56 protein-coding genes (2 of these 56 cut by a window edge) are annotated in these 55431 nt (G+C 64.0%); 35 read left to right on the top strand and 21 right to left on the bottom strand.

Going from position 1 to position 55431, the window contains the following annotated elements; translation table 11 throughout:
* Positions 1-1388: the 5' portion of a chaperonin GroEL gene (groL, locus tag ACFFP0_RS16455; RefSeq protein WP_377262803.1), read on the bottom strand. Its footprint begins 247 nt before the window's first position; only the first 1388 of its 1635 coding nucleotides appear in the window; its start codon is at positions 1386-1388; its stop codon lies beyond the left edge, outside the window.
* Positions 1389-1446: 58 nt separating this feature from the next.
* Positions 1447-1743 carry a co-chaperone GroES gene (gene groES, locus ACFFP0_RS16450; RefSeq protein ID WP_004109735.1) on the bottom strand — a complete coding sequence of 99 codons (297 nt, stop codon included), beginning with the start codon at positions 1741-1743 and terminating at the stop codon, positions 1447-1449.
* A gap of 413 nt (positions 1744-2156) precedes the next feature.
* On the opposite strand from groES, the gene ACFFP0_RS16445 reads away from it, so the two are divergent.
* Both ACFFP0_RS16445 and ACFFP0_RS16440 read left to right on the top strand, forming a co-directional pair.
* Entirely contained in the window at positions 2157-3005 is an 849-nt protein-coding gene (locus ACFFP0_RS16445; RefSeq protein WP_377262797.1) for a TIGR01459 family HAD-type hydrolase, read from the top strand.
* A gap of 16 nt (positions 3006-3021) precedes the next feature.
* Positions 3022-4002 carry a bifunctional riboflavin kinase/FAD synthetase gene (locus ACFFP0_RS16440; protein ID WP_377262794.1) on the top strand — a complete coding sequence of 327 codons (981 nt, stop codon included), beginning with the start codon at positions 3022-3024 and terminating at the stop codon, positions 4000-4002.
* A 4-nt stretch (positions 4003-4006) separates the two neighbouring features.
* Here ACFFP0_RS16440 and ACFFP0_RS16435 read toward each other — a convergent pair whose 3' ends face one another.
* Positions 4007-4465, bottom strand: coding sequence for a type II toxin-antitoxin system VapC family toxin (locus ACFFP0_RS16435; RefSeq protein ID WP_377262791.1), 459 nt, complete (start codon positions 4463-4465; stop codon positions 4007-4009).
* The gene (locus ACFFP0_RS16430; RefSeq protein WP_377262787.1) at positions 4462-4734 is read right to left on the bottom strand and encodes a type II toxin-antitoxin system Phd/YefM family antitoxin; all 273 of its coding nucleotides are present in this window, start codon (positions 4732-4734) and stop codon (positions 4462-4464) included. The genes ACFFP0_RS16435 and ACFFP0_RS16430 overlap by 4 nt, the downstream gene beginning before the upstream one ends.
* 289 nt (positions 4735-5023) lie before the next feature.
* Here ACFFP0_RS16430 and ileS point away from each other — a divergent pair, with 289 nt between their 5' ends.
* Both ileS and ACFFP0_RS16420 read left to right on the top strand, forming a co-directional pair.
* Positions 5024-8071, top strand: a complete 3048-nt coding sequence (gene ileS, locus ACFFP0_RS16425) for an isoleucine--tRNA ligase (protein ID WP_377262784.1) — start codon at positions 5024-5026, stop codon at positions 8069-8071.
* A 134-nt stretch (positions 8072-8205) separates the two neighbouring features.
* Positions 8206-8838, top strand: coding sequence for a hypothetical protein (locus ACFFP0_RS16420; protein ID WP_377262781.1), 633 nt, complete (start codon positions 8206-8208; stop codon positions 8836-8838).
* A gap of 23 nt (positions 8839-8861) precedes the next feature.
* Here ACFFP0_RS16420 and ACFFP0_RS16415 read toward each other — a convergent pair whose 3' ends face one another.
* Positions 8862-9317, bottom strand: a complete 456-nt coding sequence (locus ACFFP0_RS16415) for a nucleoside deaminase (RefSeq protein ID WP_377262778.1) — start codon at positions 9315-9317, stop codon at positions 8862-8864.
* A gap of 150 nt (positions 9318-9467) precedes the next feature.
* On the opposite strand from ACFFP0_RS16415, the gene ACFFP0_RS16410 reads away from it, so the two are divergent.
* From ACFFP0_RS16410 to ACFFP0_RS16400, 3 genes are read left to right on the top strand one after another with little or no spacing between them, the layout of a single operon-like run.
* The gene (locus ACFFP0_RS16410) at positions 9468-11294 is read left to right on the top strand and encodes a pseudouridine synthase (RefSeq protein WP_446692711.1); all 1827 of its coding nucleotides are present in this window, start codon (positions 9468-9470) and stop codon (positions 11292-11294) included.
* Positions 11295-11300: 6 nt separating this feature from the next.
* Positions 11301-11861, top strand: a complete 561-nt coding sequence (rsmD, locus tag ACFFP0_RS16405) for a 16S rRNA (guanine(966)-N(2))-methyltransferase RsmD (RefSeq protein ID WP_377262775.1) — start codon at positions 11301-11303, stop codon at positions 11859-11861.
* A 10-nt stretch (positions 11862-11871) separates the two neighbouring features.
* Positions 11872-12750: a patatin-like phospholipase family protein gene (locus ACFFP0_RS16400; RefSeq protein WP_377262772.1), complete on the top strand. Its 879-nt coding sequence runs from the start codon at positions 11872-11874 to the stop codon at positions 12748-12750.
* Here ACFFP0_RS16400 and ACFFP0_RS16395 read toward each other — a convergent pair whose 3' ends face one another.
* A complete protein-coding gene (locus tag ACFFP0_RS16395) occupies positions 12751-14562 on the bottom strand; it encodes a monovalent cation:proton antiporter-2 (CPA2) family protein (protein WP_377262769.1) in 1812 nt (603 codons plus the stop codon).
* Between the two features lie 112 nt (positions 14563-14674).
* Here ACFFP0_RS16395 and ACFFP0_RS16390 point away from each other — a divergent pair, with 112 nt between their 5' ends.
* From ACFFP0_RS16390 to lpxK, 6 genes are all read left to right on the top strand, one after another.
* Complete coding sequence (locus ACFFP0_RS16390) at positions 14675-16021, top strand: TldD/PmbA family protein (protein WP_377262766.1); 1347 nt, start codon at positions 14675-14677, stop codon at positions 16019-16021.
* Positions 16022-16026: 5 nt separating this feature from the next.
* Positions 16027-16815 carry a 3'(2'),5'-bisphosphate nucleotidase CysQ gene (locus tag ACFFP0_RS16385; protein WP_377262763.1) on the top strand — a complete coding sequence of 263 codons (789 nt, stop codon included), beginning with the start codon at positions 16027-16029 and terminating at the stop codon, positions 16813-16815.
* 73 nt (positions 16816-16888) lie between these two features.
* Complete coding sequence (locus ACFFP0_RS16380) at positions 16889-17131, top strand: DUF4170 domain-containing protein (RefSeq protein ID WP_377262760.1); 243 nt, start codon at positions 16889-16891, stop codon at positions 17129-17131.
* Between the two features lie 168 nt (positions 17132-17299).
* Positions 17300-18637 (top strand): lipid IV(A) 3-deoxy-D-manno-octulosonic acid transferase, encoded by a 1338-nt coding sequence (gene waaA, locus ACFFP0_RS16375; RefSeq protein WP_377262757.1) that lies wholly within the window; start codon positions 17300-17302, stop codon positions 18635-18637.
* On the top strand, positions 18634-19362 hold the full coding sequence (locus ACFFP0_RS16370; protein WP_377262753.1) for an HAD family hydrolase: 729 nt from the start codon (positions 18634-18636) through the stop codon (positions 19360-19362). The genes waaA and ACFFP0_RS16370 overlap by 4 nt, the downstream gene beginning before the upstream one ends.
* 72 nt (positions 19363-19434) lie before the next feature.
* Complete coding sequence (lpxK, locus tag ACFFP0_RS16365) at positions 19435-20502, top strand: tetraacyldisaccharide 4'-kinase (protein ID WP_377262750.1); 1068 nt, start codon at positions 19435-19437, stop codon at positions 20500-20502.
* A gap of 6 nt (positions 20503-20508) precedes the next feature.
* Here the strand turns inward: lpxK and ACFFP0_RS16360 are convergent, their stop codons facing one another.
* Positions 20509-20742 (bottom strand): DUF2093 domain-containing protein, encoded by a 234-nt coding sequence (locus tag ACFFP0_RS16360; protein WP_377262747.1) that lies wholly within the window; start codon positions 20740-20742, stop codon positions 20509-20511.
* Between the two features lie 65 nt (positions 20743-20807).
* Positions 20808-22634 carry a DNA mismatch repair endonuclease MutL gene (mutL, locus tag ACFFP0_RS16355; RefSeq protein WP_377262744.1) on the bottom strand — a complete coding sequence of 609 codons (1827 nt, stop codon included), beginning with the start codon at positions 22632-22634 and terminating at the stop codon, positions 20808-20810.
* 365 nt (positions 22635-22999) lie between these two features.
* On the opposite strand from mutL, the gene ACFFP0_RS16350 reads away from it, so the two are divergent.
* The 3 genes from ACFFP0_RS16350 (at position 23000) to ACFFP0_RS16340 (ending at position 28287) form a co-directional block, all read left to right on the top strand.
* A complete protein-coding gene (locus ACFFP0_RS16350; protein ID WP_377262741.1) occupies positions 23000-24676 on the top strand; it encodes a response regulator in 1677 nt (558 codons plus the stop codon).
* Positions 24677-24776: 100 nt separating this feature from the next.
* Positions 24777-26132, top strand: coding sequence for a putative bifunctional diguanylate cyclase/phosphodiesterase (locus ACFFP0_RS16345; RefSeq protein ID WP_377262738.1), 1356 nt, complete (start codon positions 24777-24779; stop codon positions 26130-26132).
* Positions 26133-26241: 109 nt separating this feature from the next.
* A complete protein-coding gene (locus tag ACFFP0_RS16340) occupies positions 26242-28287 on the top strand; it encodes an oxidoreductase (RefSeq protein WP_377262735.1) in 2046 nt (681 codons plus the stop codon).
* An 83-nt stretch (positions 28288-28370) separates the two neighbouring features.
* Here the strand turns inward: ACFFP0_RS16340 and ACFFP0_RS16335 are convergent, their stop codons facing one another.
* Together ACFFP0_RS16335 and ACFFP0_RS16330 are read right to left on the bottom strand one after the other, a co-directional pair.
* The gene (locus ACFFP0_RS16335) at positions 28371-28961 is read right to left on the bottom strand and encodes a PRC-barrel domain-containing protein (protein ID WP_377262732.1); all 591 of its coding nucleotides are present in this window, start codon (positions 28959-28961) and stop codon (positions 28371-28373) included.
* A 218-nt stretch (positions 28962-29179) separates the two neighbouring features.
* Positions 29180-30076, bottom strand: a complete 897-nt coding sequence (locus ACFFP0_RS16330) for an SMP-30/gluconolactonase/LRE family protein (protein WP_377262729.1) — start codon at positions 30074-30076, stop codon at positions 29180-29182.
* Positions 30077-30460: 384 nt separating this feature from the next.
* On the opposite strand from ACFFP0_RS16330, the gene ACFFP0_RS16325 reads away from it, so the two are divergent.
* Positions 30461-31192, top strand: coding sequence for a LuxR family transcriptional regulator (locus ACFFP0_RS16325; protein WP_377262726.1), 732 nt, complete (start codon positions 30461-30463; stop codon positions 31190-31192).
* Here the strand turns inward: ACFFP0_RS16325 and ACFFP0_RS16320 are convergent.
* Positions 31185-31481 carry a hypothetical protein gene (locus ACFFP0_RS16320; protein ID WP_377262722.1) on the bottom strand — a complete coding sequence of 99 codons (297 nt, stop codon included), beginning with the start codon at positions 31479-31481 and terminating at the stop codon, positions 31185-31187. The genes ACFFP0_RS16325 and ACFFP0_RS16320 overlap by 8 nt on opposite strands.
* A gap of 118 nt (positions 31482-31599) precedes the next feature.
* Between ACFFP0_RS16320 and ACFFP0_RS16315 the strand changes: the two genes are divergently transcribed.
* From ACFFP0_RS16315 to ACFFP0_RS16275, 9 genes are all read left to right on the top strand, one after another.
* Positions 31600-32754 (top strand): Mrp/NBP35 family ATP-binding protein, encoded by a 1155-nt coding sequence (locus tag ACFFP0_RS16315; RefSeq protein ID WP_377262719.1) that lies wholly within the window; start codon positions 31600-31602, stop codon positions 32752-32754.
* A gap of 303 nt (positions 32755-33057) precedes the next feature.
* Positions 33058-34029, top strand: coding sequence for a magnesium transporter CorA family protein (locus tag ACFFP0_RS16310; RefSeq protein WP_377262716.1), 972 nt, complete (start codon positions 33058-33060; stop codon positions 34027-34029).
* A 13-nt stretch (positions 34030-34042) separates the two neighbouring features.
* Entirely contained in the window at positions 34043-35944 is a 1902-nt protein-coding gene (locus tag ACFFP0_RS16305; RefSeq protein ID WP_377262713.1) for a potassium transporter Kup, read from the top strand.
* 155 nt (positions 35945-36099) lie between these two features.
* Positions 36100-37257 carry a cell wall hydrolase gene (locus ACFFP0_RS16300; RefSeq protein ID WP_377262710.1) on the top strand — a complete coding sequence of 386 codons (1158 nt, stop codon included), beginning with the start codon at positions 36100-36102 and terminating at the stop codon, positions 37255-37257.
* 273 nt (positions 37258-37530) lie between these two features.
* Positions 37531-37881, top strand: coding sequence for an AtpZ/AtpI family protein (locus ACFFP0_RS16295; RefSeq protein ID WP_377262707.1), 351 nt, complete (start codon positions 37531-37533; stop codon positions 37879-37881).
* Positions 37882-37946: 65 nt separating this feature from the next.
* Entirely contained in the window at positions 37947-38699 is a 753-nt protein-coding gene (locus ACFFP0_RS16290) for a F0F1 ATP synthase subunit A (RefSeq protein ID WP_377262704.1), read from the top strand.
* Between the two features lie 66 nt (positions 38700-38765).
* Positions 38766-38993 carry a F0F1 ATP synthase subunit C gene (locus tag ACFFP0_RS16285; RefSeq protein ID WP_037158317.1) on the top strand — a complete coding sequence of 76 codons (228 nt, stop codon included), beginning with the start codon at positions 38766-38768 and terminating at the stop codon, positions 38991-38993.
* Between the two features lie 82 nt (positions 38994-39075).
* Positions 39076-39723, top strand: coding sequence for a F0F1 ATP synthase subunit B (locus tag ACFFP0_RS16280; RefSeq protein WP_377262699.1), 648 nt, complete (start codon positions 39076-39078; stop codon positions 39721-39723).
* Positions 39724-39728: 5 nt separating this feature from the next.
* A complete protein-coding gene (locus tag ACFFP0_RS16275; RefSeq protein WP_377262696.1) occupies positions 39729-40214 on the top strand; it encodes a F0F1 ATP synthase subunit B in 486 nt (161 codons plus the stop codon).
* Between the two features lie 161 nt (positions 40215-40375).
* On the opposite strand, the gene ACFFP0_RS16270 is transcribed toward ACFFP0_RS16275, so the two are convergent.
* The 3 genes from ACFFP0_RS16270 to ACFFP0_RS16260 all read right to left on the bottom strand — a co-directional run bounded on the left by ACFFP0_RS16270 (position 40376) and on the right by ACFFP0_RS16260 (position 42845).
* Entirely contained in the window at positions 40376-40816 is a 441-nt protein-coding gene (locus ACFFP0_RS16270) for a GNAT family N-acetyltransferase (protein WP_377262693.1), read from the bottom strand.
* A 3-nt stretch (positions 40817-40819) separates the two neighbouring features.
* Positions 40820-41488: a ribonuclease HII gene (gene rnhB / locus ACFFP0_RS16265; RefSeq protein ID WP_377262690.1), complete on the bottom strand. Its 669-nt coding sequence runs from the start codon at positions 41486-41488 to the stop codon at positions 40820-40822.
* 199 nt (positions 41489-41687) lie between these two features.
* Complete coding sequence (locus ACFFP0_RS16260) at positions 41688-42845, bottom strand: PA0069 family radical SAM protein (RefSeq protein ID WP_377262687.1); 1158 nt, start codon at positions 42843-42845, stop codon at positions 41688-41690.
* 131 nt (positions 42846-42976) lie between these two features.
* On the opposite strand from ACFFP0_RS16260, the gene ACFFP0_RS16255 reads away from it, so the two are divergent.
* Positions 42977-43495, top strand: a complete 519-nt coding sequence (locus ACFFP0_RS16255; protein WP_377262684.1) for a glycosyltransferase family 2 protein — start codon at positions 42977-42979, stop codon at positions 43493-43495.
* 63 nt (positions 43496-43558) lie between these two features.
* Here ACFFP0_RS16255 and moaB read toward each other — a convergent pair whose 3' ends face one another.
* The 3 genes from moaB to ACFFP0_RS16240 are packed head-to-tail and all read right to left on the bottom strand — an operon-like array spanning position 43559 to position 46869.
* Complete coding sequence (gene moaB, locus ACFFP0_RS16250) at positions 43559-44110, bottom strand: molybdenum cofactor biosynthesis protein B (RefSeq protein ID WP_377262681.1); 552 nt, start codon at positions 44108-44110, stop codon at positions 43559-43561.
* A complete protein-coding gene (locus ACFFP0_RS16245) occupies positions 44107-45012 on the bottom strand; it encodes a 4-(cytidine 5'-diphospho)-2-C-methyl-D-erythritol kinase (protein WP_377262936.1) in 906 nt (301 codons plus the stop codon). Before ACFFP0_RS16245 ends, moaB begins: the two co-directional genes overlap by 4 nt.
* Positions 45013-45033: 21 nt before the next feature.
* Positions 45034-46869, bottom strand: a complete 1836-nt coding sequence (locus ACFFP0_RS16240; protein ID WP_377262678.1) for a tetratricopeptide repeat protein — start codon at positions 46867-46869, stop codon at positions 45034-45036.
* Between ACFFP0_RS16240 and ACFFP0_RS16235 the strand changes: the two genes are divergently transcribed.
* Positions 46868-47041 (top strand): hypothetical protein, encoded by a 174-nt coding sequence (locus ACFFP0_RS16235; protein WP_377262675.1) that lies wholly within the window; start codon positions 46868-46870, stop codon positions 47039-47041. The genes ACFFP0_RS16240 and ACFFP0_RS16235 overlap by 2 nt on opposite strands.
* On the opposite strand, the gene ACFFP0_RS16230 is transcribed toward ACFFP0_RS16235, so the two are convergent.
* Positions 47034-48050 carry a polyprenyl synthetase family protein gene (locus tag ACFFP0_RS16230; protein WP_377262672.1) on the bottom strand — a complete coding sequence of 339 codons (1017 nt, stop codon included), beginning with the start codon at positions 48048-48050 and terminating at the stop codon, positions 47034-47036. The two genes, ACFFP0_RS16235 and ACFFP0_RS16230, sit on opposite strands and share 8 nt — an antisense overlap.
* A 109-nt stretch (positions 48051-48159) precedes the next feature.
* Between ACFFP0_RS16230 and ACFFP0_RS16225 the strand changes: the two genes are divergently transcribed.
* Together ACFFP0_RS16225 and ACFFP0_RS16220 are read left to right on the top strand one after the other, a co-directional pair.
* A complete protein-coding gene (locus tag ACFFP0_RS16225) occupies positions 48160-48381 on the top strand; it encodes a putative signal transducing protein (protein WP_377262669.1) in 222 nt (73 codons plus the stop codon).
* 142 nt (positions 48382-48523) lie between these two features.
* On the top strand, positions 48524-49312 hold the full coding sequence (locus tag ACFFP0_RS16220) for a tRNA1(Val) (adenine(37)-N6)-methyltransferase (RefSeq protein ID WP_377262666.1): 789 nt from the start codon (positions 48524-48526) through the stop codon (positions 49310-49312).
* Here the strand turns inward: ACFFP0_RS16220 and ACFFP0_RS16215 are convergent.
* A complete protein-coding gene (locus ACFFP0_RS16215; protein WP_377262663.1) occupies positions 49290-50648 on the bottom strand; it encodes an Nramp family divalent metal transporter in 1359 nt (452 codons plus the stop codon). The two genes, ACFFP0_RS16220 and ACFFP0_RS16215, sit on opposite strands and share 23 nt — an antisense overlap.
* 376 nt (positions 50649-51024) lie before the next feature.
* On the opposite strand from ACFFP0_RS16215, the gene ACFFP0_RS16210 reads away from it, so the two are divergent.
* Positions 51025-51888, top strand: coding sequence for a S49 family peptidase (locus ACFFP0_RS16210; protein WP_377262660.1), 864 nt, complete (start codon positions 51025-51027; stop codon positions 51886-51888).
* A gap of 30 nt (positions 51889-51918) precedes the next feature.
* Complete coding sequence (locus ACFFP0_RS16205; protein ID WP_377262657.1) at positions 51919-52110, top strand: hypothetical protein; 192 nt, start codon at positions 51919-51921, stop codon at positions 52108-52110.
* 4 nt (positions 52111-52114) lie between these two features.
* Here ACFFP0_RS16205 and ACFFP0_RS16200 read toward each other — a convergent pair whose 3' ends face one another.
* Positions 52115-52432 carry a type II toxin-antitoxin system RelE/ParE family toxin gene (locus tag ACFFP0_RS16200; protein ID WP_377262654.1) on the bottom strand — a complete coding sequence of 106 codons (318 nt, stop codon included), beginning with the start codon at positions 52430-52432 and terminating at the stop codon, positions 52115-52117.
* Positions 52432-52719: a hypothetical protein gene (locus ACFFP0_RS16195; protein ID WP_377262651.1), complete on the bottom strand. Its 288-nt coding sequence runs from the start codon at positions 52717-52719 to the stop codon at positions 52432-52434. The genes ACFFP0_RS16200 and ACFFP0_RS16195 overlap by 1 nt, the downstream gene beginning before the upstream one ends.
* A gap of 143 nt (positions 52720-52862) precedes the next feature.
* Here ACFFP0_RS16195 and ACFFP0_RS16190 point away from each other — a divergent pair, with 143 nt between their 5' ends.
* From ACFFP0_RS16190 to ACFFP0_RS16180, 3 genes are all read left to right on the top strand, one after another.
* Positions 52863-53816, top strand: a complete 954-nt coding sequence (locus tag ACFFP0_RS16190) for a glycine--tRNA ligase subunit alpha (RefSeq protein ID WP_377262648.1) — start codon at positions 52863-52865, stop codon at positions 53814-53816.
* 206 nt (positions 53817-54022) lie between these two features.
* Positions 54023-54574, top strand: a complete 552-nt coding sequence (locus ACFFP0_RS16185) for a LemA family protein (protein ID WP_377262645.1) — start codon at positions 54023-54025, stop codon at positions 54572-54574.
* Between the two features lie 121 nt (positions 54575-54695).
* On the top strand, positions 54696-55431 hold the 5' portion of the coding sequence (locus ACFFP0_RS16180; protein WP_377262642.1) for a 3-phosphoshikimate 1-carboxyvinyltransferase. Its footprint extends 536 nt past the window's final position; the window shows 736 of its 1272 coding nt (coding positions 1-736); it begins with the start codon at positions 54696-54698; its stop codon lies beyond the right edge, outside the window.

Raw genomic sequence — 55431 nt, 5'->3', positions numbered from 1 at the left:
ATCGAAGCTTCGTCACCGGCGTTTTCGGCGATCTGGCGAACCAGGGCCTGCAGCGCCTTGCGGACGATGTTGATGCCGGCTTCCTGGTCGTCGTTTGCACCCTTGGAGGCGATCTTGGATGCCGAACGGAGCAGGGCTACGCCGCCGCCCGGTACGATGCCTTCCTGAACGGCCGCGCGGGTCGCGTTGAGGGCGTCGTCGATGCGGTCCTTCTTTTCCTTGACTTCGACTTCCGTCGCACCGCCGACGCGGATGACGGCAACGCCGCCGGCGAGCTTGGCGAGACGCTCCTGGAGCTTCTCGCGGTCGTAGTCGGAGGTGGTTTCCTCGATCTGGGCCTTGATCTGGTTGACGCGGCCTTCGATGTCCGACTTGGCGCCGGCGCCGTCGACGATCGTGGTGTTTTCCTTGGAGATTGAGACCTTCTTGGAGCGGCCGAGCATGTCGAGGGTGACGTTCTCGAGCTTGATGCCGAGGTCCTCGGAGATGACGGTGCCGCCGGTCAGGATGGCGATGTCTTCCAGCATGGCCTTGCGGCGGTCGCCGAAGCCCGGAGCCTTGACGGCAGCGATCTTGAGGCCGCCGCGCAGCTTGTTGACGACGAGGGTCGCGAGGGCTTCGCCTTCGACGTCTTCAGCGATGATCAGGAGCGGCTTGCCGGTCTGGACGACGGCTTCGAGAACCGGGAGCATCGCCTGGAGGTTGGAGAGCTTCTTCTCGTGCAGGAGAATGAAGGCGTCTTCCAGGTCGGCGACCATCTTTTCCGGGTTGGTGACGAAGTAGGGCGAAAGATAGCCGCGGTCGAACTGCATGCCTTCGACGACTTCGAGTTCGGTCTCGGCGGTCTTGGCTTCCTCGACGGTGATCACGCCTTCATTGCCGACCTTCTGCATGGCTTCGGCAATGTCGAGGCCGATCTGGCGCTCGCCGTTTGCGGAGATCGTGCCGACCTGGGCGACTTCTTCCGACGTGTTGATCTTCTTGGCCTTGGCCTGGAGATCCTTGACGACTTCAGCGACGGCGAGGTCGATGCCGCGCTTCAGGTCCATCGGGTTCATGCCGGCGGCAACGGCCTTGGCGCCTTCCCTGACGATGGCCTGGGCGAGAACGGTTGCAGTCGTCGTGCCGTCGCCGGCGATGTCGTTGGTCTTCGAAGCGACTTCGCGGACCATCTGGGCGCCCATGTTCTCGAACTTGTCTTCCAGTTCGATTTCCTTGGCGACCGATACGCCGTCCTTGGTGATGCGCGGAGCGCCGAAGGACTTGTCGATGACGACGTTACGACCCTTCGGGCCGAGCGTTACCTTGACTGCGTCAGCGAGAACATCGACGCCACGCAGCATCTTTTCGCGCGCGGTGCGGCCGAATTTTACTTCCTTAGCTGCCATTTTGAGAACTCCTGAAAAGAGGTGTCAGCGGATTTCGTGATGGAATGACCGGCCTGGATCAGCCGATGATGCCCATGATGTCGGCTTCCTTCATGATCAGAAGGTCTTCGCCGTTGAGCTTGACTTCGGTACCGGACCACTTGCCGAAGAGGACGCGGTCGCCGACCTTGACGTCGAGCGCGACGACCTTGCCGGATTCATCGCGGGCGCCGGAACCGACGGCGACGATTTCGCCTTCCTGCGGCTTTTCCTTGGCGGTGTCGGGAATGATGATGCCGCCCTTGGTCTTTTCTTCAGACTCGACGCGACGAACGACGACGCGATCGTGCAGGGGGCGGAAATTGGTGCTTGCCATTGTCTAATCCCTCGATCAAATGACATTGACGGATCAGCGGACCCGTATCGCTTGGCTTGTTGGCACTCGCCTCCGCAGAGTGCTAACGGAGGCGGAGATAAGGGTGACGGCCGGTTGAGTCAAGAACGGCCTCGAAATTTTCAAGACAGCCCCGCCGATGATGCAAAACAAGCTTAACGGGACGGATGCCGGCCGGCGCCTGCCGGGCGGGTGGCTGGCGGCGCCCTCGAGGCCACCGCGCGGGTCGGGATCATGCACCGGACTTTGGTGGAAGAAAGGCATGCCCCCGCGCCGATGTGGTGCGGCGCAAAAATGACACCCGGGCGGCGCGGCGCAGTTCGGGGAGCTTTTTGCTTGTAATCTCCCGGGCGGTTTGCCATGTCACCGGGAACTTGAAGGCACAGGACGGACATATGGCAAAGCGTATCGGCAGTTTGAGCGAAGTGATCGGCGGATACGACGTCGTCCTGTCGGACGTCTGGGGCGTCGTGCACAACGGCGTCGAGGCCTTCCAGCATTCCTGCAGGGCGCTGGCCGCCGCCCGCAATGCCGGCGCCACGGTCGTGCTGATCACCAATTCGCCGCGTCCGGCGCCGGGTGTCATCCAGCAGATGCGCGCGCTCGGCGTTCCGGACGAAACCTATGACCGCATCGTCACCTCCGGCGATGTGACCCGGCACCTCATCGCCGACGGTCCGAAGAAGGTTTTCCTGATCGGGCCCGAGCGTGACCTCAACCTGTTCGACGGCCTCGGCGTGGACGTGGTCCCGGCCGGCGAGGCGGATTGCATCGTCTGCACCGGCTTCTTCGACGACGAGAAGGAAGTGCCGGAAGACTATACGGACATGCTGACCGGTTTCGCAAAGCGCGACGTGCCGCTGATCTGCGCCAATCCGGATCTCGTGGTCGAGCGAGGCCATCGCATCATTCCCTGCGCCGGCGCGGTTGCCGCCTATTACGAACAGCTCGGCGGCAAGACCCGGGTGGCGGGCAAGCCGCACCGGCCGATCTACGAGGCGACGATCGATGCCGCCCGCGAAGTGCGCGGCGACTTCTCGATGGACCGCGTTCTGGCGATCGGCGACGGCATGCCGACCGACGTGCGCGGCGCACTCGCATACGGCCTCGACCTGCTCTATATCAGCGGGGGCATCCATGTCGCGGAATATACCGTCAACGGCCAGACCGACGAGGCGATCCTGAACGCCTGGCTGAAAGCGGAAAACGCCGCGCCGAAATACTGGATGCCTCGCCTGGCCTGAACCGGAAGTCGCTCCGATGACCGTATTCCACCGCAATGAGAAGAAGGAACCGCTGCCCGAGGCGCTGAAGGGCGGCGTGATCGCGATCGGCAATTTCGACGGCGTGCACCGGGGGCACCGCAGCGTCCTGGAGCGGGCGCTGTCGCTGGCCGCCGAGCGTGGCGTGCCGGCGCTGGTGCTGACCTTCGAGCCCCATCCGAGGACCGTTTTCCGCCCGGAGGAGCCGGTCTTCCGCCTGACGCCGGCGCCGCTCAAGGCGCGGCTCCTGGAAGCGATGGGCTTCCGCTCGGTGATCGAATACCCTTTCACGAGGGAGTTCGCGACCCGCTCGGCCGAGGAATTCATCCAGACGATCCTGGTCGACTGGCTCTCCGCCAGCGCCGTCGTCACCGGTTTCGATTTCCATTTCGGCAAGGGCAGGGAAGGCGGCCCCGCTTTCCTGATGGAATCCGGCGTCAGGCACGGGTTCGAGGTGTCGCTGGTCGATGCCTTCCGCGACGAGAATGCCGAGGTGATTTCGTCGAGCCGCATCCGCACCCTGCTGGCCGGGGGGGATGTCGCGGCCTGCGCCGGCCTGCTCGGCTACCGCTATACGGTGGAGGCGGAGGTGATCGGCGGCGAGAAGCTTGGCCGGCAGCTCGGTTTCCCCACGGCCAACATGCGGCTTCCGCCCGAAGCCGAGTTGAAGGCCGGTATCTATGCGGTGCGTTTCCGCCGCCCGGACGGCACGCTCCACGACGGCGTCGCAAGCTACGGCCGCCGCCCGACGGTCACGGAAAACGGCGCCCCGCTGCTCGAAACCTATGTCTTCGACTTTTCCGGCAGCCTCTACGGCGAAACCTGTTCCGTCTCCTTCTTCGGGCATCTCCGCGACGAGTTGAAATTCGACGGCCTCGATCCGCTCGTCGCCCAGATCAGGCGCGACGAGGAAGAGGCGCGGGCGCTGCTTTCCGGCGTGACGTCGCTCGGAGAACTGGACACGAAGATCGCGTTCTGACGGGTCAGCGCCGGCTGAGCGGAAAACGTGACGGATCGTCCTGCCAGGGATCGAAGACCACTGCCCCGGATGCACGGGTGTCTTTGACGTTGCGCGTGACGAGATAAAGATTGTGCTCGATTGCGGTGGCGGCCAGCAATGTATCGATGACCGGGGGCGCCTGGCTGGTCGCCAGTTTCGTCTTTCCCGATATGTCGCCCCACCGACGGACAATCGGATCGGTGACGGAGAGGATGCGGCCGCCAAAACGATCTTCGAGCGCATCGCGGGCTGCAGCATACCGATAGGGGTTCACATCGTCCGGCGGGAGGTTCTCGATACCCTTGTCGTATTCGGCCAAGACCAGGATGCTGATGAAGAAATGGTCTTCGTCTTGCCCTGCTGCCCAACGCTTCACGGAGGGCGCGCCGTTCGGATTGATCAGGGCTGAGATGACGTTGGTGTTGAGAAGCCAGCCGATCACAGCGCGATGTCCCGGCCGCGATCCTCTTCCCTTTCGATGTCCAGCCCGTTCAGGCCGAGCTCTTCCATGAATTCGAGGAAGGGCTTTTGGGGTCTGGGCTTGGTTAGTTTTTCCAGTTCTTCCGTGCTGATCACGATCACGCTTTCGCGGCCTCGCACAGTCACGCGCTGCGGCCCTTCGCTGCGGGCGCGCCGCACCAGTTCACTGAAACGCGCCTTGGCGTCTTCCAGCTTCCAGCTATTGCCTCGGGGGACGGATTTTCCCGGCATGAAAATCTCCAACTGGTCAGATAGTCAGATATAGGCTTGAGCGCGTTGAAAGTCCAGAGGGCCCGATCTTGGTTTTGCCCCTTTCTTTCCGCATCAAAAACCCGTAATAACCGCCGTCATGAAGACGTTCCGGCTGGCTCAGATCATTCGAATTATCGGCCCGGCCTTCCGCGCGCTGTAAGAGCGGCCGGAGGGTCCGGGTTTCCGGCGCTTGACGCAAAGCGCCTTCCGCCACCGTATTTTCATCGAGATGCGCCGATCCGCAGCGCCAGAGACGATTGTTCCACCCATGACCGATACCGCCGAAAAGCTCGACTATTCGAAGACCCTCTACCTGCCCGAGACCGATTTCCCGATGCGCGCCGGCCTGCCGCAGAAGGAGCCGGAACTCGTCGCCCGCTGGCAGCAGATGGACCTTTACAAGAAGCTGCGCGCTTCCGCCGCCGGCCGCGAAAAATTCGTCCTCCACGACGGCCCGCCCTATGCCAACGGCAATATCCATATCGGCCACGCGCTGAACAAGATCCTGAAGGACGTCATCACCCGCTCGTTCCAGATGCGCGGTTACGACTCCAACTACGTGCCCGGCTGGGACTGTCATGGCCTGCCGATCGAATGGAAGATTGAGGAGGAGAACTATCGTTCGAAAGGCAAGGCCAAGCCCGACCTTTCCGAACCGGCGGCGATGACCGAGTTCCGCCGCGAATGCCGCGCCTATGCCGAAAAATGGATCAAGGTGCAGGCGGGCGAGTTCCAGCGCCTCGGCATCGTCGGCGATTTCGAAAATCCCTACCTCACGATGAATTTTCACTCGGAAGCGCGCATTGCCGGCGAACTGTTGAAGATCGCCAGGAGCGGCCAGCTCTATCGCGGTTCAAAGCCGATCATGTGGTCGGTGGTGGAGCGCACCGCGCTTGCGGAAGCCGAGGTCGAGTATCAGGACTATGAGAGCGATACGATCTGGGTGAAATTCCCGGTGGTGGAAGTTGATAACGTTGCGATCACTGAGAAAAATGCAACGTATGTTCGATCAGCTCCAATTGTTGTGAATCGGGCCGATGGGCAGCCGTCGCATGTGGAGCTAAATACCACGGCGGCGGAACGTTTAAGAGAGGCAATTGAGACTCCTTCTGACTTGCTCTTAGCCCATGTCGTCATCTGGACGACGACGCCTTGGACCATCCCCGGCAACCGGGCAATCTCCTATTCGCCGAAGATCGCCTATGGCCTCTACGAGGTTACGGCGGCAGAAAACGACTTCGGCCCGCGTCCTGGCGAAAAGCTGATCTTCGCGGATAAGCTGGCTGAGGAAAGTTTCGCCAAGGCTAAGCTGCAGTATAAACGCCTGCGCGATGTCTCGGCCGACGAACTTGCCGCGATCACCTGCGCCCATCCCCTTAAAGGCCTCGGCGGTGGCTACGACTTCCCCGTCCCGCTCCTCGCCGGCGATCACGTCACCGACGATGCCGGTACGGGTTTCGTCCATACCGCTCCCTCCCACGGCCGCGAGGACTTCGAGGCCTGGATGCATCATATCCGTGAACTCGAAGCGCGCGGCATCGAGACGAAGATCCCGTTCCCGGTCGACGACGCCGGCTTCTACACCGCCGATGCGCCCGGTTTCGAGGGTGCGCGTGTCATGGACGACAACGGCAAGAAGGGCGATGCCAACGATCGCGTCATCAAGGCGCTGATCGAAAGGAACATGCTCTTTGCCCGCGGCCGGCTGAAGCACCAGTATCCGCATAGCTGGCGCTCGAAGAAGCCGATCATCTTCCGCAACACGCCGCAATGGTTCGTCTACATGGACAAGGAACTGGGCGACGGCACGACGCTGCGTTCCCGCGCGCTCAACGCGATCGACGACACCCGTTTCGTGCCCGCCGCCGGCCAGAACCGCCTGCGCGCCATGATCGAGCAGCGCCCGGACTGGGTGCTGTCGCGTCAGCGCGCCTGGGGCGTTCCGATCTGCGTCTTCGTGGATGAACAGGGCGAGATCCTGCAGGACGAGGCGGTCAACCGGCGCATCCTCGACGCCTTCGAAGAGGAAGGAGCCGACGCCTGGTTCGCTGACGGCGCGCGCGCGCGTTTCCTCGGCTCCCGCGCCAACGAGGGCTGGACCCAGGTCATGGATATCCTGGACGTCTGGTTCGACTCGGGCTCGACGCACACCTTCACGCTGGAGGACCGTCCGGACCTGAAATGGCCGGCGGACGTCTATCTGGAAGGCTCGGACCAGCATCGCGGCTGGTTCCACTCCTCGCTCCTGGAATCGGCCGCCACCCGTGGCCGCGCGCCTTATGACACGGTCATCACCCATGGCTTCACCATGGACGAGAAGGGCCAGAAGATGTCGAAATCGCTGGGCAACGTCGTGGCGCCGCAGGACGTCATGAAGGATGCCGGCGCCGATATCCTGCGCCTCTGGGTGATGACGACGGATTATTGGGAAGACCAGCGCCTCGGCAGGACGATCATCCAGACGAACGTGGACGCCTACCGCAAGCTGCGCAACACGATCCGCTGGATGCTCGGCACGCTCGCCCATGACGAGAGCGAGGAGATCGCCCATGGCGACCTGCCGGAACTCGAAAAGCTGATGCTGCACCGCCTCGCCGAGTTGGATGTGCTGGTGCGCGAGGCCTATGATGCCTTCGAGTTCAAGAAGATCGCCCGCGCGCTTATCGATTTCGCCAATGTCGAGCTTTCGGCTTTCTATTTCGATGTCCGCAAGGATGCGCTTTATTGCGATGCGCCGTCGTCGCCGCGCCGCCGGGCGGCGCTCGCGGTGATCCGGAAGATCTTCGACTGTACGGTCACCTGGCTTGCTCCGATGCTGCCGTTCACGATGGAAGAGGCATGGCTGTCGCGCCGGCCGGATGCGGTTTCGGTGCATCTCGAACAGTTCCCGACGGTTCCCTCCGAATGGAGGAACGAGGTGCTTGCCGAAAAATGGACCGAGATCCGCCGGGTCCGTTCCGTCGTCACCGGGGCTCTGGAAATCGAGCGCAAGGACAAGCGCATCGGCTCCTCTCTCGAAGCCGCTCCGGTCGTCTATGTGACCGATGTGGACCTTCTGAAGGCACTGGAGGGCCAGGATTTCGAAGAAATCTGCATCACGTCCGGCATCGCGGTCGTGGCGGGCGAGGGGCCTGGAAATGCTTTCCGGCTTCCCGAGGTGCCGGGCGTCGCGGTCGATCCGAAGCTTGCGGAAGGCGTCAAATGCGCCCGTTCCTGGCGGGTGACGAGGGATGTCGGTTCCGATCCGGCCTGGCCGGATGTCTCGGCGCGCGATGCCGCCGCCCTGCGGGAACTTGCAGCTCTCGGCCGCCTCTGAGCGGTCCTGAATTGCCGGATGATTGCGCTTTGGCGCATCATCCGGTAAATCTGCCCGAAATTGGCCGGATTTTTCCGCCACTTGGGCACAAGTAGTCTGAGGCGTCGAGGACGGGCGCCGCTGGAAGGGTTTTGATGACAACGACATCTGCGTTTCGTGTCGGCATGGGCGTGGCCGGCATCCTCGCCTCGACATTGACCCTTTCGGGCTGCATGGGCAGCCCCACCTACGGCACCGACAAGACGGCCATGGAGCAGCTTACCGACGATCTCGGTTCGGCGGTCTCGATCGGCGGCAAGAATGACGAGACCAAGCGCAACCTGAAATACAATCCGCGTCCCTCGCTGGTCGTGGCCAAGGGTGGCGACGCTGCCAACCTGCCGCCCCCGCAGCAGTCGCTTGCCAACCGCGAGAACAATCCGAACTGGGTGGAATCGCCGGAAGAGACCCGCAAGCGCCTGCGCGAAGAGGCGGATGCGAATTCGGGCAATCCGGCTTACAAGTCTCCGCTCACCACCGGCAGCGGCCAGGCCGGCCAGATGACCGAATCGCAAAAATGGGAAGCCTTCCGCAAGGCCAAGCAGGACGCCGAAAGCGTCGACGTTTCGGCGCGGCGCCGTTCGCTCACCGAGCCGCCGGCGGAGTTCCGCTCGACGAATGCGTCCAACCTGAGCGATCTCGGCGAGCCGGAGCTCCAGAAGGAAAAACGTCGCAAGAAAGAGGCCGAGGAAGCCAAGAAGTCCAGCGACTGGTGGAAGCTGTTCTGATCCGGGCCTGAAGCCCGCGTTTTTCAGCTTTCCCGCTTCGACCTGAAGAAGCCGGTCAGGAGATCGGCGGCCTCGGTTTCGCCAAGGCCCGAATAGACGTCCGGAGCGTGATGGCAGGTCGGCTGGCGGAAGAACCGCACGCCGTTGTCGACCGCGCCGCCCTTGGGGTCTTCCGCGCCGTAATAGAGCCGGCGGATGCGCGCGAAGGAAATCGCCGCGGCGCACATCGTGCAGGGTTCCAGCGTCACATAGAGATCCGCGCCCGCAAGCCGCTCCTGCCCGAGGGTGGCGGAAGCTTCGCGGATCACCGCGATTTCGGCATGAGCGGTGATGTCGTTGTCGGCGCGGGTGCGGTTTCCCGCGCGGGCGATGACGGCGCCATCGAGCACGAGAACGGCCCCGACAGGCACCTCGCCACGGGCAGCCGCATCCCTGGCTTCTTCAAGTGCGGCATCCATGAAGCTCTTGCTATTCGTCATTCCCGGCGATTTCCTCTTAACCCGGATCGCGCGAACTGGTAGGAAGCATCCAACCGGAAGCCCGATTTGCGGGCATGAATCCATTCCAGTCAACACGAACAAGAATGTCCGGATCGCTCCGTCAGACATCATGCTTCAGGCAAACAACAAATGAATTCAAAAGACAAGCCGAAGCGCGGCGAAGCCAGAACCTTCGTTCGCGAAATCAAGCCGAAAGCAGGCCCGAAGGCCGGCGCAGCCGACAAGACCGGTGCGGGTTTGAAGAAAAAGGCCAGATCGAAGTCGGCCGCGGAAAAGCTGGCCCGGACGCCGAAGCCGCAGGCCGCCGTCGCAGCCGCGCCCGTCGAGGCCGAGGGCAAGCCCGAGCGCATTTCGAAGATACTGGCCCGCGCCGGCGTCGCCTCCCGCCGCGATGTCGAGAGGATGATCATGGAAGGGCGCGTCAGCCTGAACGGCAACGTGCTCGATACCCCGGTCGTCAACGTGACGCTGGACGACCGGATCGAGGTCGACGGCATGCCGATCCGCGGTATCGAGCGCACCCGCCTCTGGCTCTATCACAAGCCGGCCGGGCTGGTGACCACCAATTCCGATCCCGAGGGCCGGCCGACCGTTTTCGACAACCTGCCGGAAGAACTGCCGCGCGTCATGTCGATCGGCCGCCTCGACATCAATACGGAAGGCCTGCTGCTGCTCACCAATGATGGCGGCCTGTCGCGCGTGCTGGAGTTGCCGACGACCGGATGGTTGCGGCGCTATCGCGTCCGCGCCCATGGGGAGGTGGATCAGGAAGCGCTCGACAAGCTCAAGGAAGGCATCGCCGTGGATGGCGTGCTCTATGGTTCCATCGACGCGACGCTGGATCGGACCCAGGGCCACAACGCCTGGATCACCATGGGCCTTCGTGAAGGCAAGAACCGCGAGATCAAGAACGTGCTCGGCGCGCTCGGCCTCGAGGTCAACCGGCTTATCCGCATTTCCTACGGCCCCTTCCAGCTCGGCGACCTGCCGGAAGGCCAGGTTGTGGAGGTCCGCGGCCGCATGCTGCGCGATCAGCTCGGGCCGCGCCTGATCGAGGAGGCCAAGGCGAATTTCGACGCGCCGGTCTATAACGACCGCGGTGCGGAGGACGACAAGCCGACCCGCGCCGAGAAGCCGGAAAAGGCGGAACGTCCGCGTGCCGGCAAGGGTGAAGATCGCCGCGAAAGGGCGCTCGGCCGGCTCGATACGAAGAGCGGCGAGCGCAAGTTCGGCGACAGGCCGCGCGGCAAGGCCGGCTCCCGGGACAACGATCGCGACTTTGCCGGCGACCGCCCGAAGAAGAAGGTGCCGATGGGCACGAGCCGCACCGCCAATGTCTGGATGGCGCCGGGCGCCCGCCCGACCGCCGACGGCAAGGTGAGCAAATCGTCGGCCCGCGCCGAGGCCGAGCGGCTCTTCAAGAAGCCGTCGGCCGAAAAGAGTTCGCGCGTGGTGGTCAACCGCGCCGATGACGATAGCGACTGGATTCGCGCCGAGACGCCGGTTCGCCGTCCGCGCGAGGAGGAGGGCGGCGATTTCGGCCGCAGGCGTTCCTTCGGGGATCGGGCGGAGCGCGGCGAGCGCTCGTCCGCAGATCGGCCGCCGAGAGGCGAACGCAGTTTTGGCGACAAGCCCCGTTTCGAGCGCAAGGCGCGTGAGGGCGGGGATAGGCCCGCACGGTCCTTCTCATCGGGGGAAGGACGCGCCGAGCGCCCGCGTGACGGACGCCCGGCGGGCGACCGGCCTTTCGGCGACAAGCCGCGCGGCGGAAAACCAGGCGGCAAGTCCTTCGGAGGTAAACCGGGCGGCGGTAAGCCTGGCGGCGCCAAGGGTTTCGCCGGAAAACCTTCCGGCGGGCGGGGCAAGCCGGGTGGCCCAGGCAAACCGGGCAAGGATGGTCCGAGAACCGGCGGCGGGGCAAGGGCCGGCGGCAAGCCGCGCACGCCGAGAGGGTGACGAGCGGTGCGGATCGTCGGTGGTGAATTTCGTGGCCGGGCGCTGGCCACCCCGAAAGGCAACGATATCCGGCCGACCATCGACCGGACGCGCGAAAGCCTGTTCAACATTATCGGCCATGTCTATCCCGAAGCGCTGAACGGCACGCGCGTGATCGACCTCTTCGCCGGCACGGGCGCCGTCGGCCTCGAAGCCGTGTCGCGAGGCTGCCACCACGCGCTCTTCGTGGAGAATGGCGTCGAGGGCCGTGGCCTGCTCTGGGAGAATATCGACCATCTCGGGCTGCATGGGCGCACCCGCATCCTGCGCCGCGACGCCACCAGGCTCGGCGCCGCCGGCACGATGGAGCCCTTCCATTTCCTTTTTGCCGATCCGCCCTATGCTCAGGGCCTGGGGGACGCGGCGCTGCTGTCCGCCCATCAGGGCGGCTGGCTGGTTCCGGGCGCGCTGGTGATCCTTGAAGAGCGCGCCGACGTGACGCCCGCGGTGGACCCGGTCTTCAAACCGCTCGAAAGCCGCGTATTCGGCGACACGCGCATGGATTTCTTTCGCTACCAGCCGACGTGAGAGGAAGGGAATGAACGTCAAGCTCGCGCTTCCCGATATGGAGACCGAGGAAAGGAGGAGCGGGCTGACCTTTGCCCTCGCCCTCGGCGGCGGCGGCGCGCGCGGCATCTCGCATATCCAGATCATCGAGGCGCTGGACGAGCTCGGCATCCGGCCGGTGGCGATCGCGGGCTCCTCGATCGGCGCGATCATGGGCGCCGGCATGGCGTCTGGCATGGCCGGCCGCGATATCCGCGAATTCACGCTCAAGACGGTCGGCAATCGGGGCGTGCTCCTCAACAGGCTCTGGAGCCTCGGCCCGGCGACGATGCGCGACAAGCTCGGCGGTTTCCGCTTCGGGCACTTCAATCTCGAACTCATCCTGGACGCCTTCCTGCCGCCGGACGTGCCGGAGGATTTCGACGATCTCGAAATCCCGATGAAGATCTCGACCACGGATTATTACGGCCAGGGGGAAGTAGTGCTCGAGCAGGGCGAACTGCGCCAGGCGATTGCGGCGTCCGCCGCCATTCCGGGCCTCTTCATGCCGGTGCGCGTCAACGGCCGGGTCATGATCGACGGTGGCGTCTTCAACCCGGTGCCCTATGAACATCTGATGGAGCTGGCCGATGTGGTGATCGGGGTCGACGTGGTGGGCGCCCCGGAAGGCGACGGCACCCACCCCCCGAGCCGGATCGACAGCCTGTTCGGCGCCAGCCAGCTGACCATGCAGGCGAGCATCGCCCTGAAGCTCAGGCTCAATCCGCCGCAAATCTTCCTCCGGCCCTCGGTCAACCGGTTCCGCGTGCTGGATTTCCCGAAGGCGCGCGAAATCCTGGAGGAATCCGAAGGGGCGAAGGAGGAGCTGAAGCGCGCCATCGACGCGCTCCACAAGGCCGTCGACGCGTGATCAGCTCTCGGCGGCCACCGGCGCCGGTTCGGAACCCATCTCGTCCAGGATGGGAGCCCGCTTGGGCTTGATCAGCGGTTCCGGGCGGACCGGGCTGTTGTAGAGCATTTCGCTGCCGCCGGCGAGCCCCTGCACGGCCTGGATCTGCAGCCGTTCCTCGTCGCGCCTGCGGATGTCGTCACCGATGTCCAGCGCGTCGTTTTCGCTCATCCCGAGTGCTTCAAGCGTCTGCCGGCCGAAGAGGAGACCGGATTCCAGCGTCTCGCGCAGCTCGTATTCGACGTTCCGGTCCCTCAGCGACAGGGAGTGGATGCGGTCGTAGGAGCGCACGTAGAGGCGTGCCTCGGGGAATTCCGAGCGGATCAGGTCGACGATGTGGTCGGTCGTCTCTTTCTTCTGGGTGCAGACCGCGACGATCTTCGCCTTCTCTATGCCGGAGGCGATCAGCACGTCGCGGCGCGTTCCGTCGCCGAAATAGATGCGGAAGCCGAACGATGCGGCCTGGCGTATACGATCGGCGGAATCGTCTATGACCGTCACGTCGCGGCCGCCGGCGAGCAGGATCTGCGATGCGATCTGGCCGAAGCGGGAGAAGCCGATCATCAGCACGTCGGCCCCGGCCCCGTCGAAATCCTCCTCCAGTTCCTCGCGCGCTTCACCGCTGAGGAGGCGCTTGGAGAGCGCGGCGCCGAACGGCGTCAGGGCCATGGAAAGCGTCACGCCGGCGATCAGCAGCGAGGCGGTGGCGGAGGAGAACAGGCCGGCGGCCGTCGCCGTGGTGAAGAGCACGAAGCCGAATTCGCCGCCCTGCGGCAGCAGGAAGGCGATCCGCACCGCATCGTCGTGCGGCGAGCCCCAGAGCCGGCAGAGTGCGTAGACGATCAGCGCCTTGACGGCCATGAAGATCGGCACCGCCGGCAGGATGAAGAGGATGTTGTCGAGGATGACGCCGATTTCGAGCGACAGGCCGACGGCCATGAAGAACAGCGCCAGAAGCAGGCCGCGGAAGGGCTCGATATCCGCCTCCAGTTCATGCCGGTAGGAGGATTCGGCGAGCATCACGCCGGAGAGGAAGGCGCCCATGGCCATCGACAGGCCGACCGCCTGCATCGCGGCGGCCGATCCGAGCACGACGAGCAGCGCTGCCGCGATCATCACCTCCCGCGCGCCGGCCCTGGCGATCACCTGGAACATCGGTGTCAGCAGGTAGCGGCCGGCGATCACCATGGCGCCGACGGCGGCAACGGCTATGGCGAAATCGACGAGTGGCATGGCTCCCGCTTCTTCCGTTCCCGGAGCGAGGATCGTGATCATCGCCAGCAGCGGCACGATCGCGAGATCCTGGAAGAGGAGGACGGAGAAGGACCGCTGCCCGTAGCGGCTGTTCATGTCGCCCTCGTCGTTCAGGATCTGCAGAGCGAACGCCGTCGAGGAAAGCGCCAGGCCGAAGCCGACGATGAGGCAGCCGGCCCAGCTTGCCATGTCGGCGAAATGGGCGAGCGCGGTCAGCGCGAGGCCGGTCAGCACCACCTGCGCCAGACCCAGTCCGAAGACATCGCCGCGCATCTGCCAGAGGCGCGAGGGCTTCAGCTCCAGCCCGATGACGAACAGCAGGAAAACGACGCCGAATTCGGAAAAATGCAGCACTTCCTCCGCATCGATGATCTGTTGCAGGATCGGGCCGATGACCACGCCGGCGGCGAGATAGCCGAGCACCGTGCCGAGGCCGAGCTTCTTGAACAATGGCGCGGCGATCACCGCACCGGCGAGCAGCAGAAGTATTTGCGAAAACAGGGAGCCGGGCGCGGTCATATGAGGTACTTTCGGATTTCGGCGGGTATCGGTCTTCTCAAGAATCGGCGAGCCGGCCTTGATGCTTCTGACAGTGCACAATAAATGGAGCGAGAATGAAAGGCTTGCAATCATGACCTCCGAAATCGATTCCGCCGCCCTGCTTTCCCGCGCCAGCGAACTCATCGATCTAGCCAAGGCCGCGGGTGCGGATCAGGCGGACGCGGTGGTCGTGCGCTCCCGCTGCCGCTCCGTCAGCGCCCGGCTGGGCAAGGTGGAAGGCACCGAAGCATCCGAAAGCGATGATTTCTCGTTGCGCGTCTTTATCGGCAGGAAAGTGGCGAGCGTGTCGGCCAATCCGGGCTTCGACATGAAAACGCTCGCCGAGCGCGCCGTCGCCATGGCGAAGGTTTCGCCGGAAGATCCCTATGCCTGCCTCGCGGATGAAAAGGATCTTGCGAGATCCTATCCCGATCTCGACCTGTTCGACCCCACGGACGTTCCGACCGAGGCGTTGCGGGAAGCCGCGCTCGAAATGGAGCAGGCCGCGCTCGATGTTCCGGGCGTCACCAATTCCTCCGGCGCGGGCGCATCGGCCGGCATGGGCGGCATGGTGCTGGTGACGTCGCACGGTTTTGCCGGCAGCTACATGGCGACCCGCTTCGGCCGATCCGTCAGCGTGATCGCCGGCGAAGGCACGAAGATGGAGCGCGACTACGATTTCGACAGTCGTCTCTATGCCGCCGATCTCGACGATCCGAAGCTGATCGGCCGCCGCGCCGGGGAGCGGGTGGTCAAGCGCCTCGACCCGCGCCAGGTCGATACCGGCAGCAATGTCACCGTCATCTTCGACCCGCGTATCGCCCGCGGCTTCGTCGGCCATATCGCCGGCGCCATCAACGGCGCATCCGTCGCCCGCAAGACGAGCTTCCTGCGCGACAGGATGGGGCAGCAGGTACTGAAGGCCGGGCTCCACATCACCGACGACCCGCTGATCGTCCGCGGGGCGTCCTCGCGTCCTTTCGACGGCGAGGGCGTCCTGGGAGAGCGCATGGTGATGATCGAGGACGGCGTGCTGAAGCACTGGTTCCTGTCGACGTCGACGGGTCGCGAGCTGGGGCTTTCCACCAACGGCCGCGGCGTGCGCGGCGGCACGGCGGTCACGCCCGCCTCGACCAATCTTGCGCTGGAACCAGGCGATATCGCGCCCGGGGACCTGATCGGGTCGGTTGCCGACGGTTTCTACGTCACGGAGCTGATCGGCCAGGGCGTCAACATGATCACGGGCGAATACAGCCGCGGGGCGACCGGTTTCTGGATCGAGAACGGCGAACTTGCCTATCCCGTCTCGGAAGTGACGATCGCGTCCAATCTCAAGGACATGTTCATGCGGATCACCCCGGCCAACGATATCGACCGCAAGTTCGGCGTCGCCTCGCCGACGATCGCCATCGAGGGCATGACGCTGGCGGGACGCTGATCCCGATGGGTGCGGAGAACTGGCAGGAAGACCTGGACCTCATCCGCGATGCGGCGCGTCAGGCCGCCGGCATTGCGCACGGCTTCTTCGGCCGCTCGCCGGAGGTCTGGTGGAAGAACGAGGGCAGGTCTCCGGTCAGCGTTGCCGATTTCGCCGCAAATGACAGGCTCCAGAGCGTGCTCCTGAAGGCCCGGCCGAACTATGGCTGGCTGTCGGAGGAGACCGACGACGATGCCGCCCGGCTGTCCTGCGAGACGCTCTTCGTCGTCGATCCGATCGATGGCACGCGCGCCTTCATCAACGGGGAAAAGACCTGGTGCGTCTCCGTTGCCGTCGTGCATCGCGGCCAGCCGGTGGCGGGCGTCCTGGTGGCGCCGGCCCTGGAGGAGGAGTTCTGCGCGGCAAAGGACGGCCCGGCGCTGAAGAATGGCGATCCGATCGTCGTGACGGCGGGCCGCAGGGATAACAAGTTGGTGATCGCGGCCGACGAGAGCCTGGTCAGGAAATTCGACCCCGCGTTTCGCGAGGAGGTTCATCGCGTGCATCATGTTCCGTCGCTCGCCTATCGGCTGGCCATGGTGGCAGACGGCCGGCTCGACGGAACGGTCGTCAAGCGCAATTCGCACGACTGGGACCTCGCCGCCGCCGATCTGATCCTCGAACGCGCCGGCGGGCGCCTGCAGGACCTGGGCGGCGACCGGCTGGTCTATAACCGGACCGAGGTCAGCCACGGGATGCTGGTCGCCGGTGCGCAGCATGCGCTTCGCAGCCTTTTGCCGCATCTGGCGGAATGAGAGCCGGTTGACCTTTGCTGCGGAATGCCGCAGAGGAAGGGCCGGAGGAGCTGCAACAGACGGATATCGGACAATGACGGAAACGGGCGAAAAGAAACAACTGCTGCATCTGGTTTTCGGCGGCGAGCTCAAGAACCTGGAGAGCCTCGAATTCAAGGATTTGTCCGCTCTCGACATCGTCGGCATCTATCCCGATTACGCCAGCGCGCTCGTCGCGTGGCGCGGAAGGGCGCAGCAGACGGTTGATAACGCCCAGATGCGTTATTTCATCGTCCACATGCACCGTTTGCTCGACCCCGAGACGAAGTCGGCCTGAGATAAGCCTCGCGTTCTAGGTATAGATCCTCAGACGGGTCCTCGCCCGATTATGCCCCGAAGACCCTATTTTGTCGCATTTGTAAAACACAAGAAACTCGGCTACGGATAACGAAATCAGAGGGGCTATCACATTGACGGCGGTCACGATGGATCGGGGGCAGGTGCGATGAGCAGCGGCTTGGCGCGCACGGCTCTTTTCGGTTATCGGCTGGCTGGCGTCATGCTCTATCCGATGGTCGGCCCCTATCTGAGCTACCGTGCCGTCAAGGGCAAGGAAGACCGGAGCCGCCGGCTGGAGCGGCTGGGTTATGCAAGCATGTCGCGGCCGCGCGGGCCGCTTGTCTGGGTGCACGCCGCAAGCGTCGGCGAGACCATCGCCATCATGCCGCTGATCCGCGAGCTGCGCCGCCGCGAGATCCACGTCCTGCTCACCACCGGCACCGTCACCTCCGCCAATCTCGTCCGGTCGCGGCTGGCGGACGAGGTGATCCATCAATATGTGCCGCTCGACGTCAAGTTCCCGATCAAGCGCTTCATCGCCTACTGGAAGCCGGATGCCTGCATCACGGCGGAATCCGAGATCTGGCCGACGACCGTTTCCGAGCTTGCCCGCCGCCGCATTCCGCAGATCCGCGTCAACGCCCGCATCTCCGACCGCTCCTTCGAGCGCTGGCGCAACCATGGTTCGATCGCCGAGGCGCTGTTCGAGAAGATGGCGCTCGTCGTGGCCCAGTCAGATCTCGATGCGGAGCGGTTCCGCGATCTCGGCGCCTGGCCGGTCATCGTTTCCGGCAACCTGAAGAGCGATACCGACCCGCCGCCCTGCGACGAGGCGGTGCTGGCGCGATATCGCAAGGAGATCGGCGGCCGTCAGGTCTGGGCCGCGATCTCCACCTTCGAGGGCGAGGAGAAGGCCGTCGCCACGGTGCACCGCACGCTGAAGCCGAAGCACGGCCAACTGACCATTCTCGTGCCGCGCCATCCCGATCGCGCCGATGCCATCGAGGCCATGCTGAAGGAGACGGGGCTCACCGTCGCGCGCCGTTCCCGCAACGATCCGCTGACGCCGGAGACCGATATCTTCCTCGGCGACTCCATCGGCGAGATGGGGCTTTATCTGAGGCTCGTCGAGATTGCCTTTGTCGGAAAGTCGCTCGCCGACGCCCAGGGCGGCCAGAACCCGCTCGAACCGGCAATGCTCGGCTGCGCGGTGCTTTCCGGCCCGCATGTCCAGAACTTCCGCGACGCCTATCAGCACCTCGTGCGCAAGGGCGGCGCCCGTATCATCAAGGATGTCGAAATGCTTGCGAAGGCGGTTCACTACCTGATGATCAACGATCTCGCCCGCCGCAAGATGGTCGATTCAGGCCATGACGCGATGGAAGAGATGCGCGGTGCGCTGTCGAAGACGGTCAAGGCGCTGGAACCCTACATCAACCCGTTGACGGTCAGTGCCCGGCTGCAACCGAAGGCAGCAACGCCTGCCGCCGCCGCTGTCCGATGAATATCGAAAAATTCGCAGGGATCGCCGGCATCGTGTTCGACAAGGACGGCACGCTGCTACGTTACGACGAAAGCTGGGGGCCGGTGAACCGTGAGGCCGCCCGCATCGCGTCCGCCGGCAATGCCGGTCTCGAGCCGCGCCTTCTCTTCTCCGGCGGCATGGACCCCGTTTCCGGGCACACCCGGCCGGACAGCCTGCTCGCCGCCGGCAATGCCGCCGAGATCGCGGCCGGTTTCGTCTCGGCAGGCTCGCCCGTCGAGGTCGCGGAACTGACCCGGCTGCTCGACGACCTGTTTGTCCGCGCTGCGGAATTCTCCGTGCCGGTCACCGATCTCGCCGGCCTGTTCGGACGGTTGAAGGCGCGTGGCTACAGGCTCGGCGTCGCCTCCAGCGACAACGAGGAATCGATTCGCCAGACCGCCGTCCGGTTCGGGTTCATCGAGTATGTGGATTTCATCGCGGGTTACGACAGCGGCCATGGCGTGAAGCCGCAGGCCGGCATGCTGCTCGGTTTCTGCCATGTGGTCGGCCTCGATCCCGCACGCGTCGCCATGGTCGGTGACAACAATCACGACATGCACATGGGCAGGCAGGCCGGCGTCGGCCTCAACGTCGCGGTGATGACGGGCACCGGCTCTCGCGAGACGCTCTCCGCCGCTGCCGACATCTGCCTCCGCGACATCACGGAGCTGGAAAAGCTTCTGCCCGAGAGGGCAGGGCTCTAAGTGCCGCCAGGGCTTGCCTTTTCGGGAAAACTCGCCTTTTCTGCGCCGGCTGTTTCAGGACGGGTGTAACGGATGGTATCGGAAGCACCGCCATTCTGGTGGACAAAAGCGGATTGGCGTGCCTGGGGCCTTCTGCCCTTCTCCTTTCTCTACGGTCGGATCGCCGGACGCCGCATGGCGCGTGCGCGCCGCGCCAGCGTGCCGGTGCCGGTCATCTGCGTCGGCAATTTCACGGTCGGCGGGGCCGGCAAGACCCCGACCGCCATCGCGCTCGCCCGCGCGGCGAGGGAAAAGGGGCTGAAGCCGGGTTTCCTGAGCCGCGGCTACGGCGGCTCGCTCGACGTGACGACGATCGTCGATCTTTCCCATCACCGGGCCGAAGCCGTGGGCGACGAGGCGCTGCTCCTGTGCCGTGAGGCGCTGACGGTGATTTCCCGCGCCCGGGTGGAGGGGGCGCGGAAGCTGGCGGAGGAAGGCGTCGACCTGATCATCATGGACGACGGCTTTCAGAGCGCGCGCCTGGCGCTCGACTTCGCGCTGGTGGTCATCGATACCGTGCGCGGCATCGGCAACGGCCATCTGGTGCCGGGCGGGCCGGTCAGGGCGCCGATCGCCGAGCAGATGCACCAGCTCTCGGCCATCCTCAAGGTCGGCGACGGCGAGGCGGCCGACAGCCTGGTCCGCCAGGCGGCGCGCGCCGGCAAGCAGGTCTATGTGGCGGCGCTGCGGCCTCGCGAAAACCGCGAGATCGCCGGAAAGCCGCTGCTTGCATTTGCCGGCATCGCCGATCCGGAGAAATTCTACAGGACTGTCAAGGAGATCGGCGGGCTGATCACGGTGAAGCGGGCGTTCCCCGACCATCACTATTTCACCGAGGACGAGATTTCCGGCCTCCTGGACGATGCGGCGAAGGACGGTCTGATGCTCGTCACCACCGCCAAGGATGCGGTGCGGCTTGCGGGCCACCACGGCCGCACGGAGGAACTGGCCCTGAAGGCGAAAGTGGTCGAGGTCGACATGACTTTCGACGATCGCCATGCCCCGGGCCAGATCATCGATACGGCGATCGCCAATTTCCGCCAGCGGCGGCTGAAGGAAGCCAGCGCGGCGAAAAGCTGGAAACCTTCAATTCAACCCTGAAAGGCTTTACCCGCGGCTCTGGTTGGGCAGGGCGCCGGCACGCTTCTCGGCTTCCAGCGAGGCGGCGCAATCGATATAGGGCTCCTGCCGTGCGACGCTCCAGTAGCGCAGCTCGTCGATCGGGATTTGCGAGCCCGTCATGGCGCATACGACATAGGAGCCTGCGGACAGGATCTGGTAATCCCCGTCGAGATACCGGATTTTGGCCTCGCGATAGCCGCTGCCTTCGAACCGGTTCATCTGTCGTCTCCTGCGAAAAAACATGGACCTGCTCTACACCCCCCGCCTTTCAAACGCCAGACCTTTCAGCTTCGTCCGAAAAGCCGCTCGATATCGGAAAGCTTGAGTTCGATATAGGTCGGCCGGCCGTGATTGCAGGTGCCGGAACCCGGCGTCGCCTCCATTTCCCTCAGAAGGGCGTTCATCTCCTCCGGCCTCAGCCGCCGGCCGGAGCGCACCGAACCGTGGCAGGCCATGGTGGCTGCGACATATTCCAGCTTGCCGCGCAGGCCGCCGGCCGTGTTCCACTCGGCGATCTCGTCGGCGAGGTCGCGCACCAGCGAGGCGGCATCCACTTCGCCCAGCATCGCGGGGGTTTCCCGCACCGCCACGGCGCCCGGCCCGAAGCGTTCGACCGCAAGCCCCAGCCGGTCGAGTTCCTGTCCGTAGGCCATCAGCCGGTCGCAATCCTCTTCCGGCAGGTCGACGATCTCAGGGATCAGGAGGACCTGGCTGGCCAGACGCTTGGCGTCGAGCGCCTTGCGCATCGCTTCGAAGACGAGCCGTTCATGGGCCGCATGCTGGTCGACGATGACGAGCCCGTCTTCCGTCTGCGCCACGATATAGTTCTCGTGAAGCTGCGCGCGGGCGGCGCCAAGCCGGTAGCGCGGCGCATCCCCGGCGGCGGCCGGCGCCATGACAGGCTCCGCAATGGCCGCGTCGGCGCGTGCCGTCGGCATGGCGAGCGCGTCGAAGCCCGACTGCAGCTGTTCGGAGAAGTCGTTCGCCGTCTGGGGATGAAGCGGCCGGAAAGGCGAGGCCGCGGCGGCCCAGGGCGCGCGCGGCGGGGGCTGCGTCGGGGCTGCCGATGGAAAGCCGGGCCGGAAGGCGCGCATCATGCCCGATGCGCCCGTCGTCGCGGCGCGGTCGCCTTCCCGGTGCAGCGCCTCGCGGATCGCGCCGACGATGAGGCCGCGCACCAGGCCGGGATCGCGGAAGCGCACATCCGCCTTGGCCGGATGCACGTTGACGTCCACCAGCGCCGGATCGAGTGTGATCGACAGAACCGCGACCGGATACCGCCCCGCGGGCACGCTTTCCGCATAGGCGCCGCGAAGCGCCGACAGGATCAGCTTGTCCTGCACCGGCCGGCCGTTGACGAAGGCATATTGATGCGCGGAATTGCCCCGATGGAAGGTCGGCACGCCGACGAAACCGGAAAGCGCCACGTCCTCGCGCATCGCGTCGATCCCGATCGCATTGTCGCGGAACTCGGCGCCCAGCACCTGCGCCATGCGGGCGAGATGGTCGTCGCCCGTCGCCGGAAATTCCAGCGTCGAGCGGTCGGAGCCCGAAAGCACGAAGCGGATCTTCGGAAAAGCGATCGCCATCCGCTTGACCACCTCGGTGATCGCGCCGGCCTCGGCCTTCTCCGTCTTCAGGAACTTGAGCCGGGCGGGGGTGGCGAAGAAGATGTCGCGCACTTCCACGACCGTGCCGGGATTGGCGGGAGCCGGCCTGACGCCGGAATTCTTGCCGCCGGTGACGGCGACCTGCGAGCCGGCGGCGTCGCCCGCCCTGCGGCTGGTGATGGTGAGCTTGGCGACTGAACCGATCGAAGGCAGCGCCTCGCCGCGGAAGCCGAGCGTGCGGATGTCGTCGAGCGTGTCGGAAATCTTCGAGGTGCAGTGACGCCGCACGGCGAGATCGAGGTCGGCCGCGTCCATGCCGGCGCCGTTGTCGGTGATGCGGATCAGGCTCTTGCCGCCGCCGGCCGTGGCGATCTCGATGCGGGTGGCGCCGGCATCGATGGCATTTTCGATCAGTTCCTTCGCGGCGCTGGCGGGCCGTTCGATGACCTCGCCGGCGGCGATCTGGTTGATCAGCGTCTCGGGCAGTTGTTTGACAGACATGATCGCCATTGTCAGGGATTCGGGCCGCGAAGGAAAGGCGTTGCGGAGCCGTTCAACCGTTTTGACGACAGCCTCGCGCAAGTGCACGCCTGTTCATTAATCCGGCCTTAAGACAAAGGCGATAGTTTGATCGACATTGAATTTGGATGAAGCCGGGGGAGCGCCCGTTCCCCGCGTGTGATCCGGATGGCGGCCGGCTGGGCACCGCCATACGAGACCGGACCACCCGTTGAGGACTTGGAGCCAGCATGTTTTCCGACTCGATACGACCGAAATTAGAAGGAATAACGCCGAGAGGCGAACAATCGGCATAACGGTCCGGTCCCTGAACCTGGTCCGAAAAAGCATACGGGGAGTTTCATCCTATGAATGATTTGTCGTCGGCGGACGCGAACATTCAGACTGCCATGCTCGAAGTGATTTCCGAGGGCATCTCGGGTGGCTTGCTTGTCTATGACAGGAATGACCTGATCGTTTTCGCCAGCCAGCAATTGCTTGGCCTCCTGCCGGTCCCCAAGAGCTTTCTTGCGCCCGGCACCCGCCTGCGGGATTTTCTCGGCGCCGTTCATGACGGCGGCGGGCGTTTTGCCACCGATGGCGCCGCGCCGCGCCGCATGCTGAGCCGGGAGGACTGGATCGCCGACCAGATCGCCACGCTCTGGAAGGAGCGCGCCGATACGCTGGAGCGCCGCGGGACGGACCGCTGGCTGAACTTCACGAAGCGCCGCCTGTCGTCGGGCTACGGCGTCTGCGTCATCAGGGATATCTCCGACTACAAGAAGCGCGAGGAACAGTGGCGCGCCGATATGGAGCGCGTGCAGATCACCGAAGAGGTGCTCGACAACCTGCCGTTCCCGGTCACCGTCAAGGACAGGAATTTCACCTTCGTCGCCGTCAACAAGGCAGCCGCCCGGTTCCTCGACCTGCCGGTCGAGGCCGTTCTCGGCCACAAGGGATCGGATATCCATCCGCCCGAGCTGGAGGAGCGTCTCGACGGCATCAACCGGCATCTCTCCGAAACCGGGGAGGCGGTTCAGCTTCCCGAGCGGGTGACGCGGCCGGACGGTTCCGAAGTGATCGTCCTCGCCAACAAATACCGTATCGGCAAACCCGGCCGGTACTACATCGTTACCGCCATGGAAGACATCACGGCCCTGGTCGACACGGATGAGGACGGCAGCCGGATCGTTCCGCGCAAGGCCCGGCTCGAACTGTTCCGGTCATCCCTCAGCCGTCAGGAGGACAAGCCGCGCCACACGCCGCCGCGGGACGGTGTCGACGTCTCCGATCGAAAGGTTCTGGTGGTTTCGTCCGATGAGCGGATGACGGCCGACGTGCTCGCCATCCTGGGGGAGCTTCGCCTCGATACCTCGTCGGTATCGAATGTCGAGGAGCTGGAACTCTTCCTGCAGCTTGCGAAGGACTCCGGCATCCGCATCGATCTCGTCGTCCTCGACAGGGGCATGGAGGTCCCGTGCCGGAAGATCGCCTGCCAGCAGGGCATCCAGGCCCTCCCGGTCGACAGCCTCGACATGAAACGGGATCTGGCGGCGCGCATCATTCGGCTGCTGGCCACGCAGCCTGCCAAAGCCGGGGAAGACGCAACGGCGGGCGACTGGCAGGTCGCATCCGGGGCCGATGCCGGAGCGGAGACCATCGACATCCTCGTCGCCGAGGACAACGAGGTCAACCAGATCGTCTTCTCGCAGATCCTCGAAGGCTTCGGTTACCGGTATGCGATCGCGGCCGATGGCGAGGAGGCGGTGCGGCTCTGGCGGGAGCGCTCGCCCCGGCTGGTCCTGATGGACGTCACCCTTCCGAAGCTCAGCGGCTTCGAAGCGAGCGCCCGAATCCGTTCGCTGGAAACGGTCGACAATTCCATCCCCATCATCGGCGTGCTCGCGCAGGCATTCGACCGCGACCGGGATGAATGCTTTGCCGCCGGCATGAACGACGTGATCCTGAAACCGATCAGCCCGGAAGCGCTCGAAGCGGTGTTTCAGACCTATCTCGATGTTCCGGTAAAAAGGTCGTATGCTTAACCGATTAATCAAAGTTTTGACGTAAGTTAAGTCTGGGCCATGCTTTTTTAATCTTTTTCCCCCATTCTGCCTCCGTCTGTGAAGCGTAATGGGATTATTCATGAAGTCGGCGGGAAATCCGTTGCCGCAGGTCAGCCAGAATGAACTGCAGGCAATGGCTTACAGCGACCCCCTGACGGGTCTCGGAAACCGGTACCGCCTGCGTGACAAGGTTCGCCTCCTGGCAGCCGAGCGCGCTAACGACCCCGCGCCTTTCACGATCTGCATCGCCAATCTCGACGGCTTCAAGCCGATCAACGATCTCTTCGGCGCCGAGGCGGGCGACGAAATCCTCTGCCAGGTCGCCCACCGGCTGAAGGCCTGCATTCCGGACGGCGCGACCGTTACCCGCCACGATGGCGACGAATTCGCCTTCATCCTGCCGCTTGTCTTCGAGCGCAACGGTGCCGAACGCATCGGCCAGATGATCAAGGATGTGCTTTCCGCCCCCTACGACCTCGGCGACCGCAACGTGCGCCTCTCCGCATCCTTCGGCTTCGCGATCTATCCCTTCGCGGGGGAGGATTTCGAGGAACTGCTGAAGAGCGCCGAGACCGCGCTTTACCGTTCCAAGCGCCGCGGCCGCGGCCAGATCACCGTCTATTCCCGGGAGATCGCCCAGGAGATGAAGCGAGCGACGCAGCTCGAACAGGCGCTGCGCAATGCCGTCATCGCGGATGCCGTCGATGTGCATTTCCAGCCGATCGTGCGCATCAGGGATGCCGGGGTCGTCGGGTTCGAAGCGCTCGCGCGCTGGATCGATGCCGATCTGGGCTTCGTGTCGCCTGCGGTCTTCGTGCCGCTTGCCGAGGAGCGCGGCTTTATTGACGCGCTTTCTGAAACGTTGCTGCGCAAGGCTGCGGAGACGGCGCTGTCCTGGCCGCGCGAGCTTTTCCTTTCCTTCAATCTCTCGTCTGCGCAGTTGATGGACCCCGGTACGGCCGAGACCATTCTCTCCACGCTGTCGCGTGTGGGCCTCGATCCCCATCGGCTTGAGCTGGAGATCACCGAGACCGCGGTCATGACCTCCGCCGATACGGCGCAGCGCATCATCACCGATCTCAGGCAGCAGGGCGTGCGCATCTCGCTCGACGATTTCGGCACGGGCCAGTCCAGCCTGGGCCGCCTTCGCGACTTCACCTTCGACAAGGTGAAGATCGACCGCGCCTTCGTTTCGCGCATCACCACCGACCGCGCCTCCGAGCACATCGTCAAGGCGATCATCGCCATGTGCCAGGGGCTCGACCTGCAGGTGGTGGCCGAAGGCATCGAGACGAAGGCGGATGCCGACAAGCTCAGGGAGCTCGGCTGCGGCATGGGCCAGGGCTATTATTACGGCAGGCCCGCCGACAGCGCCGTCACGCTGCGCTACCTCCAGGAACATTATCGCGACTTCGTCACGATCGAGCGGAGCTGAAATCTCCCTCGAAACGCCGCTCTGCGGACAGAGCGCGCCGCGTCTGGTTCTCCCCATGCGGTCTTCGCCGCGCGATGATGGGTCGTCGCCTCGAAGCCCCGGGAAGCCGATGTCACTCTCGAACGATCCCCTTCTTCAGCCGTTCCAGATCAGGCATCTGACGCTGCGAAACCGCATCATGTCGACCGCGCATGAACCGGCCTATTCCGAAGACGGCATGCCGAAGGATCGCTACAGGCTCTATCACCTCGAAAAGGCGAAGGGCGGCATCGCGCTCACCATGACGGCCGGCTCGGCCGTGGTCTCCGCCGACAGCCCGCCCGCCTTCGGCAATCTGCACGCCTATCGCGACGAGATCGTGCCCTGGCTGAAGCGCCTTGCCGACGACTGTCATGAACACGGCACGGCGGTGATGATACAGCTTACCCATCTCGGCCGCCGTACCGGCTGGAACAAGGGCGATTGGCTGCCGGTGCTGGCGCCGTCGCCGATCCGGGAGCCCGCTCATCGCGCGTTTCCGAAGGAGATCGAGGACTGGGACATCGAGCGCATCGTCGCGGACTATGCCGACGCGGCCGCGCGCATGCAGGCGGCCGGTCTCGACGGTATCGAACTGGAGGCCTACGGCCACCTGATGGACCAGTTCTGGTCGCCGGCAACCAACCGCCGCGAGGACGAATTCGGCGGCTCGCTCGAAAACCGCATGCGTTTCACGACGATGGTGACCGAAGCGATCCGCGGGGCCGTTGGCCCGGATTTCATCGTCGGCATCCGGCTGGTCGCCGACGAGGACTGGGAGAAAGGACTGAGCCGGGAGGAGGGTATCGAGATCGCCCGCCGTCTGGCGGGTTCGGGCAGGATCGACTTCCTGAACGTGATCAGGGGGCATATCGATCACGACGCGGCGTTGAACGAGGTGATCCCGATCCAGGGCATGCGATCCGCGCCGCATCTGGATTTCGCCGGAGAGGTGCGGAAGGCGACGAAGTTTCCGGTCTTCCATGCCGCCCGCATCGCGGATGTGGCGACCGCCCGCCATGCGGTGGCGACCGGCAAGCTGGACATGGTCGGCATGACGCGCGCGCATCTCGCCGACCCGCACATCGCCAAAAAGGTGGCGCGGGGCGAAGAGGCGCGCATCCGGCCCTGCGTCGGCGCCACCTATTGTCTCGACCGTATCTACGAGGGCGGCGAGGCGCTCTGCATCCACAACGCCGCGACCGGCCGCGAAGCGGACATGCCGCACGCGATCGAAAAGGCGGAAGCCTCGCGCAAGGCCGTCGTCGTCGGCGCCGGACCTGCCGGCCTGGAAGCCGCGCGCGTCCTTGCCGAACGGGGCCACGAAGTCGTGGTTCTGGAAGCGGCTGGCGAGGCCGGCGGTCAGGTGAACCTCCTGGTGCGCAATCCGCGCCGCAAGGAGATGATCGGCATTGTCGACTGGCGGCTCGCCGAACTGGAGCGGCTGGGCGTCGAGATCCGCTACGGCGTTTATGCCGAGCCCGAAGACGTGCTGGCCCTTGAGCCGGATCTCGTCGTGGTTGCGACGGGCGGCATCGCGCAGGGCCTGGACCTGGAAAGCGGCGGTGAATTGCTGACTTCAAGCTGGGATATCCTGGCGGGCGCGGTGAAGCCGGCCGGTCCCGTCCTGCTGTTCGACGACAATGGCGGGCATCCGGGCATGAGCGCGGCGGAAGTGATCGCGGAGATGGGCGCGGAGCTGGAACTGGTGTCGCCGGAGCGTTTCCTCGCCCCGGAAATGGGCGGCATGAACCATGTGCCCTATGCGAGGGTCTTCGCCGAAAGAGGGGTGCGGGTCACCATCAACACCCGCCTGAAATCGGTCCGCCGCGACGGCAATGGGCTGGTGGCGGTTCTGGGATCGGATTTTTCCGCCGGAGCGGAACAGGAGCGGCGGGTGGCCCAGGTGGTCGTCGAGCATGGCACGGCCGCCAATGCGGATCTCTATCTGGCCCTGAAGCCTGTTTCGAGAAATCTCGGCGCGGTGGACTACAAGGCGCTGATCGCCCGCAGGCCGCCCCTGCCGGCACGATGGCCGCAGGCCGGTTTCGACCTCGTCCGCATCGGCGATGCGGTCGCAAGCCGCAACATCCATGCGGCGATCTACGACGCATTGCGCATCTGTTCGCTCTTGTAACCGCACTCTGAAAAAGGAGAAGCGGCACGCGCCCGTGCCGCCCCTTTTCCCATGGCTGACGACGCGTCACCCGTTCCGGGCGCCTATTTGCTCGGAGCCGTCGACGGGGTCGTGGCGCCGCCGCTTGCAGGCATCTGGGTACTGGTCGACGACGTGGTCGTCCGATCGGTTTCAGCCTGCTTGTCCGCCAGGGTCTTGAATTCCGGAGCGGTCTGGAGGGCTTCGGCCGTCTCCGTCGTGGTCAGGCGGACCTCGTTGTTGTTCTCGGCATCACGGGTCATCGTGATCTTGTCCATCGGAAGGGCGACATCCTTTTCGCCGATGCCAAGGAAACCGCCGACGCCGATCACGGCGGCGACGATGCCACCGTTTTCTTCCAGGATGAGGTCGTTGACGTCACCGATGCTCTTGTCCTCGGCGTTGTAGACCGGTTTGCCGATATAGTCGTTGGCGCTGATCTGGGTTTCGGCCTGTTCCGTCAGGTAACCGCCGGAAGCGGCGGCGCTGTCGGCGGGCTTGGCTGCCGGGTCGGACGGAGCGGCAGGCGTAGCCGGGGCCGGCGTGGCCGGAGCCGGAGATGCCGGCGGGGTCGGCTGGGTCTGGGCGGATACCGGCGCAATGGCTGTGGAGGCCAGGAGAATTGCGGCCGCCATCGTGCTGAGTGTCTTCTTCATAACGATCCTACCTTCCTCTGCTAAGGGGTCTGTCTGAACGCGCGGTTCCTTCCGTTCCGGAGTTTCCTTGCCGCGTCGGTTCACGAGGAAAATGTCATGAAGGGGCGAATGGTTCCGGATTGGATTGCCGAAATTTTAAGCGATTTTTCGGGAACTTTTCGCGATCTTGGCAGTTCGGGGCTTCTTTTGCACCTTGTCGGGGCTGGAGCTATTCCCCGTTACAGCCGGTAGGCCGGTTCCGGATCGCAATGGATGGGAACCGCGATCTCGAAGAGCGCTCCCGCCAGGGGATCGGCCGCGCGTCCGGCCGCATCCAGCCCCTCCCAGGCGGACGTCACTGCAAGCCGTCCGTCGCCGATGAAAACCGGGCAGGTGGTCCGGCGCGCCGGCAGGAGATGGCGGGAAAGATGGGTTCCGTCGGCGGTGTAGTGGTCGACCGCGCCCTGGCCCCAGCGTGCGTTCCAGATCGTTCCGTCGCTTGCGCAAATGGAGCCGTCGATCCCGCCGGACTTGCCGTTTTCGTCGACGAGCACCGCGGCGTCACCGGTCGGCAGGCCTGTCGCGGGGTCGAGCGGGACGCGCATCAATCGGTTGACGCGCGTGTCGACATAATAGCCGATCGCGCCGTCCGGCGAGAAGCAGATCGAATTGGGGATGCTGATCTGGCTGAAGAGTCTGGTGACCACGCCCCGCGCCACATGATAGATCGCCCCGGCGCCGTCTTCGGCACTCCTGCCCATCGTGCCGATCCACAGGCTGCCGGAGGGATGCACCCGGCCGTCGTTCGAGCGGTTGCCGGGCTTTTCCGGCTCCAGCTCGCGGTAAGGCGCAAGCTCACCGCTTGCCCGGTCCCGGATGAAGAGGCCCCTGTCGCTTGCCAGCAACTGGCGGTCCGCGTCGATGGAGGCAAGCACGCTGCCCATGACCGGCAACGCATGGACGGCCTCGCGGCCGGTCGCGAGATGGAATTCATGCAGCGCCTTGCCGAGGATGTTGAACCACCACAGGGTTCCGCCCCCCGATTCGCCGGTCCCCGATTCGAACGTCGGGCCTTCCCCGAGTTCGCAAAGGGAAGAGGAAAGGACGGAGCCCTCAAAATTGTAAGTGGTCGTCATGGAAAATCTCCAATTGCGATCAGGCGCGTTAACCCTGTATCATCCGAACGCGAGTCTCCGCAAACTCTCCTCATGGCTGATGTGATCCCCAACAAATATCTGCTGACGACGGCTCGGACGCATGCGAGGATTTGTAAAAAAAGCGAGCGAATGTCATCATCACCGCCGGGAATTGACAATCGGCAAGAAATTTGGCGCTTCTTTAAATCCAGGATAGTGGTCCCGACCGACAGGGCTCGTACAGCGGGAATGAATTTGTAAAGTCCGGACTCCTTCCGGGATTGTTTTGGCCGGTCGCGGCAGTCGTTGTGAATATTTCGGGGTGACCGCATGGGAAATGCCACGCGTAGCCCCGATGATGGTGGGCAAGCAAAGAAACAAGTGATGTCCAATACCGAGAAAGCCGGAAGAATGCCGGTCTTCGACGGAAACGTCGAGGAGATCGCAGGTCTGAAGACCCAGTTCGATGTGATCCGGTTCATGAAGCGGGCGACGGAGCACTACGGTTGTCGCTCCTTCATGGTCCTCAACCTCCCTCCGGCCACCTCGCTGGAACTGTCCAGCAATACCGTGATCACGAATTGGTCGGCCGAACTCATGTCGCATTTCGACCGCGAGGGGTTGATGCAGACGAGCCCGGTGATCCGCCGGCTCCGGGCGTCGACCTTGCCGTTCACTTTCGATATGGAGGCGGTCGAGCCCGATCAGCGCGGGCTGATGGTGCGCAGCCTTTTCGGACGTTTCGGCTTCGTCCGCGGCGCCTATTTTCCGGTGCACGACATGTCGGGCGCGCGGGGCGCGGTCTCGTTCGCCGGCGAGGGGCCGCCCTTCACCGGCCAGCAGATGATGGAGCTGATGTATCTTTCGATCCACGTCTACGATCGGCTTGCCGAGATCCGCAATCTCGACGTGAAGGTCGCAGACATGCTGACGGATCGCGAGGTCGATTGCCTGAACTGGACGGCGGCCGGAAAGACCAGTGCCGAGATCGCCGATATCCTCGGCCTGTCGGAGCACACGGTGAACCACTACCTCAATCGCGCGGCAAAAAAGCTCGATACCGTCAACCGGACCCAGGCCGTCGCGAAGGCCCTGCGTATCGGCCTCATCAAATAATCCGTGCTGCACTGCACACTATTTCATCACTGTCCAAGGCTTTATCGGCGAAAAAAGTGGCCTTGTCCGGCGGGTTGCTGCGCTGCAGCAGTATTTCGGACGAGAGCTGGTTGAAAAAACTCAATAAAAGGAAGCATCTTCCCGTCTGGCATGTTTCGTGCTTCTGTAGTGTCAGGTCCAGAGGGGACTGTAAAACGCCCCAAGAGGCGTAACAAGAAAAGCCGCCGTCCGATCCGCGCGCCATATGGCTGCCGATCGGACGGCGGTTAATCTTTCTTGCTCCCGGCAATGTCGAACTCCTATATATCGCCAAAAGCGGCTACGCGCCGTTGGAGCGCCGTGCGTCCGCATCGCGCTTCAGGCGCAGTGGAGCGCGACGCGTTTGAAGGAATCGGGAGTTCGAAACCATGTCCGACGTGACGAAGGAAGCAGTTCTGGCGGTGCTGGCGAAGGTGCGCGGGCCGGATCTGGAGGGCGACATCGTGTCGCGCGGCATGGTCTCGGATGTCTTCATCTCCGACAGCAAGGTCTATTTCTCGATCACCGTGCCGGCCGAGCGGGCGCAGGAACTGGAGCCGCTGCGCACTGCGGCGGAACGCAGCGTGAAGGCGATGCCCGGCGTCAAGGGCGCGCTGGTGACGCTGACGGCGGACCGCAAGGCGGGCGCCGCGCAGCCGCGCCCGCAGCCCGCGGCTCCGTCGGACCATTCGCACGCCCACGGACACGCCCATGCGCATGGCCAGCCGCCTCAGCGGCAAAAGGCGGGCGTGCCGGGTGTCGGCGCGATCATAGCGGTAGCCTCGGGCAAGGGCGGCGTCGGCAAGTCGACGACGGCGGTCAACCTTGCCCTCGGCCTCCAGGCGAACGGCCTGCGGGTCGGTATCCTCGACGCCGATATCTATGGCCCATCCGTTCCGAGGCTGTTGAAGATATCCGGCCGGCCGCAGCAGATCGAGAACCGCATCATCAAGCCGATGGAGAATTACGGCCTGAAGGCCATGTCCATGGGTTTCCTCGTGGACGAGGAGACCGCGATGATCTGGCGTGGCCCGATGGTCCAGTCGGCCCTGCTGCAGATGCTGCGCGAGGTCGCCTGGGGTGATCTCGACGTGCTCGTCGTCGACATGCCGCCCGGCACGGGCGACGCGCAGCTGACCATGGCCCAGCAGGTGCCGCTGGCCGGCGCGGTGATCGTCTCGACCCCGCAGGACCTTGCGCTGATCGATGCCCGCAAGGGGATCGCCATGTTCCGCAAGGTGGAAGTGCCGCTGCTCGGCATCATCGAGAACATGAGCTATTTCCTGGCTCCGGATACCGGCAAGCGTTACGACATCTTCGGCCATGGCGGCGCCCGCAGCGAGGCCGACCGGATCGGCGTGCCCTTCCTCGGCGAGGTGCCCCTGACGATCGACATCCGCGAGCGCTCCGATGCGGGAACGCCGGTGGTCGCCTCCGATCCGCAGGGGCCGACGGCGAAGATCTACCGGGAGATCGCCGCGAAGGTCTGGTCCGAGCTCGGCGGCCGCACCCCGCGGCAGGCGCCGGCCATCGTTTTCGAATAAAATTCGAATAAACGAAACGCGGCGGCGTGTATCGGGGCCTTCGACTTTGGTTGGCAGTGCGGCAGGCGGGGCTGTCCGGCCAAGGCATTGATGTCTATCGAGAATCTCCGCCCGGCTGCGAGCCTCTTGAATATCGGCGGTCTCCGAGTCATGGTGCAGCGCCAACAGCGACATCTATACTCCTCTTGATTTTGACTATGGCTGTCTTTATAGGCGCCTCCCGCCGGAGGCCGGCTGGCTCCGGGAGGAACCGGCAAGTCTGTTTCTCGTTCAAGGCCGACGGATTTCGGCCGGAGACAAAGATTGATCAATGCCTATAGCGCCGATGGCTCGATGAGGACGCTTCTGCCGGAAGAGGCGCTGCGGCAGCTCCCCGACGGCGTCGTATGGATCGACCTTGTCGGTCCGACGCCCCGGGAAGACGCCTATGTGGAAAGCCTCGTCGGCGTGCAGATTCCGACGCGCGACGACCTGAAAGACATCGAGCCGTCGAGCCGTCTTTATATCGAGAAGGACGCAGTCTTCATGACCGCCTCGCTGGTCTGGCGTGCGGATGGCAATGATCCTGAGCTCACCGACGTGGCTTTCATCCTGTCGGGCGACAGGCTGATCACCGTCCGGTATGCCGAGCCGAAAAGCTTCCAGCTCTTCATCGCGGCCCTCTGCCGCGTGCCGGACCGGATGCGCGACGGCGTGGCGATGCTCGCAAGGCTTCTGGAGACCATCGCCGATCGGACCGCCGAGATTCTGGAAAACACCGCCAACCGCATCGATACGCTGTCTTCGGATATCTTTCGCGACCGCGGCAGGCGCCGCGCCCCGCGGTTTCTCGAAGGCAAGCTGTCCGACATCGCCGAACAGCACCGGTTGCTCAGCAAGGTGCGTGACTGCCTCGGTTCGCTGTCCCGGCTTCTGACGTTCCTGATGAACGTGCAACTGGTCAGGGATCACAAGAGCGACAACAGCCTCTGCCGCGCGGTCGCCCACGATGTCGAGACGCTGTCGGAACATGCGGCTTTCATCGCCGGCAATATCGCCTTCCTGCTCGACGCCTCGCTCGGCCTCATCAATGTCGAGCAGAACGCCATCATCAAGATCTTCTCGATCGCCTCGGTGGTCTTCCTGCCCCCGACGCTGGTCGCTTCCCTGTACGGCATGAACTTCCGTTTCATGCCGGAACTCGACTGGCACTACGGATATCCGCTCGCGATCTTCGCGATGATCCTGTCCGCCATCATCCCGTTTTTTGTTTTCCGTTGGAAAGGCTGGCTCTGACGCCAGACATGCCATGGGTTACCCTGCTGAAACACACGTCACCGAAGAAGCGAAGGGCCAGGGCCTCTTTGCACTTGCGCTTGGCTCCATCGGTGTCGTTTACGGCGATATCGGCACAAGCCCGCTTTATGCCTTCCGCGAGGCATTGAAGCCGGTCGCCCACGACGGCGTCACCGAAGTCGAGATCATCGGCCTCATTTCGCTGATGATCTGGACGCTGACCATCATCGTCACGTTCAAATACGTGCTCTTCCTGCTGCGCGCCGATAACGACGGCGAAGGCGGCACGCTTTCCCTCCTCGCCATGCTGACCAAGACGGCGAACGGCCACCGGGCGTTCCTGATGCTGCTTGGCCTGATCGGCGCGGCGCTGTTCCTGGGCGATGCGATGATCACGCCTGCGCTGTCGGTCCTGTCGGCCGTCGAGGGCCTGAAGCTCGTGACGCCCAACCTGCAGAGCGCCGTCCTGCCCATTTCCGTCGGCATCCTGATCGGCCTGTTCGCCATCCAGTCCAAGGGAACGGGCCTCGTGTCCCGCTTCTTCGGGCCGATCACCGCCGTCTGGTTCATCGTCATGGGAGCCGGCGGCATTCTCCACATTTCCGATGACTACAGCATTCTGGCGGCCTTCAATCCCTGGTACGCGATTACGTTCATGATGAACGAGAATTTCGTGGGCATCGTCGTGCTTGGCGCCGTCTTCCTGACGGTCACGGGGGCGGAAGCGCTCTATGCCGACCTCGGCCATTTCGGCCGCCGCCCGATCCAGTGGGCCTGGTTCCTGCTGGTCTTTCCGGCCCTGACGCTGAATTATCTGGGGCAGGGGGCTCTGGTGCTGAAGCATCCGGAAGCCATGTCCGATCCTTTCTACCTGATGTTCCCGCAATGGGCGCTGCTGCCGGTGGTGATCCTTGCGACGGCGGCGACCATCATCGCCAGCCAGGCGGTCATCACGGGGGCCTTCTCTCTGGTGCGGCAGGCGATCCATCTCGGTTATCTGCCGCGCATGCAGATCCTCTTCACGTCCGAGACCAATACCGGGCAGATCTTCCTGCCGTCGGTCAACACCCTGCTTCTGGTCGGCGTGATCGCGCTCGTCCTGGGCTTCGAAAGCTCCGACGCGCTTGCCACGGCCTATGGCATATCGGTGACCGGCGCCATGGTGGTCACCACGCTGATGGCCTTCGAATTCGTGCGGGTGAAATGGAAATGGCCGCAGACCTTCGCGGTCGGCGTCCTTGCGCCGCTGCTTGCGCTGGAACTGGTCTTCCTCGGCGCGAACCTCTTGAAGATCCACGACGGCGGCTGGGTGCCGGTCATGATGGCGATCGTCTTCACCATCGTCATGTGGACCTGGAAGCGCGGCACGGCGATCCTCTTCGAGAAGACCCGCCGCATCGACGTGCCGCTCGCGACCTTCGTCCCCATGGTGGAGAAGAAGAGCGATCATGCGCCGGTCTCGGTGCCGGGCGTCGCGATCTTCCTCACGAGCGATCCGGAAACCGCGCCGGCGGCCCTGCTGCACAACATCAAGCACAACCATGTCCTGCACGAGAAGAACGTCATCCTGACCATCGTGACGGTCAACAAGCCGCGCGTCGCCCTGGAGGAACGCTTCAAGATCGAGAAGGCCTCCGACCGCTTCACGCTGATCGAGCTGCGTTTCGGCTTCATGCAGTCGCACAACGTCTCTCAGGCGCTCGCCCATCTCAGGAAGACGGGTTTCAAGTTCGACATCATGTCCACCTCGTTCTATCTCGGCCGCCGCAAGCTGGTGCCGGATGCCGAATCGGGCATGCCCATGTGGCAGGACAGGCTGTTCATCGCCATGGCCAACACGGCGACCGACCCGTCGGACTATTTCCACCTGCCGGCCAATCGCGTGGTGGAGCTCGGCTCGCATGTCATCATCTGAGTACACGCCGTCCTGACATTTATGTGAATGTGCTAATTCGGCCGGTGCTCCTAGCGTTCCGGCCTCCGGCGTTAACCGCTCATCAAGGTTAATGATTGATCTTCGTCGGGTCGTCGTTGCCTTGTGGAGTTTCGGTTTTGCGTTCGAAGCGTGTTTTGCGTCGCAAGTCCCCGTCCCGTCGGGACGGCTGGACTTCCCCGGCCGTCTTCGGCCTTGCCTGCTGGCTGATCTTTCCCTCCGCTCCCGCGCAGGGGGACCTTGCCGATCTCCTGACCGGTTTCGACAAGGCCGAGCAGTGGCGCATGGTCCTGACCGATTCTCCGGCCGGCTCGATCCACCAGGCCTCGCTGGCGTTTCCCGGCCTGAGGGAGGCTGTTTCCGGCACGGCGGGCATCACTCTCCCGGACGGCCGCAAGATCGCCCTCGTCGACGAGAAGAAGTCTTCCGATCCGAGGACTGACGAAGAGCGGGTCAACCGCGCCGGCAAGAAGGGCCGAATCGTCGCCGTCGAACCCATGCTGCCGCCCAAGGCATTTTCCGCAGGCTCCGTGCTGCAGCGCTCCAGCGCGCTCACGCTGCCGGTCGAAAGCCGCGAGGAACTGACGGCCTTCGCCAAGCCGGGCAAGGCGCAAAAGCAGATCGAGCTCGCATCCTTCTATTTCCGCAAGAAGGAAGAGCCGAAGCCGGCCGACGACGTCCTGCCGATGGTCGCAAGCCTCATCAACAATCACGATGCCGATGTGCTGGCGACGGCCTACGCGCCGTCTTCGCCCGATTTTGCCAAGGAATCGCCCTTCGACGCGATCCTGACCGAAAAGCCGAAGGCGACCGGCCGCTTCATTCCGCCGATCGGGCCGGAGGATCATGCCTGGGCGGCAACGCCGCTGCCGCCTTCCGCCTTTTCCGCCCGCGAGCAACAGTGCCTCGCCTCCGGCATCTATTTCGAGGCGCGCGGCGAATCCGCCCGCGGCCAGGCGGCCGTCGCGCAGGTGATCCTGAACCGCGTCCGCAATCCGGCCTATCCGAAGACGATCTGCGACGTCGTCTATCAGAACGAGGACTGGCGCAACCGCTGCCAGTTCTCCTTCGCCTGCGACAACATCAAGGACCGCATCCGCTCAGAATACCACTGGAAAATGGCCCGCGAGGTGGCGATGGCGGTGACGGCCGGCAAGATCTGGCTGCCGGAAGTGGGCTCCGCCACCCATTATCATGCCGCCTATGTGCGCCCGGCCTGGGCCCGCACCATGAAGAAGGTCGGACGCATCGGTTTGCACATCTTCTACCGCACCTATGGCGGCGGCTGGAGCTGAGGCCCGGCGGACCCCTTTAAAAATAGGGGACGATTCCCGCGACAGTTTTACCCCACTCCGGTTGCGTTCCTCATAACCGGCTGAAATCCCTCGGTTAATTTACCTGGAACGAAGAGCCTCCGACGCCTTGACTATATGGGCGCTCAAAACTATGTTGCGCGCGACTTGAAAACGGGCCGGAAGGCGCGAAATCCCTCGCTGGCTGCACTTTTGGGGCGGCCGGCCGGCATCATCGGCCGGCTGGACCGGAAGCCGGAGCAGGGGAGGACGCACATGACGGATGACCGCGACGATGGTCTGGAAGAGCGCCGGAAGCGCCTGTCTGCGGATTTGGCGGACAGGAGAGCGGAAGACGCGGCAGAGTCGAAGAGGGGCGCGCAATCTGAAGAGAGCCGGAAGGGCATGGCTCTCGGCTTCAAGCTCTCCTCCGAGTTCATCTCCGCAGTCGCTGTCGGCGCCCTGCTGGGCTATATGCTCGACCGTTTTGCCGGCACTGCGCCGTGGGGGATGATCGTTCTTCTTCTCCTCGGGTTCTGTGCGGGCGTTTTGAATGTGCTTCGTGCCGTGGGCATGGTGGCTCCGCCGCCGTCCATGCAAAAGCGAAGCGACAGGAATGGAAAATGAAGCGCCCGCGGGCAGCTTCGGCAATGAATGGGGCCGCTTGGCGGCGAATGCGAAGAGGGTAGACGGTGGCAAACGATCCGATCCATCAGTTCCAGATCAGCAAGATCGTTCCGATCGAGATCGGCGGCATCGACTTCTCCTTCACCAATGCTTCCCTTTTCATGGTCGCCACGGTCGCCTGCGCCGCCGGCTTCCTTTATTTCGCGACTTCGCAGCGCGGCCTGATCCCGGGACGCTCGCAGTCGGTCGCCGAAATGTCCTATGAATTCATCGCCGGCATGCTGCGCGAAGGCGCGGGCAGCCACGGCATGAAGTTCTTCCCGCTGGTTTTCTCGCTGTTCATGTTCGTGCTGACCGCGAACCTGCTCGGCATGTTCCCCTATTTCTTCACCGTCACCAGCCAGATCATCGTCACCTTCGCGCTGGCGCTGCTCGTCATCGGCACGGTCATCGGTTATGGCTTTTACAAGCACGGCCTGCATTTCCTGCAGCTCTTCGTGCCGAGCGGCATTCCCGGCCTGCTGATCCCGCTGGTCGTCGCCATCGAGGTCATCTCGTTCCTGTCCCGCCCGATCTCGCTCTCCGTTCGTCTCTTCGCGAACATGCTGGCCGGCCACATCACGCTCAAGGTGTTCGCGGGCTTCGTGGCCTCGCTCGGAAGCCTCGGCGCGCTGGGCGTCGGCGGTGCAGTTCTTCCTCTCATCATGACCGTCGCCCTGACCGGTCTCGAATTCCTCGTCGCCTTCCTCCAGGCTTACGTCTTTGCGGTGCTGACCTGCATGTACCTCAACGACGCGATCCATCCCGGCGGGCACTAAGGATAACGACATTGGCGTCCTAGGCGTCAGTCTACAGCCGCAACAACCATTTCGAAGGAGTTTCTCATGGAAGCGGAAGCAGCAAAGTTCATCGGTGCAGGCCTGGCTTGCTTTGGCATGGCCGGCACGGCTCTTGGCCTTGGCAACATCTTCGGCAACTACCTCTCGGGCGCTCTGCGCAACCCGTCCGCCGCTGACAGCCAGTTCGGCCGTCTGGTGTTCGGCTTCGCCGTTACGGAAGCTCTGGGCATCTTCTCGCTGCTCATCGCTCTCCTGCTGCTCTACGCAGTCTAAGACCTGGCCAGGGATCGGGATCGCGGCCGCTTGAAACAGCGCGCCGTGATCCTTCGTATTTGGAATACACTTGGAGGTGATGATGTTCGTGACCTCGGCATATGCGCAGACCGCGCCGGCCGCTCCTGAAACGCCTGCAGCGCCGGGCGCAGCCCCCGCGGGCGATACGCATGCCGCGCCGGCTGGCGAAGTGCATACCGAAACCGGCGTCGCCCATGGCGGCGAGCACGGTGGCGGAACCTTCCCGCCCTTCGACGCGACCCATTTCCCGTCGCAGATCCTCTGGCTCGTCATCACCTTCGGCCTCTTCTATCTCCTGATGAAGAAGGTCATCGTTCCGCGTGTTGGCGGCATTCTCGAAAACCGTCACGACCGGATCGCACAGGACCTCGACGAGGCCGCCCGCCTGAAGGCGGAAGCGGATGCTGCCGTCGAGACCTATGAGAAGGAACTGGCTGCCGCCCGTTCCAAGGCACACACGATCGCCGCGACCGCCAGCGACGCCGCCAAGACCAAGGCCGCCGCAGACCGTGCCGCGATCGAGGCCGAACTGGCCCAGAAGCTTTCCGCCGCTGAAGCCCGCATCGGCGAAATCAAGGCGCAGGCTTTCGCCCAGGTCGGCCAGATCGCCGAGGAAACCGCCTCCGCGGTGGTCGATCAGCTGATCGGCGCCAAGGCGACCGGTGACGACATCAAGGCTGCCGTTGCGGCCGCGAAGACGGAGGCCTGATCAATATGGCATTCGATGCAACCTTTTTCGCCTTCGTCGGCCTCGTCCTCTTCCTGGCCCTGATCGTCTATCTCAAGGTCCCGGGCATGATGGCGAAATCGTTGGACGAGCGCGCCGGCAATATCCGCAAGGAACTCGACGAAGCCAAGCGCCTTCGCGAAGAGGCGCAGTCGCTGCTTGCCGAATATCAGCGCAAGCGCAAGGAAGCCGAAGCTGAAGCCGCCCAGATCGTCGCTTCGGCCGAGCGCGAGGCCGCCGCCCTGACCGAGGAGGCCCGGCAGAAGACGGAGGAATTCGTCGCCCGCCGCAACGCGCTCTCCGAACAGAAGATCAAGCAGGCCGAGGCCGACGCGATCGGCGCCGTTCGCGCCGCTGCCGTCGATCTTGCGATCGCCGCCGCCGAAAACGTCATCGCCAAGAAGGCGGATGCGTCCACCCAGGACGCGCTCTTCAAGGATGCCGTCGGCAAGGTGCAGTCGCGGTTGAACTGATTTCAATCGACATGGACTTCGAAAAGGCCGGGCGGAAACCCGGCCTTTTTGTTGTGGCGAGTTGCCGGACGAATCCGTGGTCGCCGCGGAGCGAAGCTTGAACAAGCGGGCGCTTGGGATCGTCGGATATTTGCCGTGCCGTAGCGGCGGTTGGCAATGGTTCACTCCGGGGAGAGGTTCGGCCGGGCAGCCCGGATGAACCCGTCCTCATCCGGATCGGGCAGGATGGAGAATCCGCAGCGTCGGACAAGCGCATGGGCAGCAGCATTTCCGGGGGAAATACGGCCTTCGATGACATCGTAGGCGTGTCCCGGTCCTTCAAGGAAACCGCCCAGCACCGCCGTGCCGAGACCGTGACGCCGCAGATCGGGGCGGAGGGCGATATCGAGATAGCCGGTCGTCTCCTTGCGATCCACCTGCAATACGGCGATCAGCCTGTTGGCATCATCGATGACGGCCCAGCAGGCATTCTCCGGCTTGCGGACATGCCTGAACCAGATGTCGTCGGGATAGGAGAGGCGGCGGTTGAGTTCCTCATCCTCAAACCATGCCCGGTATTCCAACAGATCGGTGTCCGTAAAAGTCCGGAACAGGAATTCCATCGTTCACGTCTCCGGGAGCGCGTCCTTTCGCAGCGGCCGGAAGCTCATGCGATGAAGCAGGCAGGGGCCATGTGCCTCGATTCCCGCGCGATGCTGCGCCGTGCCGTAACCCGCGTGATTCGCAAAACCGTAGGCAGGAAAAACCACATGCGCCCGCGCCATCATCCGGTCGCGCGTCACCTTGGCGATGATCGAGGCTGCGGCGATGGAGACGGAGCGGGCGTCCCCCTGGATGACGGCCTTGCCGGGGCAGCAGAGCCCCTGCGGCACGTCGCGGCCATCGGCAAGCACGTAGGACGGCGTCACGGCAAGACCGGCTACGGCCCTGCGCATTGCGTCCAGGCTTGCCTGCAGGATATTGCGCTCGTCGATATGCCGGGGACCGGAGGCCGCGATCGAGACTTCCGCCGTTGCCATGATCGCCTCGAACAGCACCTCCCGCCGGGCGGCTGTAAGCTGCTTGGAATCGTTGAGACCGGCCGGAATATTGTCCGGGTCGAGGATCACCGCTGCCGCCACGACCGGCCCTGCGAGCGGGCCGCGTCCTGCCTCATCGGTTCCGGCGACCGGCCAGTGGCCGGCCTTTCGGGCCAGAAGTTCGAGGTTGAAGTCCGGAACGAGCGGCACTTCCTCGAAGAGCATCGGAGAATCGGGCGACGTGCGAGGCAACATGGCGGCAACCTCGCACGCCGACCCGATCTCCTGCAACCCCGGCAAGCGATTGCGGCGTCGCTATCCACCGGGGCGGCGGTGGAACCGGGGACATTCCGGCACGGGACGGAAGCGGGGAACGTGCCGGAAATCGAATTCGAAAAATCACGGGGCCTCTCATTCCCCGGATCGGTTGTCTTCGGCGAGCTTCGCCATCTCCTCACAGCAGCGAAAGCTGTATGCCGCCGCCATCGGGCCGGATGAAGATGTCGTCGCGCAGCGGCAGGCCGCGCCGCACCATGCCGAGCCGCTTCGTCGCCATCTCGAAACGGCGGCCGATCTGCCAGGCATAGGGCCCCGCGCCCTTCATCCGCTTACCCCATTCGGCATCGTAGTCCTTGCCGCCGCGCATGGAGCGAATCAGCGACATGACATGCCTGTAGCGGTTCGGATAATTCTGCAGGAGCCAGTCCCGGAAGAGGGGGCTCACTTCCAGCGGCAGGCGCAGCAGCACATAGCTTGCCTTCGTCGCGCCCGCGGCATTCGCAGCCTCCAGGATACGCTCGATCTCGTGATCGTTGAGCGCCGGGATCACGGGCGCCACCATGACCGATGCCGGAATGCCCGCATCGGTCAGCGCCTTGATGGCGTCGAGGCGCTTGGGAGGGGTCGAGGCGCGCGGCTCCATGGCGCGGGCCAGTTTGCGGTCGAGCGTGGTGATGGAAATGCCGACCTTGGCGAGCCCTTTCGAAGCCATCTCAGAAAGAATGTCCGCGTCACGGGTGATGAGCGCCGACTTGGTGACGATTGCGACAGGGTGGTTGGCCTTGTTCAGCACCTCCAGGATCTGCCGCATGATGCGCCATTCCCGTTCGATCGGCTGGTAGGGATCGGTATTGGTGCCGATCGCGATCGCCCGCACCTTGTAATCCGGCCTGCTCAGCTCCCGTTCCAGCAGCTTCGGCACGTCCGGTTTTACAAAGAGCTTCGATTCGAAATCGAGCCCCGGCGAAAGCCCCATATAGCTGTGGGTCGGGCGCGCGAAACAGTAGATGCAGCCATGCTCGCAGCCGCGATAGGGATTGATCGAGCGGTCGAAGGAAAGATCGGGAGACTCGTTGCGCGTGATGGCCGCGCGCGGCTTCTCCACCTGGACCTCGGTCCTGAACGGCTCCAGCTCCTCGATTGTCTGCCAGCCGTCATCCAGGGCCTCCCGGCGCTTCTCCTCGAACCGGCCGCTCGGGTTGAGCCCGGCGCCACGACCCCGCCGGCGATCGGCCTCCACCCGCAGGCCGGAGGATTTCACCAGCGCATCGGCAATATCGGCCGTATGAGCAGGCGCGAAAGCAGCCTGCCGCAATTGGGACAGCTCGTTCATGGGACGCTCCTGAAGGGGAAATCTCCCCGTTCGCGATGATTAAATTCCTAACCGTAAAATGAGAACATTGCAAGAACAAAATTTGGAAACCGTTTCTGGCGTTCCGTGCTGCGATGCGGTAAATGTCAGGAATGCTGACTGTCATCATGGAATGCCGCGACCAGGAATCGGAGCTGGCGCAGACGCTCTCGGTGCTTGTTTCCGCTGCGGTGGAAGGGCTGGTGAGCGATGTCGTGGTGCTCGATCACGGCTCGCGGGACGGTTCCTCCCGCGTGGCGGATGCCGCCGGCTGCCGTTTCCACAATCATTGGGACATCAAGGACATTTTTCGGGGCGCGCGCGGCGAATGGCTGCTGCTGGTGGAGCCGGGCGCGCGGTTGCAGGCAGGCTGGATCGAGGAGGTGATGGAATACATCGCGCTCAACAGGCAGCCGGCCCGGTTCGCGCCCTCGCGCAATTACCGCCGGCCTTTCTTCAAGCGCATCGGCCGCGCCGTCCCGCCGCTCGAATATGGTCTGCTCATCCCGAAGAAGCAGGCGATCACGCTCGCGAAATCGGGCATGGACCTGGAAAACCTTGCGAAGGGACAGAAAGCCTCGAGGCTTGCCAGCGAGATGATTCCGGCCTGGGTCGCCGCTTCCGCCAGATGAAACCTGTCGCCCGCAGGTGCGAAGCGGCTTCGGGATGACGACGTGCCTCCGGCGGGGAGGGGATCAACCCCCGGCGCCGCGCCTCAGATGTTCATCGAGCCGGGGCATGATCTCGATGAAATTGCAGGGCATGTGGCGGTAGTCGAGCTGGGCTTTCAGGATGCCGTCCCAGGCGTCCTTGCAGGCGCCCGGCGAACCCGGCAGCACGAAGATATAGGTGGCGTTGGCGACGCCGCCGGTCGCCCGCGACTGGATCGTCGACGTGCCGATCTTGTCGTAGGAGATGCGGTGGAAGACTTCGGAAAAGCCGTCCATCCGCTTTTCGAACAGCGGCTCGATGGCTTCCGGCGTCACGTCGCGTCCGGTAAAGCCCGTGCCGCCGGTGGTGATCACCACGTCGATCTCCGGATCGAGCGTCCACGCGCGCACCTGCCCGGCGATCCGTTCCTTGTCGTCCGGCACGATGGCGCGGGCCTTGAGCTGGTGGCCGGCCTCGGCGATCCGGCCGACGAGCGTGTCGCCGGACTTGTCGTTCTCCAGCGTGCGCGTGTCCGAGACGGTCAGCACCGCAATGCCGACGGGAATGAAGGGGCGGGTTTCGTCGATCCGGCTCATTGTCCTGTTCCAACGGTCTGCACGGCCTGAAAATACCAGTCCGGCTTCTGTCCGTTAAGGTTTTCCGCTGCCTTTTGCGCCGCCTCCGAGGAAGGAAATATCCCGAAACAGGTGGCGCCGGAGCCGGACATGCGCGTCAGCATCGCGCCTTCCGCCCCGATCAGGTTGGAAATCTGGTCGATCTCGCGCACCAGCGAGCGGGCCGGCGGTTCGAGGTCGTTGCGCAGCGTCTTCAGCACCGGCAACCAGTCGCCGTCAAGCGCGCCGATCGGCGGATTGTCCTTGCGCATGAGGCGCCGGAAGATATCCGGCGTCGAGACGCCGACAAGCGGATTGCCGAGCACGAGCGGCAGGGAGGGCAGGGTGGCCAGTTCCGTCAGGTCCTCGCCGATGCCCTTTGCCATCAGCGCCTCGCTCCTGAGGCACATGGGCACGTCGGTGCCGAGCGACAGGGCGAGCGAGGCAAGCTCGGGCTCCGGCATGCCCGCATCCCAGAAGCGCAGCAGCCCCCGCAGCGTCGCCGCCGCATCCGCCGATCCGCCGCCGATACCCGCCGCGACCGGCAGGTTCTTTTCGAGATGAATGGCGACGGGAGGCGTCGGAATGCCCCGTTTCTCCAGCATGCGCCGCAGAAGGTCGCGCGCCTTCAGCACCAGGTTGCCGTCCTGCCCCGCCGCATCGGGCGGCAGGAGATGGGCGAACCGGCCCGAAACGGTAAAGCCGTCCTCTTCCGCGGCAAAGAAGCTCAGTCCGTCGCCCGTGTCGGCGAAGGTGACGATGCTTTCCAGCAGGTGATAACCGTCGGCCCGCTGGCCCGTGACATGCAGGGCAAGATTGATCTTGGCGGGCGCCAGTTCAAAAAGGCCCGCCTCGTCGGCGAGCCCGTTTCCTTCGGTCGGCATGGTATCCAGAAACATGATCCGTCAGGATTTCTTGTCGGGATTGACCGGCGCCGGCGGGGGCGGAGCAACAGGTTCCGTCCGGCTGCGGTCGGCGGTCGTCGCGTTCGGATCGAGCGGCGGCAGGCCCTTCTCGATCTTCTCCTTGATGTGCTCGCGGTTGATGTCCTCGCCTTCGGAGACGAGCGCGCGGTTCCACTGGTAGACGGCTTCGAGCTTGCGGTCGACACGCCAGTAGGCGTCACCCAGATGGTCGTTGATCGTCGAGTCGCCGGCGCGCAATTGCACTGCCCGCTCCAGTTCCGTCACCGCGTCGTCGAACTTGCCCATGCGGTAATAGGCCCAGCCGAGCGAATCGACGATATAACCGTCGTCCGGACGCGCATCGACGGCGCGGCGGATCATGTCGAGACCTTCATCGAGGTTCTTGTTCATGTCGACGAGGGAATAGCCCAGATAATTCAGCACCTGCGGCTGCTCCGGGTTGAGCTCCAGCGCCTTGCGGAAGTTCGGCTCGGCCTTGTCCCACTGCTTCAGCCGCTCGTAGGAAATGCCGCGCTGGAAAAAGAGGGTCCAGTCGCCCGGCTTCGGCACGGGGCCGATCACCTCGACCGCCTTGTCGTAGTTCTCCGCCATGGCCTTGTAGTCCTTGGCCTCGGAAAGAACCTGGCCATAGGCGATATAGCTGCGGATGTCGGTGGGATCGGATTCGATCAGGGCCTTCAGATGCTGCTTGGCCTCGTCCACCTTGCCGGTTTCCGAAAGCGTCACGCCGAGCTGCAGTTCGGAAATCCGCCGCATCGGCGAATCGGCCGGCACGCTCGAATAGAACTTGATGGCGCGGTCGGGCTGCTCGAGCTTTTCCGCGATGCCGCCGAGCAGGATCAGCGTGTCGGCGCTCTGCGTGTCGAGCGCATGCGATATCTGCAGGTAGAGCGAGACCATGTCTTCCGCGCCCTGCCGGTTCAGCGCTCCGCCGATGGAAAAGAGCACGCTGGCGGCGCCTTCGGCGGCGTTGCTCACCTGCTGCTGCGGCTTTTCGCCCTTCTCGATGCTCTGCCGCAAGGCCTTCAGCGGTGCGTAGTTGGAGACCATGCCGTCGCCGACGGCGATGGCATCGAGCGCCTTCTGCCTGTTGCCGGCGGCGGCTTCGAGGCGCGCAAGCGCCATGACCGCGCGCATGAACGTGTCGGGTGCGGTCGCAACCGCCTCCTTGTTGGTGACGGCCGTGTTGAGATGCTGCCGCGCCGTGCCGATATCGCCGGTGACGATTGCCATGGCGCCGAGCTGGTAGTCGACGAAGACCTTGTACCAGGCTGGCCCCTTGAGGTTGGCGACGCTGTTCATCGCCTGCTTGCTCTTGCCCGCACCGACCTGCACCCAGGCCGACAGGAGCTGGTGCGTCAGCCGGTCGAGGTCGTTCGGCCCCTCATAGGCGAGAACCTTCCGCGCCGTGTCGAACTTCTTGTCGCGCAATGCGTCGAGGCCCCGGACGATCTTGGTGATCCGCTCGACGGCCGCATCCTCCTTCAGCGCCTCGGCTTCCTTGAGGCCGTCGTCGAAATCGCCGTTGAGCAGCAGCGAGATCATCAGCCTCTCGCGGATTTCCAGATTGGCCGGCTCGAAATCGAGCGCCTTGCGGTAGAGCGAGATCGCGGTCGGATAATCATGGTCCACGTCGGCGGTGCGGGCGGCAAGGAACGCGCCGGAAAACGACTTCGCGTCGCTGGCGTCGAAGGTAATCGCCTCTTCTGCCGTTGGCCGCGGGTTGGCGGTTGCCGCATTTGCAACCGCGCCGAACATCAGGACGGTCGCAATCGCCGCGCTGGAGAGCAGAAGAAGACTGGATTTCTGCCGCATGAAGGATGCCTTTCGTGTAGAGCCTGGTGCGGTGATGAAGACCGCCGCTGTTCGCGCTCAATTGATTCACGACAGAATGGCTTTTTTGGAGCAGGTCCGCAAGGAAATCTCCCGCGCCGAAAAGGATCGGCGCCGGTCACACCTTCGTCAACCGGCCGGCGGCGTCAGTTGACGCGCTGGATCGAGAAATCGATGACCTCCAGGAGGGCGGCCTTGAGAGGCGAGGACGGCAGCGGCGCCAGGGCATCGCGGGCGATCGTGCCGTAATGCAGCGCGCGGGCGATCGTATCGTTGAGGGCGCTGTATTTGTTGATGAGCCCGAGCGCCTTTTCGAGGTTTTCGTCGCTGCTCTCGCCCTGTTCGATCGCCTGCCGCCAGAAAGCCCGTTCGCCCTCGGTGCCGCGGCGATAGGAAAGGATGACGGGCAGCGTGATCTTGCCCTCGCGGAAATCGTCGCCGACATTCTTGCCGAGATCGGCCGCCTTGCCGCCGTAGTCGAGCGCGTCGTCGACGAGCTGGAAGGCGAGCCCGAGATTCATGCCGTAGGATTTCAGCGCGGCGCGTCCGGCCTTGTCGGCATTGGCGATGATCGGCCCGACTTCCGCAGCCGCGGCGAAGAGCGCCGCGGTCTTGGCTCGGATGACCGAAAGATAGTCGTCCTCGGTCGTCTCCATATGCTTGGCGACGGAAAGCTGCAGCACTTCTCCCTCGGCGATGACGGAGGCCGCGGTCGAGAGCACGTCCAGCGCATCGAGCGAGCCGACCTCCACCATCATCTTGAAGGCCTGGCCGAGCAGGAAGTCGCCGACCAGCACGCTCGCCTGGTTGCCCCAGATCATCCGGGCGGTGGACCTGCCGCGGCGCAGGTCGCTTTCGTCCACCACGTCGTCATGCAGCAGGGTCGCCGTGTGCATGAACTCGACGCTGGTCGCAAGCTTCACATGGCTGTCGCCCTCATAGCCGAACAGCACCGCGGAGGCGAGCGTCAGCATCGGCCTCAGGCGCTTGCCGCCGGACGAGATGAGGTGATTGGCGACTTCCGGGATCATCTGCACGTCGGAGCCGGCCTTGGACAGGATCAACTGGTTGACCCGTTCCATGTCCGCCCTGGTGAGGTCCACCAGCGGTTTGACGGATGCAGGTTTGTTTTTGCCTTCTTCAAGCGGTATGACGACGCCCAACGATGAGGCCTCCCTATCGAAATCTTTTAAACGACAATAGAAAGAGGTGGATAGGGCGGCAAGGGCAAATCGCATCCCGCCGGACTTAATGGGGTTTCAAAAAAGGGTTATGCTGGAGATCATTCGCACCAACGATGTCGTGATCCTGTCGCTGGCCGAAAGCCTGATGAAGGATGCGGGCATCCACTGCATGATCGCCGATCAGTCCATGAGCGTGTTGGAAGGGTCCCTCGGGCTCCTGCCGCGCCGTTTCCTGGTGGAAGGGGATAGGGTGAACGAGGCGCGGCGGATATTGAAGGACGCCGGGCTCGAAGCGGAGCTGCGGCCGTGATGCTCGGGGCTTTTGCTTCGTCTTTTTCGGGAGCGTCGGCACCGGAACTCCCTGCGGATCGCCCCCCTCTGCCCTGTGGGGGAGATGCCCGGCAGGGCGGAGGGGGGCCGGCAACCGCCGGGGTTCGACAGTGGCAAACCATATGACCTCCGCCCACACCATCGATGCGTTCCATCGCGGCAATTTTCATGTGATGCAGCCGAAGGGCGGCGGGCATCGCTCCGGCGTCGACGCCATGCTGCTCGCCGCGCTGGTGGCGGACGACGGACCGGTCCGGGTGGCCGATCTCGGCGCGGGCGCCGGGGCGGCGGGGCTCGCGGTCGCGGCGCGTCTCGGCGATGCCACGGTCGCGCTGGTCGAAAGATCGCCGCTGATGGCCGATTATGCCCGCAGGACGCTTGCGCTTTCGGAAAACGCCGCCCTCGCCGGCCGGGTCGACGTGCTGGAGGCGGACGTCACGCTGACGGGAAGGCCGCGGCTCGCGGCCGGTCTCGAAGACGAGGCCTATGACCATGTCATCATGAACCCGCCGTTCAACGATGCCAGCGACCGCAGGACCCCGGATGCGCTGAAGGCGGAGGCGCACGCCATGACGGAAGGCCTGTTCGAGGCCTGGATTCGCACGGCCGGCGCGATCATGAAGCCGGGCGGCCAATTGTCGCTGATCGCCCGCCCGCAATCGATCGCCGAGATCATCGCCGCCTGCGGCAAACGTTTCGGCGGGCTGGAGATCACGGCCGTCCACCCGCGGCCCGATGAAAGCGCCACGCGCATTCTCGTCACCGCGGTCAAGGGGTCCCGGGCCCGGCTGACGTTTCGCGCGCCGCTCTTCGTGCACGGCGCGGAAGGCCACGCGTTCACGCCGTTCGTCGACGATCTCAACAATGGCCGTGCCGCCTATGCGAGGCTCAGCCCGAGACGAAATCGATAAGCAGCTTGACGTTGAGGGCCGCGATCACGACGGCGATCGCATAAGCGATCGCGGTCAGCCAGCGGGGTGCGACGAGCGCGCCCATCTTGGCCCTGCTGGCGGTGAACGCGACGAGCGGGAAAACCGCGAAGGAAAGCTGCAGGCTCAGCACGACCTGGGTGAGGATCAGCAGTTCCGCCGTTCCGGCATCGCCGTACAGGATCGTCACCAGCGCGGCGGGAACGATGGCGATGCCGCGGGTGATCAGCCGGCGGACCCAGGGCTGCAGCCTGATCTTGAGGAAGCCTTCCATGACGATCTGGCCGGCAAGCGTTGCCGTCACCGTCGAATTGAGGCCGCAACAGAGAAGCGCGATGCCGAAGAGCGTCGGGGCGATGGCAAGGCCGAGCAGCGGCGAAAGCAGGGAATGCGCCTCGCCGAGTTCGACGACATCCGTCTGGCCGCTGGCGTTGAACGCCGCCGCCGCGAGGATGAGGATCGAGGCATTGATGAGAAGCGCGAAACAGAGAGCGACGGTGGAATCGAGCGTCGCATAGGTCAGGGCTTCGCGCTTTTCCGGCAGCGTGTGGCCATAGGCGCGGGTCTGCACGATGCCGGAATGCAGGTAAAGGTTGTGCGGCATCACGGTCGCACCGAGAATGCCGAGCGCAAGATAGAGCATTTCCGGATTGCGGACGATCTCCGTCGTCGGGAAGAAGCCCCTGATCACGCCGCCCCAATCCGGATCGGCAAGGAAGATCTGGACCGCGAAGCAGAAGGCGATGACGCCGAGCAGCGTGATGATGAAAGCCTCCACCCAGCGGAAGCCGAGCTTCTGCAGATAGAGGATGATGAAGACATCGAGCGCCGTGATCAACACGCCGAGTTCGAGCGGGATGCCGAAGATCAGGTTGAGACCGATCGCCGTGCCTATCACCTCGGCGATATCCGTGGCGATGATGGCGATTTCCGCCAGCGCCCAGAGCGGCACGGATATCCATCCGGGAAAGGCGTCGCGACAGGCCTGCGCAAGGTCGCGGCCCGAGGCGATGGCGAGTCGGGCGCATAGCGACTGGAGCACGATCGCCATCAGGTTGGAGAGCAGCGCGACGGTCAGCAGCGCGTAACCGAACTTCGATCCGCCGGCGAGCGACGTCGCCCAGTTGCCCGGGTCCATGTAGCCGACCGCCACCATGTAACCGGGGCCGGCAAAGGCGGCGATGCGGCGCAGCTGCGATCCGTGCCGGGCGATGTTGACGCTGCGATGGACATCGGAAAGCGATGCCTCGCCGCGCCTGTGGCGCCAGCCCGCGTCTTGATCCGGTCTCAGTTCCTGATCCGGGCCTAGAATGTCCATGTCCGCATGTCTCCGGTTCGCATTGCAGAGATAATACTGCCGGAAATGAGAATGCAAGTCATTCGCAAGTAAGAAATGGAAAAATACTCGTTTCGAAGGTGCGGCCATTGTGTTTGAAATTCCGTCGCATACATGCTGTGGCAGTCCGGTGTGATGGATTTGAAGTCCGCATGGCTTGCGCGGCAGGTGCCGGAGCGAACTTCAAATCCGCCATGCCGGGGCATGATATTGCCGGCGCCCTCCGGATTCCGAAGTTCCGTCCGCATTCGCCGCAAGGTATGACGAGCTTCGGAATCAGGACGCCAGTGCGCAAGAAGAAACAGGACGCCAGTGCGCAAGAAGAAAACTGCGCAAGAAGAAGGAAGAAGGAAGAGAGATGGCCGGGTTTTGGAAAAGGCTGTTGCCGAAGCGGTTCCGCAAGAAGGGCGTGACGATCCCCGTCATCCGGCTCCACGGCGCGATCATGGCAGGCGGCAGCCAGTTCAAGCAGACCCTCAATCTGGCCACCGTCGCGCCGATGCTGGACAAGGCCTTCTCGAAAAAGGAGGCGCCCGTTGTCGCGATCGCCATCAATTCGCCGGGCGGCTCGCCGGTGCAGTCGCGCCTGATCTTCCAGCGCATCAGGGCGCTTGCCGAGGAAAAGGACAAGAAGGTCCTGATGTTCGTCGAGGACGTGGCCGCTTCGGGCGGTTACATGATCGCGCTCGCCGGTGACGAGATTTTTGCCGACCCGACTTCGATCGTCGGTTCGATCGGCGTCGTTTCCGGCGGTTTCGGGTTTCCGGAACTGCTCCGCAAGATCGGCATCGAGCGGCGCGTCTACACCGCGGGCGAGAACAAGGTGATCCTCGATCCCTTCCAGCCGGAAAAGGAAGGCGATATCGAATACCTGAAGTCGCTGCAGCTCGAAATCCACAAGGTTTTCATCGATATGGTCAAAATGCGCCGCGGCGAGCGGCTGGTCGACGATGCGACGATCTTTTCGGGGCTGTTCTGGAGCGGCCTGCGCGGCGTCGATCTCGGCCTGGTCGACGGACTGGGGGACATGCGTGAGGTCCTGAAGCGCCGTTACGGCAAGGACGCGCAACTGGAGCTGATCGGCAGCGCCCGTACCCTCTTCGGCCGCCGTGTGCCTGGCGTCTTCGGCGCCGGCAAGGCCGGTGAAATCGCCGCAGGGGCTGCCGCGGGACTTGCCGCGGGCATCGAGGAAAAGGCATTGTGGAGCAGGTACGGCCTCTAGGAAGGCCGATAGGCAAGGCGCGAGGGGGAGATGGCCCAGCTCTTATTTCTGATCATCGTGATTGGCGGCGGCTGGATGTTCTACAAACGCTTCATCAGCGACGCCGAAAAGCTTACCCGGCGTTCGAAGGAACGGGAGAAGGAGCGCCAGACAGGCGCCATGGGCACGCTCGTCAAGGACCCCGTGACGGGTGAGTATCGCGTGAAACGGGACGAAGAGTGACGGTTCAGAAGCGCTCTGTTACGCGCGACGTCCAATCGGAGCCGGCATAGCTGATGCAGATGATGAAGACCGTCATCGTTTCGTCGTCGACGGTGAAGCAGATAATGGCCTTCTCAGCGGCGGGGATGGCGCGTAGGCCGGGTAGAAGGTCGTCGCGAATGGAACCGATCTTTGGCAGGTCGGCCAATCGATAGGTGGTGGCTTCGATCTCCGCCAGCTTTCGATCGGCGGTAATTCGTCCGGCATAGCCCTCAATGTAACTATGGATATCGACGAGATCTTGCTCGGCGGCGGAGTGATATTCCAGCCGATAGACTGGCATCACTTGCTCTTGTACTTTTCATCAAGCCGAGCACGCACGCTGTCGAAAAGATTGTCCCTATCCATAGGAATCCACTGATCCCGAGGTGTTTGCATCCGCCGGCGGATTTCATCGGCCACGCCAGCGAGTGGATCGTGGTCCGCACCGGCTTGATCGTCCGCTTGCATCAGGCTGTCGATGCCGGCCTCGATGACCTTCTCGACGGAGGGGAACTGGCCGTCTTCCACCATCCGCTCGGCATGGCGCAGATAGCGGTCCGACAATGTCACGGTATTCTTGACGTTCATGCTGGCCTCCGCAAGCTGCCGGCGATCTTATCACAGATAAGGTCGATCAGGCATAACGCAATATGCGCAAACGCATAAATCCTTGACCCGCGCCCCCGATGCGTGGCACTCGTCCGCATCCTTGAACGGAACCCGAAATCGCCATGACCGATCTGCCCGCCCACATGTCTCCGGCCCGCTCCTTCCAGGGGCTGATCCTCGCGCTCCAGAACTACTGGGCGGACAAGGGCTGCGCGATCCTGCAGCCCTACGACATGGAAGTCGGCGCCGGAACCTTCCATCCGGCAACCACGTTGCGCGCGCTCGGTCCCCGGCCCTGGAAGGCCGCCTATGTGCAGCCTTCCCGCCGTCCGTCCGACGGCCGGTATGGCGAAAACCCGAATCGCCTGCAGCACTACTACCAATACCAGGTCATCCTGAAGCCGAACCCGCCGGACCTGCAGGAACTCTATCTCGGCTCGCTGAAGGCGATCGGCCTCGACCCGCTTCTGCATGACGTCCGCTTCGTCGAGGACGATTGGGAAAGCCCCACCCTCGGCGCCTGGGGGCTTGGCTGGGAATGCTGGTGCGACGGCATGGAAGTGTCGCAGTTCACTTACTTTCAGCAGGTCTGCGGCATCGAATGCGCGCCGGTCGCGGGCGAGCTGACCTATGGTCTCGAACGCCTCGCCACCTATCTCCAGGGCGTCGACAGCATCTACGAGCTGAACTTCAACGGCCGCGAGGGCGAGGAAAAGATCACCTATGGCGATGTCTTCCTGCAGGCCGAGCAGGAATATTCCCGGCACAACTTCGAATTCGCCGACACGGCCATGCTGCACCGGCATTTCATCGACGCCGAAAAGGAATGCCAGGCATTGCTCGCCGCCGGCGCCCCGGGGGCGAATGCCAACCAGATGCTGCACAAATGCGTCTTCCCGGCCTATGACCAGTGCATCAAGGCGTCCCACGTCTTCAACCTGCTTGATGCCCGCGGCGTCATCTCCGTCACCGAGCGCCAGAGCTATATCCTGCGCGTCCGCACGCTGGCGAAGGCCTGCGGCGAGGCTTTCCTGCTGACGGAAGCCGGCGGCGTGAATTTCGGCAAGGCGGCATGAGCTTGCCCGCGGGCGGGCCTGCGTCGGGCGTCGCTGTTTGACGCAGCCCCCGACCATGCACAGAGCGCCGTGCATCCTTCCGGGCGTACAAAGGACGCTCTACCCCATTGAATTCAAACATCGTGCTTTCCGAAAATCGATTCCGATTTTCGGGCCGATGCTGTAGTGTCCGCCCTGGATTTTGAAGCCTTTGGGGGATTCGCCTGATGTACGTCCTGATCGGTATAGTCGTTCTCGTCGCCCTGTACGCCGTCATGATCTACAACGGGCTGGTCAGGTCCCGTCAGATGGCGGAGGAGGCATGGTCCGGCATCGACGTGCAGTTGAAACGGCGCGCCGACCTGATCCCGAACCTGATCGAGACGGTGAAGGGTTATGCCGCGCACGAGAAGGGCACGTTCGAGGAAGTGGTGAAGCTGCGCAACCAGGCGCAGGCGGTTCCGGCCGGCGATGTCGCCGCCCGCGCCGAGGCCGAAGGCCTGCTCGGCCAGGCGCTCGGCAAGCTTTTCGCGCTGGCCGAGGCCTATCCCGATCTCAAGGCGAACCAGAATTTTTCCGAGCTGCAGGCATCGCTGGAGACGATCGAAAGCGAAATCCAGATGGCCCGTCGCTATTACAACGGCGCGGCCCGTGATCTGAACGTCAAGATCGAAAGCTTTCCCTCAAACCTTGTCGCCGGCCAGTTCGGTTTTTCCAAACGCGACTATTTCGAGATCGCCAACGAGGCGGACCGCGCCGTTCCGACTGTCAAATTCTAGAAAACCGCCATTGGACCTTTGCGCCGAAACGCTCTAAGAGCGCGGCCGAAGGTTCGAAATAGCGCGGCTTCTGGCGTTCCTCCGGTTCGCAAGGCTGCAAAAGGCGGAAGAGACGATCATCATGGGCAGAGCCAAACTCACCATCCTGCCTCCGGGCAAGCCCCTTTCCGGACGCGCCGTGCCGCCCGGCTCGAAGTCGATCACCAACCGTGCGCTGCTGCTTGCGGGCCTCGCCAGGGGCGCGAGCCGGCTGACCGGCGCATTGAGGAGCGACGATACGCGCTACATGGCGGAGGCGCTCCGGGCCATGGGCGTCAAGGTGGAGGAACCCGATCCGACGACCTTCGTCGTCACGGGCACGGGCAGGCTTCTGCCGCCGTCGGGACCGCTCTTTCTCGGCAATGCCGGCACGGCGACGCGCTTCCTCACGGCGGCCGTCGCTTCCGTCGACGGAACAGTCGTGGTGGACGGCGACGAGCACATGCGCAAGCGGCCGATCGGGCCGTTGGTCGCCGCCCTGAAGTCGCTGGGCCTCGATGTCGAGGCGCCGACCGGATGCCCGCCGGTCACCGTGCGCGGCAATGGCCATTTTGCCTCCGGCCGGGTCGAAATCGACGCCGGCCTGTCAAGCCAGTATGTGTCCGCGCTGCTGATGGCGGCGCCGCTTGCGCCGCAAGGCGCCAATGCGCCGGTGACCGTGGCGTTGGCGGGGGCCGAGATCGGTGCCCGCGGTTATGTGGACCTGACGCTCGCAGCCATGCAGGCCTTCGGCGCCAAGGTCGAGCAGGTCGATGCCGCGACCTGGAAGGTCGAGCCGACCGGCTACGAGGCCGCCGATTTCGTCATCGAGCCGGATG

Origin of the sequence: Neorhizobium puerariae (assembly GCF_042429745.1) — a bacterium.
Classification (GTDB): domain Bacteria; phylum Pseudomonadota; class Alphaproteobacteria; order Rhizobiales; family Rhizobiaceae; genus Neorhizobium; species Neorhizobium puerariae.
The sequence above is the reverse complement of the archived record's forward strand: the minus strand, read 5'-3'. Positions and strand labels throughout refer to the sequence as shown.

Coding starts and splice junctions, on each gene's coding strand:
- ACFFP0_RS16370 (WP_377262753.1), top strand. CDS start 18,634: ATGAATATCGAAAAATTCGCAGGGATCGCCGGCATCGTGTTCGACAAG.
- ACFFP0_RS16385 (WP_377262763.1), top strand. CDS start 16,027: ATGGGTGCGGAGAACTGGCAGGAAGACCTGGACCTCATCCGCGATGCG.
- ACFFP0_RS16350 (WP_377262741.1), top strand. CDS start 23,000: ATGAATGATTTGTCGTCGGCGGACGCGAACATTCAGACTGCCATGCTC.
- ACFFP0_RS16345 (WP_377262738.1), top strand. CDS start 24,777: ATGAAGTCGGCGGGAAATCCGTTGCCGCAGGTCAGCCAGAATGAACTG.
- ACFFP0_RS16400 (WP_377262772.1), top strand. CDS start 11,872: ATGAACGTCAAGCTCGCGCTTCCCGATATGGAGACCGAGGAAAGGAGG.
- ACFFP0_RS16420 (WP_377262781.1), top strand. CDS start 8,206: ATGACAACGACATCTGCGTTTCGTGTCGGCATGGGCGTGGCCGGCATC.
- ACFFP0_RS16445 (WP_377262797.1), top strand. CDS start 2,157: ATGGCAAAGCGTATCGGCAGTTTGAGCGAAGTGATCGGCGGATACGAC.
- ACFFP0_RS16255 (WP_377262684.1), top strand. CDS start 42,977: ATGCTGACTGTCATCATGGAATGCCGCGACCAGGAATCGGAGCTGGCG.
- ACFFP0_RS16395 (WP_377262769.1), bottom strand. CDS start 14,562: ATGACCGCGCCCGGCTCCCTGTTTTCGCAAATACTTCTGCTGCTCGCC.
- ACFFP0_RS16380 (WP_377262760.1), top strand. CDS start 16,889: ATGACGGAAACGGGCGAAAAGAAACAACTGCTGCATCTGGTTTTCGGC.
- ACFFP0_RS16190 (WP_377262648.1), top strand. CDS start 52,863: ATGACCGATCTGCCCGCCCACATGTCTCCGGCCCGCTCCTTCCAGGGG.
- ACFFP0_RS16295 (WP_377262707.1), top strand. CDS start 37,531: ATGACGGATGACCGCGACGATGGTCTGGAAGAGCGCCGGAAGCGCCTG.
- ACFFP0_RS16410 (WP_446692711.1), top strand. CDS start 9,468: ATGAATTCAAAAGACAAGCCGAAGCGCGGCGAAGCCAGAACCTTCGTT.
- ACFFP0_RS16285 (WP_037158317.1), top strand. CDS start 38,766: ATGGAAGCGGAAGCAGCAAAGTTCATCGGTGCAGGCCTGGCTTGCTTT.
- ACFFP0_RS16360 (WP_377262747.1), bottom strand. CDS start 20,742: ATGAACCGGTTCGAAGGCAGCGGCTATCGCGAGGCCAAAATCCGGTAT.
- rnhB (WP_377262690.1), bottom strand. CDS start 41,488: ATGTTGCCTCGCACGTCGCCCGATTCTCCGATGCTCTTCGAGGAAGTG.
- ACFFP0_RS16330 (WP_377262729.1), bottom strand. CDS start 30,076: ATGACGACCACTTACAATTTTGAGGGCTCCGTCCTTTCCTCTTCCCTT.
- ACFFP0_RS16195 (WP_377262651.1), bottom strand. CDS start 52,719: ATGAACGTCAAGAATACCGTGACATTGTCGGACCGCTATCTGCGCCAT.
- ACFFP0_RS16335 (WP_377262732.1), bottom strand. CDS start 28,961: ATGAAGAAGACACTCAGCACGATGGCGGCCGCAATTCTCCTGGCCTCC.
- ACFFP0_RS16200 (WP_377262654.1), bottom strand. CDS start 52,432: ATGCCAGTCTATCGGCTGGAATATCACTCCGCCGCCGAGCAAGATCTC.
- waaA (WP_377262757.1), top strand. CDS start 17,300: ATGAGCAGCGGCTTGGCGCGCACGGCTCTTTTCGGTTATCGGCTGGCT.
- ACFFP0_RS16440 (WP_377262794.1), top strand. CDS start 3,022: ATGACCGTATTCCACCGCAATGAGAAGAAGGAACCGCTGCCCGAGGCG.
- ACFFP0_RS16280 (WP_377262699.1), top strand. CDS start 39,076: ATGTTCGTGACCTCGGCATATGCGCAGACCGCGCCGGCCGCTCCTGAA.
- ACFFP0_RS16275 (WP_377262696.1), top strand. CDS start 39,729: ATGGCATTCGATGCAACCTTTTTCGCCTTCGTCGGCCTCGTCCTCTTC.
- lpxK (WP_377262750.1), top strand. CDS start 19,435: ATGGTATCGGAAGCACCGCCATTCTGGTGGACAAAAGCGGATTGGCGT.
- mutL (WP_377262744.1), bottom strand. CDS start 22,634: ATGTCTGTCAAACAACTGCCCGAGACGCTGATCAACCAGATCGCCGCC.
- ACFFP0_RS16240 (WP_377262678.1), bottom strand. CDS start 46,869: ATGCGGCAGAAATCCAGTCTTCTTCTGCTCTCCAGCGCGGCGATTGCG.
- ACFFP0_RS16185 (WP_377262645.1), top strand. CDS start 54,023: ATGTACGTCCTGATCGGTATAGTCGTTCTCGTCGCCCTGTACGCCGTC.
- ACFFP0_RS16390 (WP_377262766.1), top strand. CDS start 14,675: ATGACCTCCGAAATCGATTCCGCCGCCCTGCTTTCCCGCGCCAGCGAA.
- ACFFP0_RS16245 (WP_377262936.1), bottom strand. CDS start 45,012: ATGCCGACCGAAGGAAACGGGCTCGCCGACGAGGCGGGCCTTTTTGAA.
- ACFFP0_RS16260 (WP_377262687.1), bottom strand. CDS start 42,845: ATGAACGAGCTGTCCCAATTGCGGCAGGCTGCTTTCGCGCCTGCTCAT.
- moaB (WP_377262681.1), bottom strand. CDS start 44,110: ATGAGCCGGATCGACGAAACCCGCCCCTTCATTCCCGTCGGCATTGCG.
- ACFFP0_RS16430 (WP_377262787.1), bottom strand. CDS start 4,734: ATGCCGGGAAAATCCGTCCCCCGAGGCAATAGCTGGAAGCTGGAAGAC.
- ACFFP0_RS16210 (WP_377262660.1), top strand. CDS start 51,025: ATGGCCGGGTTTTGGAAAAGGCTGTTGCCGAAGCGGTTCCGCAAGAAG.
- ACFFP0_RS16270 (WP_377262693.1), bottom strand. CDS start 40,816: ATGGAATTCCTGTTCCGGACTTTTACGGACACCGATCTGTTGGAATAC.
- ACFFP0_RS16215 (WP_377262663.1), bottom strand. CDS start 50,648: ATGGACATTCTAGGCCCGGATCAGGAACTGAGACCGGATCAAGACGCG.
- ACFFP0_RS16235 (WP_377262675.1), top strand. CDS start 46,868: ATGAAGGATGCCTTTCGTGTAGAGCCTGGTGCGGTGATGAAGACCGCC.
- ACFFP0_RS16220 (WP_377262666.1), top strand. CDS start 48,524: ATGACCTCCGCCCACACCATCGATGCGTTCCATCGCGGCAATTTTCAT.
- ACFFP0_RS16415 (WP_377262778.1), bottom strand. CDS start 9,317: ATGACGAATAGCAAGAGCTTCATGGATGCCGCACTTGAAGAAGCCAGG.
- ileS (WP_377262784.1), top strand. CDS start 5,024: ATGACCGATACCGCCGAAAAGCTCGACTATTCGAAGACCCTCTACCTG.
- ACFFP0_RS16205 (WP_377262657.1), top strand. CDS start 51,919: ATGGCCCAGCTCTTATTTCTGATCATCGTGATTGGCGGCGGCTGGATG.
- ACFFP0_RS16225 (WP_377262669.1), top strand. CDS start 48,160: ATGCTGGAGATCATTCGCACCAACGATGTCGTGATCCTGTCGCTGGCC.
- ACFFP0_RS16305 (WP_377262713.1), top strand. CDS start 34,043: ATGGGTTACCCTGCTGAAACACACGTCACCGAAGAAGCGAAGGGCCAG.
- ACFFP0_RS16315 (WP_377262719.1), top strand. CDS start 31,600: ATGTCCGACGTGACGAAGGAAGCAGTTCTGGCGGTGCTGGCGAAGGTG.
- ACFFP0_RS16325 (WP_377262726.1), top strand. CDS start 30,461: ATGTCCAATACCGAGAAAGCCGGAAGAATGCCGGTCTTCGACGGAAAC.
- ACFFP0_RS16340 (WP_377262735.1), top strand. CDS start 26,242: ATGTCACTCTCGAACGATCCCCTTCTTCAGCCGTTCCAGATCAGGCAT.
- groES (WP_004109735.1), bottom strand. CDS start 1,743: ATGGCAAGCACCAATTTCCGCCCCCTGCACGATCGCGTCGTCGTTCGT.